The sequence below is a fragment of the Nocardia sp. NPDC003999 genome (assembly GCF_053604885.1).
In genome coordinates this window covers 1-57,671 of record NZ_JBSGIB010000004.1, presented here as the reverse complement: position 1 = coordinate 57,671, position 57,671 = coordinate 1, and the positions used below count along the sequence as shown (strand labels likewise).

The window sequence follows — 57,671 nt, the reverse complement described above, 5'->3', positions numbered from 1 at the left end:
TGCCGTCCACACCCCGATACCGGGGACACCGCACAACCTTCGTGCCGCCTCGACCGGATCGACCCGGGCCGCGCGCTCCAGCGATTCGGCGATCCGAGCCGCGCGCACGATGGTCTGCGCGCGTTGCGGTCCGACATTGGCCCGGTGGTACACCCAGGAAGGAATTCGCCGCCAAGTGTCCGCGTCCGGCGGCAGCCGCATTCCCTCCGGTGCGGGGCCGGGCGCCGGTTCGCCGTACTGCCGCACCAGTTTCCGCCACGACGCCCGCGCGGAGACGGTGTGCACCTTTTGCTCCAGCACCGACGGCACAAGGGCTTCGAAGACCAAGCCCGTGCGCAGCATGCGCAGCCCGGGAAAACGGCGATGGGCATCGACGAGTTTCGGATGGTCCGGGAGGAACGCCGAGACATCCTCGTCCAGGCAGAGCATGTGCTCGAGACCCGCGAGGAATTCCGCCGCGCCCGGCCCCCAGGCGCGGGCCCGCACAGTGCGCGGATCGGACTGGGCGAGGCGGTAGGTGACCGGCCCGGTCGGCAGACGGGAGGCGTGCCAGTGCGCGCCGTCGCCGGTCACCCGATGGCACGGATCGCCGGTGCCGCGACCGAGGGGAGCGAGCGTGCACGCCAGGTCGATCGGCCGATCCGTGGTCACGGTCCGGCTGGCTCCCGGCTCGACCGTCATGCTGCGCACCCGAGACATTCTGCCCGGTGCGGCGCGCGGCGCCGCGTCCCCCTCCACCGGGACACGCGGATTATTATCTGAGCCACACCTAAAGCCATTCATACCGATCGCACATGATTATGGTTTCGCAATCAGATGTAACGGCATGAGATTCACGGCGATATTGTTTTCGTTCGGCAAATATCTGGCAGTAGCAATGACGGAGGTTCTTCGATGATCACCAATCTGCTCAACTGGCTGCTCAACGCCTGGGGTGGAGTTTCCGCGGGCAGCTCGGGCTACCAGATTCCGCCGGGCACCCTGCCGTTCGGCAGCTGAACCGCGCGGCGCCCGCCCTGCCTGTCCGGCGGGCGCCCCAAAAGGTCACTCGCCCAGTAGGAATTGCGCGATATGCCGCGCCCGGCGCCCAGCGAGGGCCGCGGCCTGAGTGCGGCAGGAAAAGCCATCGGCGAGGAGGATCGCGTCGTCTCCCGCGGCGCGCAGCGCGGGGAGCATGCCGCTCTCGGCCACCGCGACCGAAATGTCGTAATGGCCCGACTGCATTCCGAAATTTCCCGCCAGACCGCAGCACCCGGTGATTTCCGTCACCGTCACGCCCATACTGGCTAATAAATGGCGATCGGCATCGAATCCGAGAATCGCGTGCTGGTGACAATGCGGTTGAACCACCACCGATCGGCCGGTGCGCTGCGGGGGGCGCCAGGAGGGCTGATCGGCGAGGAATTCGGCCAAGGTGCGCACCGCGGCGGCGGTCGGGGCGGATCTGGGATCGTCCGGCAACAATTCCGTGAGGTCCGCGCGCAGAACCGCGGTGCAGGACGGTTCCAGTCCCACGACCACTCCACCCGCCTCCACATGCTCCTGCAACGCGGTCAACGTGGCCCGCAACCGCGCGCGAGCGCCGTCGAGCTGACCGGTGCTGATCCAGGTGAGTCCGCAGCAGACGCGTTGCTCGGGGATGCGAACGCGGTAGCCCAAGGTGGCAAGCAGCCGCGCCGCGGCCAAGGCGATCTCCGGGTCGAACGCGTCGGTGAAGGTATCGATCCACAGCATCACCTCGCCGGAGACACCGCTTTCGGCCCGCACCTCGGGCGCGTAGGCGGACTCGGCCAGGCGCGCGCCTTCGTCCAGATCGCGCCAGATGCGGCGGAACGTACGCGCGGCCAAGCGCGGCACCTCACGACGCGGGTCGATGCCTGCCGCCCGCAGCCCGGCTCGACGCAGCGCGGTCCGGCCCGCCAGCGCGTTGACGACCCGAGGCATCCGGCTCGCGGCGGACAGCCATCGAGGCAACCAGCCCAGCGAATAGTGATCGATCGGCCGGAGCCGGTGGCGGTAGCGGCGATACAGCGTCTCCGACTTGTAGGTGGCCATGTCCACGCCCGCCGGGCAGTCCGACCGGCACGCCCGGCAGGACAGGCACAGATCGAGCGACTCGGCGACGGCCTCCGACGACCAGGGCAGCGCGCCGCGCACCACCTCTTGCAGCACCCTCGCCCGCCCGCGTGTGCTGTCCTTCTCGTCCCGGGTCGCCTGGTAAGACGGGCACATGAAACCACCGTCGGCCCGGCATTTGCCGACGCCGACGCAGCGGTGCACCGCGACGCTCATATCGCCGTCGTCTTCTCCGAGCGGGTAACCGTTCGATGTGCCGACCTCACCGAGTCCGGCCAGCCGCAGGTCGGCATCGATCGGACGCGGCGCGACGAGCACGCCCGGATTCAAGATGTCGCCGGGGTCGAACAAGGCCTTGTACCCGGCGAAGACATCGAGCACCGCGGGGGAGTACATCGCCGAGAGCAACTCGGAGCGAGCCCGGCCGTCGCCGTGCTCGCCGGACAGCGAACCGCCGTGCCGGACGACCAGCTCCGCCGCGTCGAACAGGAAGGCGCGGAAGCGCCGCGGCGCGTCGGCGATCGGAAGATCGAGGCGGACGTGGATGCAGCCGTCGCCGATGTGCCCGTAGAGCAGCCCGTCGACACCGTGCTCGCGCGTCAGCGCGGCGAAATCGCGGAGGTAGGAGCCGAGCCGTTCCGGTGGGACGGCCGCGTCCTCCCAGCCCGGCCAGGCCGGCCGCCCGTCCGGCGTGCGACCGGCCAGCCCCGCGCCGTCGGCCCTGATCCGCCACAGCTGCGCGGCGGTACCGGGATCGGTGACGATCCTGCTGTCCATCGCGCCCGCCGTCCGGCACAGTCGCTGTGCGACGGCCAGCGCGTCGGCCTGCGTCGCGCCCGCGGTCTCCACGAACAGCCAACCGCCACCGCGCGGCAGGTCGGGCACCGTTCCCCGATGCGCCCTGACCACGTCGACCAGCCGCGCGTCGATGCCCTCGACCGCGATCGGCGCGCAGGCCAGCACGGCGGCGACATCATCGGCCGCGGTGGCGATGTCCGGGTAGCCGAGCACCGTGAGCACGGTGGCCGCGGGCAGCTCGACCAGCTCGACGGTCGCGTCCAGCAGCAGACCGCAGGTGCCCTCGCTGCCGACGAACGCCTTCGCCGCCGACGCGCCGCGCTCGGGCAGCAGATGTTCCAAACCGTATCCGGATGCCTGACGGTCGAAACGGCCGAGATCGGTCCGCAACACCGCGAGATTTGCCCGGCTGAATTCCGCGAGACCCGGCACCGCGGACAGGTCGGCTGCCAGTGTGCGTTCGGTGCGGGTGCCGTCCAGGATGCGCAGTTCGCGCACCGTGTCGGAGGTGCGGCCCCACGCGACGGCGCGCGGCCCGCACGCGTTGTTGCCGATCATGCCGCCGAGCGTGCAGCGATTCTGTGTCGAAGGGTCCGGTCCGAAGCGCAGGCCGTGCGGACGGGCCGCGCGCTGCAGCTCCGACAGCACCACGCCCGGCTGCACGGTAGCCACGCGCGCGGCCGCATCGATCGCCACGATCCGGTTCATATGCCTGCTGAAATCGAGCACCAGTCCGGGACCGATCGCGTTGCCCGCCACCGACGTCCCCGCGCCACGCGCGGTCACCGGCAGCCCCTCGGCTCGGGCGAAGTCCAAGGTGACCGCGACGTCCTCGTCGGTCCGCGGAAAGACGACCGCCGCCGGGAGAACCCGATAGTTCGACGCGTCCGAGGAGTACTCCGCCCGCCGCCGCTCGGAGGCGTCGACCTCACCCGCGATCCTGGCGCGCAGCGCCGCCATACGGTTCACTGTGTTGATTTTTCCAGCGCCTGCGGCGCTGGGTGTTCACGGGCTGTGTTATTTGGCCACGCCTTCGGCGCGGCGTGTTCGCGGCCCTCTTGTGGCTCGCCGGGCCGCGAACGGAACAGGCTCGGTCTCGCTTCGCTCGAAAGACATGGCTGAGGTGCGCTGAGCGCGTCGGGCTTGTGAGTCGCGGACCCGGTGCGCGCGGAGTGAGGGCGGCCATTGTCAGGCTCGTCGGCAGTAGTGGCTCGTCGAGGACGTGATGGCCCTCTGGACCGCCCGCGATGGCGGCGAGGTATTCGCAACAAGATCACTCGTATCAGGCCGGTTCGAGGAAGAGCCATTTGGTCGTAGTCGCCGGCTCGCCGCGTCGATGCCTGGACCGCAGCCTCGAGGAACCGGTGTCTCCATGTTCACGCTCGCGGTATACGCCAATGACGACTGCTGCGCTTGTGGTGCGCGCGATGCGCTAGTTACGCGAATGTCGATCAGCCGTCTTGGTTCGGGTTGCGCTCGTTTCGCCGTGGGCGGAAACACCGCCTGCCCGGAATCGACTTGAACTCAACCATTGTTGAGGTCTTAGTGTCGGTGGCCAGGTCTTGGATGGGGCGGGGAGCGAGAGGGAGAACAACGTGAGCATCGAATCCGTGGCGTGGAGCCAGATGTACCGGCGGGCGAACGCGCCACAGGAACAGCGCCCGTTCCGCCGAGCCACCGCAGGGCGCATCGTTCGGTTCGCCGCGCCGCACCGGCGGCGGATCGGCGCGTTCCTGCTGTTCAGCGTGATATCGGCGGTACTCGCCGTGGCCACGCCGGTGCTGGCTGGCCGGGTCGTCGACCACATAGTCGGCGGCGCTGCGCCGCGGGTGGTGGTCGTCCTCGCGGTGGTGATCGGCGTGCTCGCGGTGTTCGATGCCGGACTCGGGGTGGCGACCCGGTGGATGTCGGCGCGAATCGGGGAAGGGCTCATCCTCGACCTGCGCACCGCCGTGTTCGACCACGTGCAGAAGATGCCCGTCGCCTTCTTCACCCGAACCAGGACCGGCGCGCTGGTCAGCCGCTTGAACAACGACGTCATCGGCGCCCAGCGCGCGTTCAGCGACACCCTGTCCGGCGTGGTGGCCAATCTGGTGACCCTCGCGTTGACCCTCGGGGTGATGATCAGCATCTCGTGGCAGATCACGTTGCTGGCGCTGGTGTTGCTTCCGGTATTCGTGCTGCCTGCGCGCCGGATGGGCAATCGCCTAGCCGATTTGCAGCGGGAAGCGGCCCGGCTGAACGCGGCGATGAGCACCCAGATGACCGAGCGGTTCTCCGCGCCGGGCGCGACGCTGGTCAAGCTGTTCGGCCGTCCGGAACAGGAGTCCGACGAGTTCGCGCTGCGGGCCCGCCGGGTGCGGAACATCGGCGTGCGCACCGCGATGCTGCAAACGGTCTTCGTCACCTCGCTCACGCTGGTGTCCGCGCTGGCGATCGCCTTGGTGTACGGGCTCGGCGGCTGGTACGCGCTGCGCGGGCAATTGGACGCGGGCGCGGTGGTGTCGCTGTCGCTGCTGCTGACCAGGCTCTACACGCCGCTCACCGCGCTGGCCAGCGCCCGGATGGAGATCATGGCCGCGCTGGTGAGCTTCGAGCGCGTCTTCGAAGTACTCGACCTGAAGCCGCTGATCGAGGACGCGCCGGATGCGAAAACGGTGCCGGCGGGCCCGGTCGAGGTGGAGTTGGACACGGTGCGCTTCGGCTACCCGTCGGCCGACAAGGTGTCGCTGGCCTCGCTGGAGGACGTGGCGAATCTGGACACCCGCGGCGGGGTGGAGGTGCTGCACGACGTGTCGCTGCGCGCCGAGCCCGGTCAGCTGATCGCGCTGGTCGGCTCGTCGGGCGCGGGCAAGTCGACCATCGCGCAGCTGGTCTCCCGCCTCTACGACGTAGACGCGGGCGCGGTGCGGTTGAACGGCGTGGACGTGCGCGAGCTGACCACCGGATCGATCCGCGACACGGTCGGGCTCGTCACCCAGGACGGACACCTGTTCCACGACACCATTCGCGCCAATCTGCTGCTCGCGCGGCCGCAGGCTACCGAGGACGAACTCTGGGACGCACTCCAGCGCGCCCGGCTGCGCGACTTGGTCGCGTCGCTACCGGACGGGCTGGAGACCGTGGTCGGCGAGCGCGGCTACCGGCTCTCCGGCGGTGAACGCCAGCGCCTGACCATCGCGCGCCTGCTGCTCAAGCAGCCGCGCGTAGTGATCCTGGACGAGGCGACCGCTTCGCTGGACTCGACCTCGGAAGCCGCCGTGCAGGAGGCGCTGTCCGAAGCGCTGGAGGGCCGGACCGCGCTGGTGATCGCACACCGGCTGTCCACCATCCGCGCCGCCGACCAGATCCTGGTTCTGGAAGACGGCCGGATCGTGGAACGCGGCACGCACCCCGAGCTGCTGAACGCCGATGGCCGCTACGCGGAGCTGTACCGCACGCAGTTCGCCGAGGAACCCGTCACGGCCGCGGCGTGATCCGTCATCCGGTCAGCTCGCCGTCTGGTCCGCGGTACAGGTCGTGTCGGCGTCCGGCAGGGTTCCCGCGCCGAAGTAGGTGTTGATCGCGTTGTTCACGCAACTGCTCAGCTCCGGCCGGAACGTCATGTGGATACGGACGTCTTGCAAAGTGACCATCCGCGACTGCGACAGATACTGGTGCAGCCGGACGCCGTGCGCATAGGGAGTGCGCGGATCTCCCGTCGCCTGCACGATGAGCGCGGGCACCGCGTTCCGGACCACGGTCGCGGGTTCGACCGGTCGAGGCCAGAAGGCGCACGGCTGAATGTTGCCCGCCAGCGCGCCGAACACCGGTTGCGTGGCCCGGCTCTCCTCGATATTGCGCCAGTACCAGAGGGGATCGATGGGCGCGCTGACATCGCCGCAGGCGACCTCCGCCAGGACGGAGTTCTCGTTGTCGCGCAGCGCCGCCACGATGGCGCGCAACCGCGGCGTCTGCGAGGTCGTGGGCGGACCGCCCGCGGCGTCGGCGAGTTCGCGCACCGTCGCGGCCAGCGGTTCGTTCAGCCGGAAGTTCCACAGCAAGGCGTGCAGGATGAACGGCAACCAATGGTCGTCGATCGCGAATCCGTCGATGACGATCGGCTGGCGGTGGACGATGCGGACCAGCTCCTCGATCTTCGCGCGCACTTGCTGCGGTGTCGCGCCGAGCCGGAACTCTTCGTCGTGGGCGGCGGCCCACACCGCCCAATCGTCCAGCGCGATCTCGTCGGCGGGTCCCCAGTCCTGTACCAAGCCCGTCCAATACCGATCCGGGTCGATCGCGCTGTCGAGCACGACCCGATCGCTGCGCTCGGGGAACATCTGGGTGAACACCGCCCCGAGATACGTGCCGTAGGACAAGCCGTAGAAATTGACCTTCTCCTCGCCCAGGGCCGCCCGGACGACGTCCATATCCCGCGCCGTATTGCGAGTGGTGAACTGCCGCACCAACTCCGGATCACGAACCACGCAGCTCGCGGCCATGCCTGCGGACTGAACGGTGTCGTGCGCGAAACCCAGCGGATCAAGGCCCGCCGACCGGACCATCTCGCCGACCGGCCACCCGCACCGCGGACTCGAGGTCGATTCGCCGACTCCGCGCGGGTCCATCCCGATCAGGTCGTAACTCGCCAGCACGTCGGGCGACAGCACATCACCGAGCAGATCCACACTGTCCAGGCCCGGGCCGCCGGGACCGCCCGGATTCGACACCAGGATGCCCCGCCGCCGCGCCGGATCGCTCGCCTTCACCCGGGATATCGCCAAGGTGATCGTGCGACCGTCGGGACGCCCGTAGTCGAGCGGCACGAGGACATTCGCGCACTCACCACCGGCTTTGTCCAAGTTCTCGACCCCGCACGGCTTCCACTCGAGCGTCTGGCGGTAGAAGCGGTCCGCGCCGCTCGGGTGCGAGTCGGCCACCGGCTCGGCCCGGCCGTACGCGGGCGCGGCCAGCAGTGCGGACACCGCCACTATCGACATCGAACGCCAGAACGGATTCGTGGACAACGAAATTCGCCTCTCGACCGGAGCGAGCACGTAGGTGGATGCGGAAGAACCGTATCGGATCGGTGCTCGCGACGGTGGCAACGGCTTCCCCCGCGCGGCGAGCTCCGATCGAGGCCGTCCGCGGAAGGGGGAGCACGCTCGGGCGAACCGGCGAAGCCCGGCTCGAACGAATCGAGCCGGGCTTCGCTGATCGGTCTCATGCCCTGCGGTCTCGGTAGGTCCGGAACGCATCCGGCGTGGATGTCGTCCGAGCGCTACCGAGGACTTGCGGTCAGAATTCGCCCTTGACGCCGAGAACGGTGCGCCCCCGGTGGCTGCCGTTGCGGATGGAGTGCAGCACCCGCTCCACATCGGTGATCGGAGCGTAGTTCTCCAGGGTCGAAAGATGCTGCGGTCGTAGTTCTTTGCCGAGCTGGGCCCACACCTCCCTGCGGCGCTCGATCGGAAGGTTGACCGAATCGATGCCTTCCAGGGTGACACCGCGCAGAATGAACGGCATCACCGTAGTGGGCAGTTCCGCTCCGCCGGTGAGCCCGCTGGCCGCGACCGCGCCGCCGTAGCCGATGGCGCTCAGCACGTAGGCCAGCGACGCGCCGCCGACGCTGTCCACGGCCGCGGCCCACCGCGCTTTGGTCAATGGCCGCGGCTTGGCGTTCGGGTCCTCCGGCAGCCTGCCGATCACCTCGTTCGCACCGATCTCGCTGAGCAGATCGTTCGCGTCGGTCTTGCCGGTGGAAGCGATGACTTCGAAGCCGAGGCCGGAGAGAATGTCGATGCTCACGCTGCCGACCCCGCCGGTCGCGCCGGTGACCAGCACCGGGCCCGCGTCCGGCATGAGGCCGCGATCGAGCAGGGCCTGCACGCTCAGGGCCGCGGTGAACCCTGCGGTGCCGAGCGCGGCCGCGTCGCGCAGGCTCAGGCCCTCCAGCTTGACCACCCATTCGGCGGGCACCCTGGCGTATTCGGCGAAGCCGCCGTTGTGCGCGACACCGATGTCGTATCCGTGCGCGATCACCTGGTCACCCGGGGCGAAATCGTCGTCGGCGGACTCGACCACCTCGCCGACGATGTCGATCCCAGGGACGATCGGGTAGTTGCGCACCACACCGCCGCCCTTGGTGATCGCCAGCCCGTCCTTGTAGTTCGCGCTCGAGTAGTGCACTTTGATCGTCACGTCACCCGGCCCGAGGAAATCCTCGCCGGCCTGCTGCCGGGTCAGGACGATCCCGCTATCCGATTCGTGTGCCACCATCGCCCAGAACTCCATGCGGACGAGCATACGAGCGTCCGGACGGGTCCGGGAGTTACCGCGGCAGGAGTTCCAGCCGCACGCCGAGCAGACGAACCGGGCGGTCGAGGTCGAACCGTTCGATGATGCGCAGCGCCGTCTCGGCGATTCGCGCGACGTCGATGGTCGGTTCGGGCAGTTTTTCCTGTTTGCTGCGTGTGTAGAAGGTGTTCGTGCGCACCGTCACCGAAACGCGGGTGCCGATCCGGCCCGCCGCGGCCATCTCCTCGGCGACCTCGGTGGCCAGCCGCGCGACCTGGGCGCGGATTTCGCCTGGATCGGTCAGATCGTGCGGGAAGGTCTCGGATTTGCTGCGGCCGATCGGGATTCGCGGTTCGGTGGTGACGTCCGTATCGCCTTTGCCGTGGCCGAGCACCCAGAGATACGGACCGGTGTTCGGCCCGAACTCGGCGGCGAGTCGATGCCGGTCCGCCGTCATCAGCTCGCCTACGGTCCCGATACCGAGTTCGGCGAGCCGGGCGGCGATGCGGTTGCCGATGCCCCAGAGCGCGTTGGTCGGGCGATGGGCCATCACCTCGGTCCAGTTCGCGGCGGTGAGCCGGAAGACGCCCGCGGCGGCGCCCACATCGGCGGCGGGCTCGGCCGACGACTTGCCCGCCGACTTGGCGAAGCCGGTCGCGAGCTTGGCGGTGAGCTTGTTGTCCCCGATGCCGATCGAGCAGGTCAGTTCCAGTCCGGCGATCGCGTCGCGCACCTGCTGCGCGAGGGCTTCCGGGTCGTCGGTGTCGGCGGCGAGGAACGCCTCGTCCCAACCCCACACCTCGACCCGCCCCGGAAACGTCCGCAGCAGGGCCATGACCTCGTCGGAGGCGTCCTCGTAGGCGGCCATGTCCAAAGGAAGGAACACTCCGTCGGGGCACTTGCGCTGAGCGCTGCGCAGCGGCATTCCGGCCCGCACACCGAACCCACGCGCCGGATAGGACGCGCAGGTCACCACCTTGCGCGGTTCGGCGGGATCGCCGTGGCCGCCGACGATGACCGGCAGCCCCCGCAGTTCCGGATGACGGCGGAACTCCACCGCCGCCTGGAACTGATCGAGATCGACATGCAACAGCCATCTGGCCACATGCCGTTCTTACCGCAGGGGTGCGACACCCGGCCGCAATTCCGGCGCGAGCGCCCGCCGACCGGCATCGCCGCACCCGCCGCCGGTCGTGCCATCGTCCGCAGCACCGCGATGAGTCCCACTGCCTGATCCCCCTCACACGGATGTCCTGACATTGCGCGGCCCGCAGAACAGAACTAAATTCTGGATATGAAGATTCGAGATCGGTTGCTACTGGCAGCCGAGCGCCAGTTCGCCGAGCACGGAGCGCTCGACGCGACGCTGACCCAGATCCGGGGCGCGGCGGGCGCCAGCGTCGGTGCGCTCTACCACCACTTCCCGGACAAGGCCGACCTGTACCGGCAGGTGTGGGCCAACGCGCTGGCGGACTATCAGAAGCATTTCTGGGCGGTGGTCGGCGACAGCGCCGACGCGCGGGAAGGCGTCACCGCCGGTGTGCGCGAACACTTGCGGTGGGTGAGCGAAAATCAATATCGCGCAACGGTACTCACCTCCGCGCGGCCGCCGGGAGTGCGCGAGAGCGAGAGCAATCGCCGCTTCATGTCCGACGTGACGCGGTGGTGGCGCACCCACGCGGGATACGGGGTGGTGCGCGATCTGCCCATCGATCTGGTCTACGCGCTGTGGCTGGGTCCGGCGCAGGAATACACCCGGCAGTGGCTGGGCGGTGACATGCGCATCGCCCCTGCCGAAGTCGCGGGCGAGCTGGCCGACGCCGCCTGGCTGGCGCTCGCCGCCGATCGCACCGCGGCCGCAGGGCAGCTGTCCGAGTGACCGCCACCAACACCCTCGACCTGGACAGCGCCAAGAAGATACTCGCCGCACAGCCCTTCGCCACGCTGATCGGCACCGAGATCACCGCCTTCGGCGACGGCGCCGCGACCCTGATCATCCCGCTGCGCCGCGAACTGACCCAGCAATTCGGCTACGTGCACGGCGGCGTGCTCGCCTATGCCGCCGACAACGCCCTCACCTTCGCCGCGGGAACGGTTCTCGGCGCGAACGTACTCACGGGAGGTGTCACCATCACCTACCTGCGGCCCGCCGCCGGCGACCGGTTGCGCATCGAGGCATCCGTCACCGGGGCGACGCGCCGCCAGGCGGTTGCCCACTGCGCGATCTACGCGGAAAGCTCCGGGCGCGAACCGGTCCTGTGCGCGGTGGGCCAAGGCACCACCCGGCTCGCGGAAACGGACCTGGCCGGCACGAACACCAGTCCCTCACCTCACGACGTCCGTTCGCACGTCGCCCGCGCTATCGGGTGACGGCGGCACTGGCCGGGGTGTCGGCGCGCGGGCGTACTCAGGAACGAGATCCGCCGACCGCCTGTGCCGCAGCTCGGCAAGTGCGTTGCGACACAGCACATTCGGCGAGGGTCAGCCGCCGACCCGGTGTGGCGAGGTCCGTCGATGGTGGCCACACCGGGCACGGCGAGCGATGAGCCGCTCCGGTGCTTCACCAACGTCCCTCCGCCGATCGCGACATGCGAAAGGCCGGGCCCGGATAGCTCCGTGCCCGGCCCGTTCCGTCCAAGGTCAGGCGTACCTCCGCAATCGCTCCGGGCATGCGTGGGCTGAGGACGGACTACGTCCGATCGCACCCATCAGGCGGTCGCCGCGAAGGCAGGCCCCAAGGCAGGCTCGGCGACCGGCTCGATCGCGTAGGCCAGGATGTCGGCCACGTCGGCGACCGGCCGGACGTCCAGCGCGGCCAGCACTTCCGCCGGAACGTCGTCCAGATCCGGCTCGTTGCGCGCCGGGATGAACACCGTCTTCAATCCGGCCCGCTGGGCGGCGAGCAGCTTCTGCTTCACGCCGCCGATCGGCAGCACCCGGCCGTTCAGCGTGACCTCACCGGTCATGCCGACGTCCGATCGCACCTGACGACCCAGCGCCAGCGACACCAGGGCGGTGACCATCGTGACGCCCGCGGACGGCCCGTCCTTCGGCACCGCACCCGCCGGGAAGTGGATGTGGATATTGCGATCAAGCACCGACGGCTCGATGCCGATCTCCTCCAGGTGCGAGCGCACGTAGGTCAGCGCGATCTGTGCCGACTCCTTCATGACGTCGCCGAGCTGGCCGGTGAGGGTCAGCGAGCGCTCGCCCTCGGCGGCGTTCGCCTCGATGTAGAGGACGTCGCCGCCCGCGCCGGTCACGGCGAGGCCGGTGGCCACACCCGGGACGGCCGTGCGTTCCACCGAGTCGGGAGTGAAGCGCGGACGACCCAAGTAGTCCTTCAGGTCGTCCAGACCGATCGTCAGGGCTCCGGCGTCACGCTCGACGTCGTAACCCAGTTCGGGGTCGTAACCAGATCCGGTTTCGCGCTCCGACAGCCGCGTGGCCGCTTTGCGCAGCGCCTTGGCGATCAGCCGCTCCATCTGCCTGACCCCGGCCTCCCTGGTGTAGTCGGCGGCGATCTCGCGCAGCGCTTCCTCGCTGATCGACACCTCCTCGGCGGTCAGCGCGTTGCGCTCCAGCTGCCGCGGCACCAAGAAGTCGCGCGCGATGGCCACCTTGTCGTCCTCGGTGTAGCCGTCGACGGTGATCAGTTCCATCCGGTCCAGCAGCGGGCCGGGGATGGTCTCCATGACGTTCGCGGTCGCGATGAACAGCACGTCGGACAGGTCCAGGTCCAGATCCAGGTAGTGATCGCGGAACGTGTGGTTCTGCGCCGGGTCCAGCACCTCGAGCAACGCGGCCGCCGGGTCGCCGCGGAAGTCCGAGCCGACCTTGTCGATCTCGTCCAGCAGGACGACCGGGTTCATCGAACCGGCTTCCTTCATGGCCCGCACGATCCGGCCGGGCAGCGCGCCGACGTAGGTGCGGCGGTGACCGCGGATCTCGGCCTCGTCACGCACGCCGCCCAGGGCCACGCGGACGAACTTGCGGCCGAGCGCTCGCGCCACGGACTCTCCCAGCGAGGTCTTGCCCACGCCGGGCGGACCGACCAGCACCAGCACCGCGCCGGACCCGCGTCCGCCGACCACCTCCAGGCCGCGGGCGGCCCGGCGAGCGCGGACGGCCAGGTACTCGACCATGCGGTCCTTGACCTCGTCCAAGCCGTGGTGGTCGGCGTCCAGCACCGCGCGGGCGGCCGAGACGTCGGCGCTGTCGGTGGTCTTCACCGTCCACGGCAGCTCGAGCACGGTGTCCAGCCAGGTCCGGATCCAGCCGGATTCCGGGCTCTGATCGCTGGCACGCTCCAGCCTGCCGACTTCGCGCAGCGCCGCCTCACGCACGGTGTCGGGCAGGTCGGCCTGCTCGACGCGGGTGCGGTAGTCGTCGGCGCCGTCGGGCTCGTCCTCACCGAGTTCCTTGCGGATCGCGTTGAGCTGCTGGCGCAGCAGGAATTCGCGCTGGCTCTTCTCCATGCCCTCGCGCACGTCTTCGCTGATCTTCTCGCTGATCTCGGCCTCGGCGATGTGCGCCTTGGTCCACTCGATCAGCGTGGTCAGCCGCTCGGCCGCGTCGGGGGTCTCGAGCAGTTCACGCTTCTGCTCGGAAGTCAGGTACGGGGCGTAACCCGCGGTGTCGGCGATGGCCGACGGGTCGGTCAGCTGATTGACCGCGTCGATGATCTGCCAGGCCTCGCGGCGTTGCAGCACCGAGACGACCAGCTTCTTGTATTCGGCGGCCAGTTCCTTCGTGCGGCCGTCCGGAGCAGGCGTCTCGACCGGCTCGGCCTCCACCCACAGCGCGGCCCCCGGCCCGGTGACACCGTGCCCGATCTTGGCGCGCCGTTCGGCCTTGAGGACGGCCGCCGGGGCTCCGCCGCGCATCCGGCCGACCTGTTCGATGGTGGCGACCACGCCGTAGGTGGCGTAGCCCTCGTTCAGCCGCGGCGCGAGCAGCACGGCGTCGGTCTTTGCGGCGCGCGCGGCATCGATCGCGGCCTGCGCCGATTCGTCCAGTTCGATGGGCACGACCATGCCCGGCAGCACGATCGGATCGGTCAGGAACAGCACCGGCAGGTTCTGAGGTGTAGTCACGTCTTCGACCTTCCAAAAGTTGAGCGATGCCTACTCAACCCCGGGGTGTGTGGGTTTGTTCCGCCCCGACCGGTCCGTTCGCTGACGGCGAAGTGCCGACCGGTACGGCCCCCGCTTCGCGTTGACACCCCGTCCAAGGCAATGAGAACGTTGGGGCCTTGATATCTCATACCGGCGGTACCGCCGGATCGGCCTAGGGAGTCCCATCGATGTCGTCGCTCGCCGCTGGCGTGTTCATCGACTGGGAGAGCGTGACCGGGCAGCCGAAATTCGTGGTCGACCTGATCACGTTCCCGATCTTCAGCGCGCTGGCGGGATGGCTGACGAACTGGACCGGCGTGCTGATGCTGTTCTGGCCGATCGTCTTTCGCGGCATCCGCATCCCGGGTCTGCACGTGCTCTATCCGTACTTCCCCCGCCGGGTGCAAGTGCTGCCGACCTTCTCCGGCGACGGCCTGCGCCTCGGATTCCAGGGCTTCATCCCGGCGCGGGCGGAGAAGATGGCCAGCATCTGCGTGGACAAGGCCCTGATGCGGATCGGCAGCCCCAAGGATTTCATCCACGAACTCGATCTCGACGGCATCGCCGACTACATCGCGGTGCTGGCGCGGCAGCAGGTGCGCCCGCTGGTGGACGAGCTGATGTACCGGGAGAACCCGGACCTGTGGCGTACGGTGCCGCGCGCCGCCAAGCAGCTGATCTACCAGCGAGTGGATCGGGAACTGCCCGCACTGTCGCGCCGCGCGTTCGCGTCGCTGGGCGACAACGTCGACCAATTGATCGGCATCAAGGGTTTCGTGATCCGCTACCTGCAGGACAACCCGGCCATTCTGAAGGACTTGACCACCACCATCGCGGCGCCCGAACTGCGCTTCATGGTGCGCATCGGCTTGCTCGGCGCGCCCTTCGGCGTGCTGCTGGCTCTGTACCTGCACGTGCACCAGCAGATTCCGGTGCTGGGCTGGGTCCCCGGCTGGGTGATCGTGCTGCTCGCCTCGGCGGCGATCGGCGTGATCGTGAACGTCATCGCGGTGAAGATGGTGTTCGAGCCGGGTGATCCGCAACCGAGGTACAAGTACCTGTGGAAGCAAGCACTGCTGGCCAAACGGCAGCCGCAAGCGGCGACCGATCTGGCGCACATCCTGGCCTATCAGGTGCTGACGCTGCCGAATCTGTCCAAGGAGCTGCTGGAAGGCCCGAACGGGGACAAGACCAGGCAGTTGCTGGAGCGCTTGATCGCCGACGAGATCCATCGTCAGCTCGGGCCGACCACCGCACTCGTGCGGGCGGCGCTGGGGCGTCGCCAGTTCGACAACCTCACGGTGGGCGCGGCGGGCGCCGCGGTCGGCTTGGCGCCGACCCTGGTCGAGGACGAGGAATTCACCCGGGAGCAGGCCAAGACCATCGACGAGTTCGCCGCGCGTAAGCTGCGGCGGCTCACGCCAGGGGAGTTCATGGAGATGTTCTACGCCTCCGTCGAGCAGGACGCCTGGCTGCTGTATCTGCACGGCGCGGTCCTCGGCCTCGTCGTCGGAGCCGCCCACTTGATCCTTTTCGGCTGGTAGCAGGGCCGGAACCGGCAAGATAAAACAAGCATGCTTGCCTTTTTTTGGGCTCGCTGCGATGCTGGACACGGTGGCGCACGAGGCGGTGGGCCCGGAACCGGCAGGGGCACAGATGGCTGATCTAGAGGCGTTGCTCGGCGACTTCGCCGACGAATGCGCGGACCTGGAACGACTCGTCGCCCCGCTGACGCCCGCGGAATGGGCGCGCGCCACACCCGCGCCCGGGTGGACCATCGCACACCAGATCGGGCATCTGGCCTGGACCGATGAGATCGCGGCGATCGCCACCGCGGACGCCGCCCGCTTCCAGCAGTTGCTGACCGAAGCCGGACCTCGCGCGCTCACGTTCGTCGACGAGGCCGCCGAGAAGGCCGCGACCGAACCGCCCGCCGAGTTGCTCGACCGCTGGCGGCGTGGGCGCGCGTCGCTCACCGCCGCACTGCGCGCCGTGCCCGCGGGCGCCAAACTGCCGTGGTTCGGCCCGCCCATGAGCGCCGCGTCGATGATCACCGCCCGCATCATGGAGACCTGGGCGCACGGGCAGGATGTGGCCGATGCCATCGGCGTGCACCGCTCGCCCACGGCGCGGTTGCGCACCGTGGCCCATATCGGCGTGCGCACCAGGAATTTCGCCTACACCGTGCACGGAAAGACTCCGCCCGCAGCGGAATTCCGGGTCGAACTCACCGCGCCGGATCGCACCGTCTGGTCGTGGGGCCCTGAGGACGCCGAACAGCGGGTGACCGGACCCGCACTCGACTTCTGTCTGCTGGTGACACAGCGCCGCCATCCGAACGATCTGGAAATCTTGGCGCACGGCGACGACGCCGCGGAATGGCTCACCATCGCACAGGCTTTCGCGGGGCCGACGGGCGAAGGAAGGACAGCGGGCCAGTTCGCCTGACCCGCCCACACCCGGCCCGGTCCATGCGGAATCGGGAGCGGGCGAGCGCCACACTTGGGTGCGCCGTGTTCATGTCGACGGCCGGACGCCGTTGGCCGGGTGTCTCGAGATGGCAGTCGAGAATGGCGCTCGCCAGCTACCCGAATATTTACCCGCCCGTGCGTTCACGGAAACATCGACGCCATGCACGCCAGGGCGCACCGGCTCGCCCCGGGCCGCGCGCGTTGTGATTCTGCTCTCTTCGATCAGGTATGCCCCTCGACCGCACAGGTAATCTGGTCGGGCGTACAGCTTTCCATGGTGCTGATCGCCTGTGGGGAGCAGCGTCGCAGGGAAAGGAGCGCATCGTGACAGCACACCGACCTGCCCAGGTCGCACGGCATGCCGCCGTCGTGCTCGCCGGTGCGGCCAGCCTCAGCCTGACCGTCGCGGCCGGCGCCTATATCGTCCACCAGATCGCCGATACGCAGCGCCCCGATACTCCGATCGCCGCGCCGGTCACCCCAGCCGCCCCGGACGAGCCCGATCGCGGACGAGGCACGGGCTTCTATCCCGTGCTGACCGGCAACAGCTTCGTCTTGCCCGCAGCGGTTTCCGCTCCGCGTGCCCGCCAGCCGGAAATCGCCGAGCCGCAGGTCGATTCGCCTGCCACACCGCCTGGGCGCACGCCTCTGGGCGGGAAAGTTCGATTCGGTGACGCCTACGTCGGCGCGCAAGTCGCGGAGAGCGCGGCCGACACGGTCTCGATCACCGTGGACACGAACGCCTTGACGGCGCTCACGGGTCTGTTCCGCTCCGGCTCCGTGCCGGAGCAACCGGGCGCCGTGACCACCATGCGCACCGACCTCGATACCCAGCGTGGCGAGGTGCGAGTGGCGTTCTCCGACCCGAGTCTGGGCGAGCACGACCTGCACCTGGATCGGCACCCCGCTCCCGCGCCGAAGGGAACCGACGAACGCGCGTCCACGCACGGCGCAGCGGATTCCACCGTGGTGTGACACACCGTTTACCCTGCTCGGCATGAGCGCCTACGACTTCTGCGTCATCGGCGGCGGCATCGTCGGCGTGGCGACCGCGCACCGGATCCTGGTGCGCCATCCCGGTGCGAGCCTGGTGCTGCTGGAGAAGGCAGAGCGTCTGGCAGTCCATCAGACGGGGCACAACAGCGGCGTCATCCACTCCGGCATCTACTATCCACCGGACAGCCTGAAGGCCGAGCTGTGCCGCCGGGGTGCGCGATGGACCAAGGATTTCGCGGCGGCACACGGCATTCCGTACCGGGTCTGCGGCAAATTGCTGGTCGCCACCGACGATGCCGAGTACGGACGCATGCTCGCACTGCATGAACGTTCCGTCGTCAACGGCGTGGCCGTCGAACTGATCGACGCCGCGGAACTCGCGCGGCGAGAACCGCGCGTCACCGGTGTCGGCGCCCTCTTCGTCCCGGATACCGGCATCATCGACTTCACTCGGGTGACCGAGGCGCTGGCCGAGGAAGTCCGCTGCGCCGGTGGCGAATTCGTGCTGGGCGCCGAGGTCGCGACGCTCACCGAGACCTCGAACGCGGTGACCGCCGCCGGCCCGACCGGATCGTGGACAGCTCGCCGCCTGGTGGTCTGCGCGGGGCTGCAAGCCGACCGGATGGCACGAGCCGCCGGGCTGCGCACCGACTTTCGCATCGTTCCCTTCCGTGGTGAGTACTACCAGCTGCCGCAGGAGCGCAACGGCCTGGTCAGCACGTTGATCTATCCGATCCCCGATCCGGAATTGCCTTTCCTAGGCGTGCATCTGAGCCCGACGATCGACGGAGCGCTCACGGTGGGTCCGAACGCGGTGCTCGGTCTCGCGCGGGAGGGCTACCGCAAAGGCAGTCTGGACCTGAGGGACGCGCGAGAAGTGCTCGGGTTCCCAGGTTTCCACCGCGTCGCCAAGGCGAACGTGCGCACCGGCCTGCGAGAGCTGCGCAATTCGCTGTTCAAGCGGGGATACCTGGCACAGTGCCGCCGCTACTGTCCGGAGCTGACGCTCGCCGATCTGCTCCCTCGGGAAGCAGGAATTCGCGCGCAAGCGGTATTGCGAGAAGGAACTTTGGTGCACGACTTCATGATCGAGCGCACCGAGCGCTCGGTTCATCTGCTCAACGCCCCTTCACCTGCGGCGACCTCGGCCATGCCGATCGCGGAACACATCGTCGACCAACTCTGAGCGCGCGCCGGAGGAGCCTTTTCCCAAGCAACTACTCGGTCGCAATCTTGCGATTCGTCGCATCGAATCGCGCCGAGCCCTCGAATAAAGAGGAGAGCTGTAGTACTTTTAACGCCAGTCGTGGAACAGGGAGGGCCTATGGGCCACATCAAGTACGCGAGTGACGTCGGAGCGCCCGTCGAGGTCGCTTTCAACTACACGGACAACCATCTATTCGTACCGGATTGGATGTTCGGGATCGCGGACTTCGTACCGACCGGCGACCAGGACCGCGGACTCGGCGCGGTCTTCGCCACCACCAGCCGCCTCGCGCTCTGGCAGCCGACCGCCACCTGCGAGATCACCGAATACCGCCGCAACGCGGTGATCGGGTACGCACTGCGCGGACATTTCTCCGGCACACTGCGGCTGCGCTTCGACCCGCTCGGTTACGGGCGCTCGGTGCTGACCTCCGAGGCGGAGTACAGTCCACCTCGCGGAGTGCTCGGACGCCTGAGCGCCGGCCTGCTCGACGCCGCGGTGAGAACGGCGTTGCGCCGCACGGAGTCGCGGTTACGGAGGGAGATAGAGGAATTCCACGGTACCGATCTTGTCGGTCGGATTGCGTAGGGTGCCAGCCATGATCATCGTGAGCACCGACGGATCCTGCCTCCGCAATCCCGGCGGCGCCATCGGCTGGGCTTGGGTCAATCATCAGGGCTCCTCGGCGAGTGGGGGAGCCGCTTCCGGAACCAACCAGGTCGCGGAGTTGCGCGCGGTGCTGGAGGCGATCGTCGCCCACCCCGGGTCCGAACCCCTGCTCATCGAGAGCGATTCGCTCTACGCCATCAAATGCGCCTCGGAGTGGGTGTCGGGATGGCGGCTCAACGGCTGGCGCACGTCGACCGGTGGGGCGGTGAAGAACGTCGAACTCGTCCGGCAGATCGATCGGGCCATCGCGAGCAGGCCGGGACCGGTCCGGTTCCGTTGGGTGCGCGGACACGTCGGCAACTATTTCAACGAGCAGGCAGACGCACTGGCCGGAGAAGCGGCTCGGCAGGCCGCGGTCACCGCGGCTGTCGCCGAGGCGAACACCGTGGAAATGCTCGCGGTGACTGTGGAGGAAACGCCGACGGCGCCGGAAGCGCCGAAAGACGAGGCCGCGGGGAAGGCGGCCGCGCCGTCGGCGCCACAGGCTCTGACGCTGTTCTGATGCGCCCGCCGAAGCGCCGCGAGCTGCCCGAATGACCTCCGGCGGTGGTGGCTCGGCCCACCGCCGGAGGCGCTCGGCTAGTTGCCCGGCTGCGGTACGGGCTGACCAGACGGTGCGGGCTGCCCCGGGGCGCCCGGCGCGGGAGCACCGCCCGGCGCGGGAGCGCCCGGCAGGCCGGTGCCCGCGCCCTTCAACATCGGCGAATCGAGCTTCTCGACCAGCCACTTGTCGCCCGACTTGTGCAGCTGGGCGATCACCACGACGAACTGCCGCTCGGGGTTGGCCTGGGTGAAGTTGGTCCGGTACTGCGTGAGGGTCACCAACACCTTGGCCGAGGTCTGGTCACCGGACTGGTAGCCGCACTGCACGTCATCGACCCAGGATTTGACCTTGGCCTGCACCATGGCGTCCTTCAACGCCTTGGTCGCGTCGTCGAACTCCTTGAGGAACTCGCCCGACGAGCCCGCCTTCACCGTGGTGAAGTAGTCGTCGAGATTCTTCGAGTAGTCGTAGACCGAGACGTCCTTGCCGAACGCGCACGCGGCGTTGGTCGAGTCGCGGATCGCGTCGAGCTTGTCGCCGCGATCCTTGCCCTGCAAGAAGAACACGACCACCGCGGTGATCGCGGCGACCGCGAGCACGCCGGCCACGAACGCGGCCACCAGCGGAAGCGAGGTGGATTTCCCGGCCTTGTCTGCCTTCTCCGCCTTGGACAGGTCGGGCTTCGCCGCGCCGGCGGCATCCTGCGACTTCTCGGTCACCGCGTCGGTGTCGTGGTCGGAGGCGGGCGTGGTCTCGGCGTCCTTGCCGGTCTCGGCGTCGTCGGTAGACATCGATAAAACCTGCACTTTCCCGGCGCGCGTCGGTGCGCACCGATTGGCTTCAGCGGCCCGCGACAGCGAACCTTACGGGTTCCACCGGCGAGTATGCCCGCCCGGCGGGACGACCGCCGGGCCGGGTACGACTCACCGCACCGGAGGCAGCGTCCGCTCGTTGGGATCCACACCCGGCGGCATGTGCGCGCCGTTGTCGGGCACGTCGGGCCGCGGCGCGTTGGCGGCGCCGCGGATCTGCTGACCCGGCGGCGGGTTCTCACAGTAGTTCCACTTCGGGATCGTGCCGTCCTGCACGACCTCGTTGCGGATCTTGGGAGTGTTGTAGGTGCAGAACGGCCGCGGCCAGATGTCGATCATCGCGTGGAACTCGCCGTCGTGCGCCGGAATGCCGAGCGCTTCGCCACCGAGCGCGAGCGAGGGGAACAGCGCGCGCAGCGCGGGCAGTCGCAGCTGCGCCGCCTTCGTGATCGCCTGGAAGTTGGTCGCCAGGCTGGTGATCGGATCGGCCGTCTTGTCCACCACCGCGCCCAGGCTGGTGAGCTGGCCCGGCGCCGTCTCCAGCACCCGTTGCAGTTCCGCGTTCGCCTTGTTGAACTGCTCGAACAGCACGCCGGAGTTGCTGGTCAGCGTGGCCAGATCGGGCTGCGCCATGGACGTGGTGTTCGCGATCGTGCGCAGGTTGGTGATCAGATTCGTGGTCTGCGGCAGCAGCGAATCCAGGCCCGCCATCGCCAAGCTGATGCCGTTGACCAGCCCGCGCAGCTGATCCGGGCCTCCGCTCAGCGCGATGTCCAGCTCGTTCAGGATGACCTGGAAGTGATCCGGGTCGATCTGCGCGATCAGGGCGCTGGAGTTGTCCAGCACCGACCACACCGGCGTGGGCGTGTGGATCTTGTCCGGATCGAACTTGATCACCGCGCCGTTGGCCAGATAGGGCCCCTGCTCGGCGTTCGGCCGGAAGTCGATGTACTGCTCACCCGCACCGGACAGCGCTTGCACCGCGATCTGGGTGTCCACCGGGATCTTGTACTTCGACTCGATCTGCGCGGTGGCGGCGATGGACTGGCCGCGATCGGTCAGCTGGATCGAGGTCACCTTGCCGATGCGCCAGCCGCGCAACGTCACGTCGTTGCCCGGCTGCAGACCACCGGAACGGTCCAGATTCACCGTGACCGTGTAGTCGGACCGCAGCGGGTTCACCCGCATCACGTTCACCATCAGGTAGGCGGCGCCGACCAGCAGCACGAGCACCAGACCCAGGTTCGACAGGAAGATCTTGCTTCCGAACACTTTGCGCACGGAGGTCATCGCTGGCCTCCCGCCACTCGACCCTGAACGAGTTGGAGCACCTGGATCAGGCTGCCCGCGAAGTCCTGCAAGTCGTTGAGATCCTGGAGCTTGCCGTGCTGCGGATCGGTGAGCGCGCTGATGTCCAGGTTGGTCGCGGTCGCGTACACCGCGAAACTGCTGCCGCGGAAGGTCGCGTCCACCTTCGGCCGAATTACGCGCAGCCGATCCAGCAGGACGCCGAAGCCGTCACCGGTCTTGGCGATCGCGTCCATCAGCTGATGGGTGTTCTGCAGCAGTCCGTTCAGGTTCTCGGTCGAGGTGTTCGCGTAGTCGCCCAGCGCGGCGCTGGTGGTGGACAGCTTGGTGAGCAGATCGCCGAGGGCCCGGTTGTTCTCGGCGATCGCGCCGATCATCTGCGGCAACGTGTCGGCCACCTCGCCGAGCTCCGAGCGCCGCCCCTCGATGGTGTTGGCGAGGGTGCTGAACTCGCCGAGCACGCTGTCCACCCGGGCGGAGTTGGCGTTCAAACTGCCGACCACTCCGGTCATCTCGGTGATCAAATGGGCGAGCTGCTCGCCACGCCCGCCGACGATGGAGTCCAGCTCCGAGCCGAGCTTGGAGAGGCTGGCGATGCCGCCGCCGTTGAACAGCATGGAGACCGAGATGAGCAACTGCTCGACGGTCGCGCCCGCCGAGGTGCTGTCGATGGTGAGCGTGTCGCCGTCGTGCAGCATTGCCGCGCCGGGCTCGGTCTTGGGCTTGGACACCGCGACGAACACGTCACCGAGCGGGGTGGCCTGACGCAGTTCCGCCGTGCTGCCCTTGGGCAACTCGATGTCCTTGCGGATGGTCAGGTCCACGATGGCCTGGAAGTTCTTGGTCTTGATGTCGGTGACCACGCCGACGTCCGAACCGCCGATCTTCACCTTCGCCTGGTCGGGCAGGTTCAGCGCGTTCTCGAAGACCGCGTGGATGGTGTAGGTCTCCCCGCCCTGGCCCGGTTTCGGCAGCGGCAGCTTCTCCACGGTGAGCCCGCAGCCGGAGGTGACCGCCACACCGGCCACCGCGGCGACGGCGACCAGTGCCCTGCGTGCCTTGATCGTCATTCGGTACGTCATTTCGTCAGTCCGAGCAGTGCGGCGGTGAGCCCGTAGTCGGGGCCGAAGTCCTGCATGTTCCCGGTGCGGCAGCCATCGGCCTTCATCTGGATGCGTTCGCAGAACAGGCTGACGATCTCACCCGACAGCGCGGTGCCGATCACCGCGTGCAATCGGACGTACTGGTGCTCGCGGTTGATGATGTTGTCGACGTTCTGCATGACCATCGGCGCCAGGTCGGCGACCTCGGTGAGGCCGCGAGCGTTGTCGCGCAGCTGCTGGGTCACGTTGGTCAGGCCGGTCATCGTGCCCTGCAACTGGTCCTGGTACTGCGTCAGCGTGGTGCTCGTGTTCTGCAGGAAGGCGAGCAACTGGTCGAGTGTGGCCTGCAAGCCGGGAGCCTGTTCGGCGAGCAGGCCGGTCATCTGGGTCACCCGGTTGCTGAAATCGCGCACCGACTGATCGTTGTCGGCCAGCATGGTGGTGAGGTCGTTCAGCTTGATGATGATGCTGGAGATCGCGTCCTTGTTGTCCACACCGACCTTCAGCGCGCTGGACAGCGCGTTGAGGGTGTCGCGGATCTTCTCGCCGTTGCCGTTGAGCATCGGGTACAGCACCCGGCCCGACAACGGGCCGAGGCCCTCCTGCCCCGGCTCCGGCTTCAACGCGGCGGCGAACTGATCAATGGTCTTGATCATCGTGTCCAGCTCGACCGGGGTCTTGGTGCGGGCCTTGGGCAGGTGCGAACCGTCGGACAAGGTCGCACCGCCGGTGTACACGGGGGTGAGTTCGATGTGCCGGTCGGTCACGATGGACGGCGAGATGATCGCGGCCATCGCGTCCTGCGGGATCTTCACGTCCTTGTCGAGGGACATGTGCACCTCGATCAGCGTGCCCTTGGGCACGATCTTGTCGACCTTGCCCACGTCGAGCCCGAGCACCGTGATCGGGTTGCCTTCGTAGATGCCCGCGATGTTGTCGAAGTCGGCGGTGATCCGCAGGGTGTTGCCCAACGCGTCGTTCACCGAACTCGGCAGCAGCGAGCAGCTGCCGACCGTCAGCGCGGCGGCGCTGATCAGGAGCGTCTTCGCGACGGTCCTCAGCGGAAAGCCCGTGCGGAATTTCATCCCTGGCACCCCTCGATAACTTGGGCGAAGCACAACCAGTTGTCCGGGAACAGCCACGGCAGGCCGACATCGCCGTACGGACCGCTGCCACCCCAGGAGTTGGCCAGGTAGCGCAGGGTCGGCGGCATGAGCGACAGCATCCGATCCAGGTTGTCCTTGTTCTTCTGCAGGCCCTCGGCCATGGTGTTCAGCTGCTGGATGGTCGGGCCGAGCTGATCGTTGTTCTCCGCGCCGATCGCCTCCAGCTGCTTGGTCAGCGCCGCGACGTTGTCCAGCAGTTGGCGCAGCAGCGCCTGGCGCTCCATCACCCGGTTGGCGATGGCCTCGCCCTGGGTGATCACCAGCAGGATGCTGTTGCGGTTGTCGGCGAGGATCCTTGTGACCCGATCCAGATCCTTGAGCAGGGCGTCCACTTCGGTCTTGCGGCTGTCGATGACCTTGGCCAGCGCGCCGACGCTGTCCAGCGCCTGGGCGGTGAGCTGGGGCGAGCCGTTCATCTGCTCGTTGATCAGGTTCAGCGAATCGGCCAGCTTCTTGGTGTCGAGCGCCTCGAACTTCGGGGTGCCGACCTGCACCACGTCGGCCAGGTTGTACGGAACCGTGGTGTTGGACACCGGGATCCGCTTGCCCTTCAGACCCGAGCCGTCGCCCGGCTCGAGGTCGACGTACCTGGCGCCGAGCAGCGTAGCCATCTTGATCGAGGCACGCGCGTCGGGGCCGAGTTTCACGTCGTCGCTGACGCTCAACGTGAGCAGCACGTGACTGCCCTCTAGTTCGGCGCCGACCACCCGGCCCGAGGACACCCCGGCGATGTTCACCTTGTCGCCGACCCTGATGCCCGCGGCCTGCACGAACTCGGCCTTGATCGACTGCTCGCCGACGCCGATCAGCTTGTAGACGCTGGACACCAGCAGCAGCACCACGATGAGGGCGCCGCCGATGATGCCCAACCAGAAGTACCGGTTGCTCTCGAACCTGGACCTGAGCTTCGTCATCATGGGCGGCACACCGCCGAGTGCGAGGTGCCACCGATCTGGGAGAACAGGCCGCGGGGGAACAGGACGCCGTAGAGCGACACGTCCAGGCCGCACAGGTAGGCGTTGGCGTAGCCGCCCTCCGAGGTGTGCCTGCCCGCCGCCGACAGGACGTTCGGCAGGTCGATCGCGGCTTGGTCGAGCTTGGCGCCGTTGTCGAGCAGTAGCGTCAGCGCCGCGCTGGTGGAGTTCTGCGCCGTGCGCAGACTCGGCTGGACCCGGTCGAGCATGCCGACCACCGATGTGGTCGCGCTCGCGATCTGCTCGGTCGAGGCGAGCAACGACTGTCCCTGTTCGTACAGCCCGCCGATCAAGGCCCGGGTCTGGGTCACCAGGGTCTCCAATTCATCACCTCGTTTCGCCAACCCGGACATAACGCCCGACAGGTTGGTGATCACATCGGACAGGATCGCGTCCCTGCGCTGGAAGTCGGTGGCCAGCTGGGCGGCCTGGACGATGAACGCGCTCAGCGAGACGCCGTCACCTTGCAATGCCTGGATGAAGGTTTCCGACAGCCGGTTGACCTGTTCGGGCTGCAACACCTGGAACAGCGGCTGGAACCCGTTCAACAGACCCGACACGTCGAACGACGGCTCGGTGCGGTCGATCGGGATGGAACCGTTGTTCTTCAGCGGCGCGGGGTTCGACCCCTTGCCGGGGGCCAGCGCCACGTACCGCTGACCGATCAGATTCTGGTAGCGGACCAGCGCTTTGGTGTCGTTGTAGATCGTCTGGTCGCGCTGCACCACGAAGGTGACCTTGGCGACCGACTTCTTCAGATTCCCGTCGCGGCCGAGCTCGATCTTCTCGACCTTGCCGACCCGAACGCCCGCCATGCGGACGTCGTCGCCCTCGTGCAGGCCGAGCACATCGGAGAACGTGGCGGAGTAGGTGTAGGTGTCGCCGCTGACGATGCGCGCCAGCGTGTTCCACACCACCACCGTCACCAGGATCGACACGATGGCGAAGATGCTGAATCCGATCAGCGGTTTGCGAATGCTCATCGTGCGGCACCGTTGTCGGCCACCTGCATGGTTCCGCCCTTCAGAATCGTGCTCAGCAGCAGGTATTCGGCGGTGGTCGGCGTGCGGCCGAGCAGCGCGGTGATCGCCGAGTCACCCCGGTAGGAGATCGGCGCCGCCGACGGCGTGCCCCCCGGCGCGGCGGCCGGAGCCGCGGGCGCTGGAGCCGCGGCGGGCGGGAGCAGGCCCGGGGGCAGCATGGGGAACAGACCCTCGAGCGGGGTGCCCGCGAACGGAGCGGGAGCGCCGCCGGTCGGGGCGGCCGCGGTGGCGCGGTTCGGATCCGGGGTGGTGACGCCGGGAATCAGCGGCAGACCGGGCATCGGCACCACCGGAGGAAGCCCGGCGGCCGAGGCGAGCGCGCGCGGCTTCAGCTGCTCCGGCAGCTCGCCGACATCGGCGACAGCGGGGGCGGTGTAGCAGCTCGGTCCGACCATCTCGCCGTAGCGCGGGCAGTCGGCCACGGTGTAGGGCCGGTACGGGGTGAGCGTGATGCCCGCGTCCCAGACCTGCTGCTTCTGCGGACCCCAGGTGAACGTTGTGTCCATCCGGCGCATGGTCTCGCTGAGGTTCAGCAGGCTCCTGGTGATCGCGTCGGGGTCCGCGGCGAGGGCGCCGAACATGTCGTTCGTGCCCGCGGTGACCTCGATACCCACGTTCGGGTTACGCGCGAACAGGTCGTTCACCGTGTCGATGGTTCCGCTGGTGCCGGTGATCAGCGAGACCAGCTCGCTGCGCCGGTCGGCAATGGTGCGTGCGGTCTGCACCGAGCTGCCGAGCACGTCGACCAGCTCGGGCGCGGACTGGTTGAGCGCGTGGAACGACGCGGAGAAGTCGCCGAGCAGCACACCGAGATCGGGAATCGACTCGTCGACGGCCAGCAGCCAGCGGTCCAGCCGCTCGACGGTGGAGCCGGGCATCCGGCCGCTGCCGTCGAGAGCCTGCGACAGGGTGCCCAGCACTCGGCCGAACTGCACCGGATCGATCTTGTCGAGGATGTTGCGGACCGTGGTGAGCGTGTCCTGCAGCGCGATGGTGCCCTTGCTGCGGTCTTCCTCGATGACCGAGCCCTCGTGCAGGTACTGGTCGGCCGGACCGTTGAAGACGAGTTCCACGGAGGTGACGGCGAACAGGTTGCTCGGCACCACGCGAGCGGTCACGTTGGACGGGATGTCGCCGGCGAACTCCGGCTTCATCTCGATCCGCACCTGCTGCAGCTCGCCCTTGGCCGCCACGTCGACCGTCTTCACCGCGCCGACGAGCACGCCGCGGAACTTGACGTCGGCCTGCTCGGGCAGACCGTCACCCGTGGTGGTCAGGTTCGCGGTGACGTTGACCTTCTCCTGGAAGTAGCCCTTGTAGCGCAGCATCAGGAAGCCGAGCACCAGCGCGAACACGACCAGACCGCACACGCCTGCGATGAGCAGCTGCCGCATCGTGGGCCCGCGCCCACTGGGATCGATGATCATCTGGTGTCTACCCCGAGATCCGGATGCCGGGGTTGACGCCCCAGATCGCCAATGTCATGAACAGGTTCGCGAAAACGACCGCGATGATGCACATCTTGATCGCGCGGCCCGCGGCCACGCCGACGCCCTCGGGGCCACCGGAGGCGAAGAAGCCGTAGTAGCACTGGATGAACGTGGTGATCGCGACGAACAGGATCGCCTTGATCAGCGAATAGATGACGTCGGTCGGGACGAGGAACTGGTAGAAGTAGTGCTGGTAGGTGCCGGTGGCGGTGCCGCCGATCAGCTGCACCGTCAGCGAGCAGGAGACGTAGGCCATCGTGAGGCCGAGGCAATAGAGCGGGATGATGGCCACCATCGACGCGAACATCCTGGTGCTGATCAGATACGGCAGCGGCCGGATGGCGATGGACTCCAGCGCGTCGATCTCCTCGGAGATGCGCATGGCGCCGAGCTGCGCGGTGAACCGGCAGCCCGCCTGAGCGGCGAAGGCCAGCGTGGCGAGCAGCGGGCCGAGTTCGCGAGTCGTCGCGAACGCCGAGATCGCACCCGTGATCGGACTCAGGCCGAGCAGGTTCAGCGAGTTGTAACCCTGGATGCCGACGGTCATGCCGCCGAACGCACTCAGAATGACGACGACGCCGATGGTGCCGCCGCCGACGACGAGGTTGCCGTTGCCCCAGGTGACATCCGAAAGCAGGCGCCACACTTCCTTGGGGTAGTGCCGCAGCGCCAGCGGGATCGAGCCGATCGAACGCAACAGGAAGAACACCTGGTGGCCGAGCCTGGCGAGCAGATCGACCGGAGCCTGCGCGGATTTCCGGAACGCCTGGAGAGGCCGCAGCAGCGGCGGTACATAGGTTGATGACACCGGCTCAGACCACCTGTGACGGGAATAGTGCGTTGTAAACCTGGGTGATGATGAGGTTCACCCCGAACAGCATGATGGCGGAGCTCACCACGGCGGAATTCACCGAGTTCGCGACACCGCCGGGACCGCCCCGGGTGTTCAATCCGGTGTCGCAGGCGATGATTGCCGCCAGCAGACCGAAAATCAGCGATTTCGCCAGAGCGACAAGCAGATCGGTGGTAACCGCGAACGAAGAGAAGGTGCCGACGTAGGAACCCGGCGTACCGTTCTGCGCGAAGATATTGAAGATGTAGCCGGTCAAGAAGCCGACGAAGACGACGAAGCCGCACAGCAGCACGCTCACCAGCATCGCCGCGCCCAGACGCGGAGCGACCAGCCTGCGCATCGGATCGACGCCCATCACCTTCATGGCGTCGATCTCCTCGCGGATGGTGCGCGAGCCGAGATCGGCGCAGACCGCGGAGCCGACGGCGCCCGCGATCATCAGCGAGGTGACCAGCGGAGCGCCCTGCTGGATGATGCCGAGGCCGTTGGCCGCGCCGATGAACGAGGTGGCGCCGACCTGCCCGGCGACCGAGCCGACCTGAATCGAGACGATGACGCCGATCGGGATGGCGACCAGCAGCGTGGGCGCCGCGGAGACGCTGGCCATGAACGCGCACTGCCGGACGAACTCAGCGAAAGGGAAGCGCCTGCGGAAAATCGAGACGAACAGTTCGGCGACAGCGGCGAAGCCCATCGTGATCTGTCTGCCGAAGGTCTCCAGCGAACGCTTGGGATGATCTTGCCAGTAAGACCTCGTCCAATCGACCGCACCACTGAACCGTGACCCTGATGGTGGACTCTCGGTCGACTGCACTGGCTAATCCTCCTCGACGCCGGTTGGTAGCCCCGGCGACTCGTTTGCTTGACGCACCTTACTACGGAGTAGTGCAGAACACACCATCCACTTGTGATCGCAGTCATAGATGTTCCTCACCGTTGCCGGAAAGCAATGGTTAGGGCGCGGAACATTGGGAACCACACCAAAGTTGACCAGCCGAGCTCTGGCACAAGCTACAGCCGAGCTGCGGGAATGCCCGATCGCTTCCGGTCATTCGGCGAATTACTTTGGATAATTCTCATCGAAAATCGGATTTGTTTCCGGAGACCAACGCGACGCCTCCTTACTATCATCGAGGCACGAACGGCCACGCGATTTTCACAATTGCGATAGCGAATCGCTATTGGGCTCGTAAGATACATTTGATCACAGTTGTATGAAATAGGATTGAAGCCCCGAGCAGTGGGGACAACCCCGTAGTGGTGACGCGCCCGAGACCGATTACTGACACGATGGGTGCGACAGATTGATATCGTGCGGGCTTCCGACGTCTGGAGGGACATGTTCAGCAAACTCGCCAAGGTGGCCAACGCCGCCTTCGCCGTCGCCCTGGGCGCGGCGCTGCTCGGCACGGGCGCAGGGGCCGCTAACGCCGACCCGGGCCCGCCGGTGTTGGGCGGTGGATCCGGCATCATCATCGACAACCAGTTCGAGTGCACGGTCACGACGGTCGGCCACGACAACGCGGGCCGTCTGGTCGGCCTGACCGCAGGTCACTGCGGCGACCCTGGCGCACAGGTCTACGCCGAATCCGATCGGGGCTCTGGCGTGATCGGCCGGTTCGCCTACTCCAACCACGATCTCGACTACGCCGTCATCCAGTTCGATCCGGGCAAGATCACCCCGGTGAACCGGGTCGGCAACGTCACTATCACCGGAGTCGGTGCGCCTGCCAGCTTCCCGCAGATCGTCTGCAAGGAAGGGCGCACGACCGGCAACACCTGTGGTCTCGCCTGGGGTGACGTCTTCCGGACGAACGTCGAGACCTGGAGCCAGATGTGCGTGGTCGAAGGCGACTCCGGTGCGCCGGTCGTCGTCGGTACGACGCTGGTCGGCATGGTGAACGCTTACCTGGCCATCGCCTGCTTCGGTCCTGAGGTCGGGACCAACATGAGCGCGATCATGGCCGACATCAACGGACGCGGCGGTGTCGGGGCGGGTTACATCCCGATCTGATCGCCGGCGAATCCCGACGAGCGGCCCGAACGCGAGCGACGCGTTCGGGCCGCTCATTTTTCGCTGGGCGCCACCGCCGGACCCGCGACCGCGCACTGCGGCATGCAGTCGACGCTGTCCAGCGTGGGTGCGTGCCGCTCGGGACGCAGCAATACGGCGGCGAGCACCGCGCCGGTCACCAACAGCCCGGCGCTCAGCCACATCGCGGTGGCGAAGCCCTGGTCGAAGGCGGCCGGATCACCCAGCGCGCCCGAAATGCCCGCGAGTCCGGGCAGCGCCGCCACCGCGAGCAGTTGCGCGGTGCGCGCCACGGCGTTGTTCACGCCCGAGGCGATGCCCGCCTCGCTCGCTGGCACCGCGCCGAGCACCGCACCGGTGAGCGGCGCGACCAGCGCGGCGAGCCCCAGCCCGAAGACGAGAACACCGGGCAGTACATCGGTGAGATAGGTGGTGTCGGGCCCGATGCGCTGCAACAGCACCAGGCCCGCCGCCGCCAGCAGCGGTCCCGTGGTCATCGGGATGCGCGGTCCGTGCCGCTGCGCCCAGCGCCCGGCGGGAGCCGACAGCGCCAGCATGATCAACGTGATCGGCACGGTCGCGACGCCGGACATCAGCGGCGAGTACCCCGCCACCAGTTGCAGTTCCAGCACCAACAGGAAGAACACGCCACCGAGGGCGGCGTAGACCGCGAGCGTCACAAGGTTCGCCGCGGTGAACACCCGCGAGCGGAACAGCGAGGGCGGCACCAGCGGGTGGTCGCTACGCAGTTCGATCACGACGAACGCCAGCAGCAGCGCGACGCCTGCCACGACGAGGACGGGCATCTTGTCGATCAGTCCGAGGGTCAGCGCACCGAGCGCCAGCGCCACCACCAATGCGCCGGGCACGTCGAGTTCGGGGGCGGCGTCGGGATCGTGGCTCTCTGGCACATGCCGCAACGCGACCAGCACGACCACGAGGGTCAGCGGAACGTTGAGGAAGAAGATGGAGCGCCAGCCCGCGATGTCGATGAGCCAGCCGCCGAGGAACGGGCCGAGCGCGCCCGCCACACCGCCGAAGCCGGACCACAGGCCGATCGCCGCGCCTTGATCTCGGCGATCGATGGACGAGGAGATCAGAGCCAGGCTGCCCGGTGTGAGCATCGCGCCCGCGACGCCCTGCAGGATCCGGGCCGCGACCAGCAACTCGATGGTCGTCGCGACGCCGCACAGCACCGAGGCGACCGCGAAAGCCACGGTGCCCCAGACGAACACCCGGCGACGGCCGAGCTTGTCGCCGAGCGACCCGCCGAGCAGGATGAACGACGCGAGGGTCAGGGTGTAGCCGTTCAACGTCCATTGCAGCCCGGCGACGTCCGTGTCCAGCGATTCCCCGATCCGCGGCAGCGCGATGTTGACGACCGTCGCGTCGAGCGAGGCGACCGACGATCCGAGGATGGTGGCCAGCAGGATCCAACGACCGGTGCCCGACCGCAGCCGCGGTAGCTCGGTGGTGCTCACCTACCCCAACCTAGTGGCAGGCAGGCGTTGGGAAGTCCGGGTCAGAGTTCCTGGACGCAGATGACGAAACGGCGCTTGTCGTAGACGTATCCGGTGCCGCTGCCGCAGACGTTCACGTCATCGGCGCTGTCCACGCGCTTGACCACCTTCACGCCCTTCACCGGGGAGGAACCGGTGCAGTCGATGCGCTTGGGGTCGTCACCGCCGACGTCCATGCAGCCGCCGACCACCCAGTCGATGTCCAGGCACAGCGCGCCCTGCTCGATGCCGTTGACGGTCTCGGCGTAGTAGTTGTCGGCGTCGCTGCTGCACTGCGAGCTCTTCGCCGCCTTCGCGATCACCTTGTAGTTCGACTCGCGGCTGCCGCACGACGCCTTCTCGATGGTGGCGTTGGTGGTGGTGCCGCCGAGCTTCACGCAGTCGCCGATGCTCGCGTCGAAATCGGTGTTTCCGCTCGGCTTGCTCGGCGTCGGCTTGCTGGTGCTCGGCGTCGGCCTGCCCGAGGACGGCTTCGGCGTGTTGGTCACCGACACCGCGTCGATCGTCCCGTCCACGGCAGGCTGGGCGGTACCGCTGATCGTGGAAGTGCAGCCGACCAGCGACAATCCGGCCGCGACGGCCAATCCGGCGAAAGCGAGACGACCCCAGGTCAGTTGACGAGACACGTACAGTCCTCCCGAGCTGTAACGCCGGCGAACTCACGCCCCCGTGATCCGAAGTTGCCATGCTGCGCTTGAAATACCACGCCATGAATACACCATCGACCGAGCGCACGTCGAGCCGGAGCCGGAAACGAACCGCCGCCAAGAGCTCTGGGTATGGTGGGTTTTCTGGTGCGAGAGGAGTTCCCGGTGAAGCTGATCAGCGCAATCGCGTGTTCCACCGCCGCGATCGGAGGCTCCCTCTTCGTTCCGGGTATGGCTGCCGCCACCGATGTGCACTGCCGATCCGAGCACGGAACCGATGTCACCCTCATCGATGGGGAGACGGCCTGCCGCGCGGCGACCGATAGCTACGGCCAGGCCCGTGCCACCGGGATCGACGGTGTGGGCTACGCCAACGCGACCTCGGGCGCGACGGCCATCGGGATCGGCGCTGCGGGAGGCGTCGGTGCGAGCGAGGGCGCGGGCGGGGTCCCCGTCGCGCTCGGTCTCGGCCCGGACGCCGTCGCCATGACCTCGACCACGGAACCGGGCATGCGGACGTTCGCGATCTCGATCGCGTTGGAAGGGTCGCGAGCGGGGGTGGAGACCGCCGAACAAACGGTCGTCTGTCTGGGCGCGGCGGCCTTCGCGTGGAATGCCGACAGCGGCGACGCGTGCCTCGCCACGCCTTTTGGGCTCTGGCGCACCCATGGAACGGGTTACCCTGGTTGACCAGCCCAGCTAACGGCGGTCAGGAGGTGACCCCATGGTTTCGGCAATGGCGGCGGACGACTTCGAACCCGCCGATTCGGCCAGCGGAAAGCTGGCGGCACCGCATGAAATGCTGGTCGATCCGCGTTTCATCCGGCTGGCAGATCAGTTCTTCGGCCTGTTCGCTCAGCCTGCGCGCGGTGGCGGGGCGCTCGCGGTCTACCTCGACGGCAAGCCGGTGGTCGATATCTGGGCAGGCTGGGCGGACAAGGAGCGGCGCTGGAACGGCGATACCGTCGCGCTGACCTTCTCCACGGGTAAGGGCGTGGCCTCGACGGTCGTCCACCGCCTGGCCGAACGGGGTCTGATCGACTACGACATTCCGATGGCCGAGTACTGGCCGGAGTTCGCCGCGCACGGTAAAGACGACATCACCGTCCGTGACGTGCTCTGCCACCGCGCCGGCTTGCACCGGGTGCGCGGCCTGGTTCCCGGCCGCGAAGGCATCCTGCACTACGACGCCGTGGTCCGCGCCCTGGCCGAGAGTCCGGCGGACCCCCGGCGCATCCGTACCTCTGGCTATCACGCGATCACCTTCGGCTGGCTGGTCGCCGAACTCGTGCAACGGGCGACGGGCACACCGTTCACCGAGGTGTTGCGCACCGAGATCGCCGAGCCGCTCGGCATGGACGAGTACTGGTTCCGCGTCCCGGAATCCGAACGGCACCGGATCGCCAAGATCTACCGCCACCTCGGACCGCCGGGAATCCGCTGGAACACCGCCTCCTCCGTACTGTCCTGGGTGCGGCCGGTGCGCGGCCTGGCCGAGGCGGGCATGCCGGAAAGCTTCGACGAACTGGTCCACGACCCCCGGGTGCACGACGCGGTGATGCCGGGCTGGAATGGCGTGTTCTCCGCGCGCGCACTGGCGCGTATGTACGGCGCGTTGGCCAACGGCGGCGTGGTCTACGCAGCCAATGCGGACCGGAAGCCGCCCGGGGTCGGCGCCGAGCAGACCGTGCGGTTCCTGGATCCGCGGACGATCGAGACGATCGGGCAGGTGCAGCCCACCCAGAGCCGGGACTACGTACTCGGTGTGCCGATTCATTTCACACTCGGTTACCACCGCCCGGTACTGATGTCCAAGCAGCAGCCGAGGCACGCGTTCGGCCATTACGGCGTCGGCGGGTCCGGCGCGTACGCCGATCCGGATCTCCGCATGTCGATCGCGTTCGTCACCAACGGGCTCGGCAGCATGGTGACCGCGCTCGGCGACGCCAGGCTGGCGCGGCTGGCGGCGACGGCGCAGGGCACGGTGCGCAAGCACAAGCAGGCCGCGGGCTAGCTTCGAACCGCTCCGGTCGCGGCCTCGTGTTTCTCGGTATGGACGTGAGCACACCACGAACCGAGGCGGGTGCCTGCCGGGCGGGACCGCGTGCGCCGCGCGCGACCGTGCTGCACGCCCTGGCCGCGGGCAGCGATTTCGATCGGTACTTCCGCTGGCGCAGGGCGCGGGAAGGCGACCCGTTCTACGTTCGATTTCCCGGCTTCGGCGCGGTGCTGTTCACCGGGACGGCCGCCGGCGCCCGCGAGTTGTTCCGCTCGCCGGTGATGTTCTCCGAGCCGCCGCGTCCGAATCCGATCGAACCGATGGTCGGCGCCGCGTCGCTGATCCTGGCTTCGGGCGAGCGCCATCGCCGCGACCGCGCCCTGCTCACCCCCGCCTTTCACAGTGCCCGGATACGGGAGTACGGCGCGTTGATCCAGGAAGCGACCGTACGGGAGCTGGCCGGAGAGAGCGGTCAGAAGTGGGCGGCGGGTACGCGTATCGATGCGCGGGCGGCGGCGCGAGCCCTCACGCTCCGGGTGATCACGACGGTGGTGTTCGGTGCACGCGACCCGCGGCGGCAAGCGGAGTACACCACCGCGGTGGCGGACTTCATCACCGCGTTCTCCGGGCCGTTGCTGCTGTTGCCCACGCTGCGCCGCGGACTGCACGGGCACGGGCCGTGGGACCGGTTCCGCGCCGCACGGGAGCGACTGGATCGGTTGATCCGAGCCGACATCGCACACCGGCGTCAGCATCCCGCCACACCATCCGCCGACGTACTCGACATGTTGCTGTCCGCTTATCCCGACGACGCCGACGACGAGTTGTGCGAGCAGATACGGACCATGCTGGTTGCCGGGCACGAGACCACCGCGACCTCCCTGGTCTGGGCACTGTTCCGGCTGCACCGCGCACCCGAGGCACTGGCCCGCCTGCGGCGCGAGCTCGACGACGCCGGTCGGGAGGCCGGTCCGGCGGAGCTGGCCGCACTGCCCTACCTCGATGCCGTCTGCCAGGAGACCCTGCGGCTGCACCCGCCGGTACCGATCGTCCTGCGCCGGCTGACCGAACCGTTCGCGCTGCGCGGCGTCACGCTCGCACCGGGCGAGACGATGGGGATAGCGGTGCCATTGCTGCACTCCGATCCCGAGGTGTGGACCGACCCGGGGCGCTTCGACCCGTCCCGCTTCGTCGACCGCCGCTACCGGCCGTTCGAGTTCGCGCCGTTCGGCGGCGGCCATCGGCGCTGCATCGGCGCGACCCTCGCGGACTACGAGTTGCGGATCGCGCTGGCCACCATCCTGGCGCGGGTAAGCCTGTGGCTCGCCCCGCGGTATGCGCGCGGAAGCGTCCCGCTCTCGGTGCCGCACAATATCGCGACCGGTCCGCGTCGCCCGATTTTGTTCGACGTGGTCAGTGAGCTTCGTCACTAATAAGTTTGCTGTGAACCGTCTTTCGCGAATCGAGCGACCGCGCTCCGAGGTTGTCCGATCCGTCGTGACCGGCACATTTGCCCGCTTCGATACCCAATCAGAGCGTTTGTGACCTATGCCACAACAAGCACTGGTGCTGCATCAATCTGAAACGCGGGTGGATACGACGCGCGTCCGGACGGTAGGAATGGACGACGGGTCGGGCCGTCGATACCAGTGGGGCGCTCTTCTGGCTCCGCGCTGAAATGAAGAAATCTCGCTACGCGCGCGTTCGCGTGCGCGCGAGAGATGGAATGGACGAGAAACCTATGCATGCCGCTTTGCACACCGGGTCGTCGCCTGCTCCCCGCAAGGGAGCGCGGCTAGCCCGCCGGATGCGCGAGGGCGTCCTGCTGTCGGCCGCGATCGCGGCAGCCGGTGTTCTGCTCGTCGCGCCCGCTCAGGCCGAACCGCTTCCTCCGGGGATCGGCACCGGCTCGGCCGCCGCCGCCACCGAGCCCGAGCCGCAGGCGAACTTCGCTCCGCCCTCGATCAACATCGCCGACGGCGAGGTCGTCGGCGTCGCGCAGCCGATCATCATCACCTTCAAGGAACCGGTGGCCGATCACGCCGCCGCCGAGAAGGCCATCAAGATCACCGCCTCGAAGTCAGCGCCGGGACACTTCTACTGGCGCGGCGACAAGCAGGTGCGCTGGCGGCCGGACGAGTTCTGGCCGGACAACACCGACGTGCAGGTGCAGGCGGGCGGCACCACCAGCTCGTTCCGCATCGGCGACGCCTTCGTGACCACCGCCGACGACGAGACGCACACCATCACCATCACCCGCAACGGCGAGGTGGTGAAGGAGATGCCCACCTCGATGGGCAAGCCCAAGCACGAGACGCCGAACGGCACCTACATCGTCGGCGAGCAGCTGCGCAAGATGACCATGGACTCGTCGACCTACGGTGTTCCGGTCACCGACCCCGAGGGCTACAAGCTCGAGGTCGAGTACGCGACCCGCATCTCCAACAGCGGCATCTTCGTGCACGCCGCGCCGTGGTCGGTCGCCCAGCAGGGCGTCTCCAACGCCAGCCACGGCTGCCTGAACGTCAGCACCGAGGACGCCAAGTGGTTCTTCGAGAACGCGCGCCGCGGCGACCCGGTGATCGTGCAGAACACCCAGGGCGGCACGCTCAGCGCAAGTGACGGCCTGGGGGACTGGAACTAAGTTGCGGTAACCCCGCAGCGGCGCGAAGCCGAACATTACGATCAATTGCTCGAAGTAGCCGATCGTAGTGTTTGGCTTTTGCTCTACTTGGCCCGTGCGCGAGAAGTTCAGCGCGACGGCGGGCGATCGTAACCGGCTGTTTGCTCCGGTCCGTAGAGTCACCGCCGTGCGTACCAGGCCGGAGCGAGTACTGCCGCAGCCGCCGGGACGCGGTCTGCGCCACCGTCCTTGGCGGGACTACGCCCTCTTCCTGGTCTTGGTGCTGCCGAATCTCGCGCTCCTGGCGCTGTTCGTCTACCGGCCGCTGATCGACAACATCCGGCTGTCGCTGTTCGATTGGAACATCTCCGATCCGATCGCCACATTCGTCGGTTTCGACAACTACCGCGAATGGTGGAGCAGGCCGGATTCCTGGGACATCGTCACCAACACCGTCGTGTTCACCCTCGCGGCGGTGGCGGGCAGCATGGTGCTCGGACTGGCGCTGGCGCTGCTGCTGGATCGGAAGCTGTTCGGCCGCAACGTGGTCCGCTCGGCGATCTTCGCGCCGTTCGTCATCTCCGGCGCCGCCATCGGCGTAGCTTTCCAGTTCATCTTCGATCCGAGCTTCGGCCTGATCCAGGACGCACTGCATCGGCTCGGCGTGCACGACGTGCCGGACTTCTACCAGAATCCGCGGTGGGCGCTGTTCATGGTGACGGTGACCTACATCTGGAAGAACCTCGGCTATACCTTCGTCATCTATCTGGCGGCGCTGCAAGGCATCCGGACCGATCTGATGGAAGCCGCGCAGATCGACGGCGCGAGCTCCTGGACGACGTTCACCAAGGTCTTGCTGCCGCAGTTGCGGCCGACCACCTTCTTCCTGTCCATCACGGTGCTGCTGAATTCGTTGCAGGTCTTCGACATCATCAACGTGATGACCCGCGGCGGCCCGCTCGGCACCGGCACGACGACCATGGTCTACCAGGTCTACCAGGAGTCCTTTCGCAATTTCCGGGCCGGCTACGGCGCGACCGTGGCCACCGTCATGTTCCTGGTGCTGCTCGTGGTGACGCTGGTTCAGGTGCGGGTCATGGATCGGGGACAGCAGTGAAAGACGTGGGCGTGCAGACGCTTTCCTATCGGCGCAGGCAGCGGGCGGTGACTCTACTCGGCTACGCGGCGATGGCATGCGTGCTGATCATCGTCGGCGTCCCGCTGTTCTGGATCTTCATCACCTCGTTCAAGGCGAGGCCCGACATCTACGTGCAGCCCGCCGTGTACTGGCCGTACAGCTGGCACCCGGAGAACTACCGGGAGGCCACCACGACGCTGCCGTTCTGGACCTTCCTGCGCAATTCGCTGATCATCACCGGCGTCGTCTCCGCGGTGAAGTTCGTGCTCGGCGTATTCAGCGCGTACGGCTTGGTGTTCCTGCGTTTTCCGGGCAAGACGGTGGTATTCCTGGTGATCATCGCGGCGCTGATGGTGCCCAACCAGATCACGGTGATCTCCAACTACGCGCTGATCGCTCAGCTCGGCTGGCGGAACACTTTCCAGGGCATCATCGTTCCGCTCTGCGGCGTCGCCTTCGGCACCTTCCTCATGCGCAATCACTTCCTCTCGCTGCCCTCGGAAGTGATCGAGGCGGCGCGGATGGACGGCGCGAACTGGTGGCGGTTGCTCACCAGGGTGGTGCTGCCGATGTCCGGGCCGACCATGGTCGCCTTCGCGGTCGTGACGCTGGTCAACGAATGGAATGAATACCTCTGGCCCTTCCTGATGGCCGACGACACGACGGTCGCCACCTTGCCGGTCGGCCTGACCTTGTTGCAGAACACCGAGAACCCGAGCGTCACCAATTGGGGACCGGTCATGGCGGGAACTCTGCTGACCATGCTGCCGATCCTCGTGGTCTTCCTGGTGCTGCAACGCCACATGATCAAAGGCCTCACCTCCGGTGCGGTCAAGGGTTAACCGATCAAGGAGAAACCACGTGTCCACTGCACAGTTCCCGGCGCTGACCCGGCGCGGATTCCTCGGACTGACCGGCGCGCTCACGGCGGGAGCGGCGCTGACCGCGTGCGCGGGCACCGGAGGCGGCGGCAAACAGTCCGGCGACGCCAAGACGCTCACCTTCTGGTCCAACCACCCGGGCACTTCGAAGGAGCTCGAGACCGAACTCATCCGTCGCTTCCACGAGAAGTACCCCGACCTGACGGTGAACCTGGTCGACGCGGGCAAGAACTACGAAGAGGTGTCGCAGAAGTTCAACGCGGCGCTGTCGGGCGGGGATCTGCCGGACATCGTGGTGCTCTCCGACGTCTGGTGGTTCAACTACGCGCTGAACGGCACCATCGAACCGCTCGACGGCCACTTCGCCGACGCGGGCGTGCGGCTGGACGACTACGTCGACTCCCTGGTCGCCGACTACCAGTTCAACGGCAAGCACTACGCACTGCCCTACGCCCGCTCAACCCCGCTGTTCTACTACAACAAGGACGTATGGAACCGGGCCGGCCTGCCCGACCGCGGCCCGCAGAGCTGGCAGGAGTTCGACGAGTGGGGCCCGAAGCTGCAGGAGGTCGTCGGCGAGGGCAAGCTCGCGCACGGCTGGGGTGACGCCAAGAACTATCTCGCCTGGACCTTCCAGGGCCCGAACTGGACCTTCGGCGGCGCGTACTCGGACAAGTGGACGCTGAAGTTCAACGACCCCGGCACCATCGCGGCGGGCACGTTCCTGCGCAACATGATCAACGCCAAGAGGTACGCGGGCATCAAGCCGCAGATCGCGGTGGACTTCGGCACCGGCGTGATCGCCTCCACCATCGCCTCGACCGGCGACCTGCGCGGCATCCAGAAGAACGCCGAGGGCAAGCTGACTTTCGGCACCGCCTTACTCCCGCATCCGAACGGACCCGGCGTCACCACCGGCGGTGCGGGCCTGGCGATTCCGGCGCGCATCTCCGACGAGCGAAAGGTGAACGCGCTGAAGTTCATCGAGTTCGTCACCAACGCGCAGAACACCGCGTACTTCTCGCAGGGCACGGGCTACATGCCGGTGCGCAAGTCGGCCGTGAACGACCAGAGCGAGCAGGACTTCCTCGCGAAGAACCCCAACTCGAAAGTCGCGATCGATCAGCTGCCGTTGACCAAGTCGCAGGACTACGCCCGGGTGTTCGTACCGGGCGGCGACCAGATCATCGGCACCGGCTTGGAGCAGATCGGTCTGCAGAACGCCGACGTGGCCGCCACGTTCGCGAACGTCACCAGTCAGCTGCAAGCGATCATCGATCGGCAGATCACGCCGAAGCTGCCGAAGTAGCGCTCGTCCCGAGGAGACCGACAAGCATGGCCACCGTGCAGTTCGAAGGCGTCACGCACCGGTATCCCGGCGCGCAGACGCCTGCCGTCGACCAGCTCGAACTCGACATCGCCGACGGTGAGTTCGTCGTGCTCGTCGGTCCGTCGGGATGCGGCAAGTCGACCAGTCTGCGCATGCTCGCGGGCCTGGAATCCGTTGCCCAAGGGCGCATCCTGATCGGCGGCAAGGACGTCACCGGATTGCCGCCGCGGGCACGGGACGTGGCGATGGTGTTCCAGAGCTACGCGCTGTATCCCAATATGACCGTCGCGCAGAACATGGGCTTCGCCCTGCGCAACGCGGGCGTGAACAAGGCCGACACGCTGGTGCGCGTCCGCGAGGCGGCGAAGATGCTCGAGCTCGAGCACCTGCTCGACCGCAAGCCCGCCCGGCTGTCCGGCGGGCAGCGGCAGCGCGTCGCCATGGGGCGGGCCATCGTTCGGCGTCCCCAGGTCTTCTGCATGGACGAGCCGCTGTCGAACCTGGACGCGAAACTGCGGGTGAGCACGCGCTCGCAGATCGCGGCCTTGCAGAAACGCCTCGGCACCACCACGGTGTACGTCACCCACGACCAAGTAGAGGCGATGACCATGGGTGATCGGGTGGCGGTGCTGCGCGAAGGCAAGTTGCAGCAGATCGCCGCGCCGCGCGTGCTCTACGACGATCCGGTGAATACCTTCGTGGCGGGATTCATCGGCTCACCGGGCATGAACCTGCTGGAAGCGCCGGTGCGCGACGGCGCGGCGGTGCTCGGCGACCTACGAATACCGCTGCCGCCCGCCGCGAGATCTCGCGCCCGGGTGGTAGTCGGGGTACGGCCCGAGTCCTGGGAGGTCACCGCGGAGCCCGCCGACGGCCTGGCGGTGGACGCCGAACTGCTGGAAGAACTCGGCGCGGAGTCGTTCGTCTACAGCCACGGCATCGCCGAGGACTGGAACAGCCGCTCCGGGAAGGTCGTCGCGCGCGTCGACCGCCGCTTCCAGGTGCGGCTCGGTGACCGGTTGTATCTTCGGCCCAGACCGGAGGACGTCTTCTTCTTCGACGCGGGGACGGAGGACCGCCTGCGCTGACCACTCGCGCGGCCGAGACGGTCCAGTCGGACCGCCTCGGCTCGAGGAACTACCAGATTTTCACGCGCTCAGAGGGTTCCAGGTACAGCGCGTCGCCGGGTTTGACATCGAACGCCTCATGGAAGCTGTCGATATTGCGCACCACCGCATTGCAGCGGAACTCCGCCGGCGAGTGCGGGTCGGTGGCGAGGCGGCGGATCGCCTCCTCCATCCGTGCTTTAGTGCGCCACACCTGCGCCCACCCGTAGAACACCCGTTGCAGGCCGGTGAGCCCGTCGATCTCCGGCGCCGCGGCATCGCCCAGCGAGATCTTGTACGCCTGCAGCGCGATGGACAGACCGCCGAGGTCGCCGATGTTCTCGCCGATGGTGAACTGCCCGTTCACCGTGTGCTCGTCCGGCAGGTCCTTGGGGGAGAGCACGTCGTACTGCTCGATCAGCGCTCGCGTCCGCTCACCGAATTCGGCCCGGTCCTCGTCGGTCCACCAATCCACCATGTTGCCGTCGCCGTCGTACTTCGCGCCTTGGTCGTCGAAGCCGTGCCCGATCTCGTGACCGATCACCGCGCCGATGCCGCCGTAGTTGGCCGCGTCGTCGGCATTCATGTCGAAGAACGGCGGCTGGAGGATGGCGGCCGGGAAGACGATCTCGTTCATGCCCGGGTTGTAGTAGGCGTTCACCGTCTGCGGGGTCATGAACCATTCGTCGCGGTCGACCGGACCGCCGAGCTTGTTCAGATCCCGATCGTGTTCGGCCGCGTAGCCCCTGCGGTAGTTGCCGACCAGATCGGCCGGATCGATCACCACGCCCGAGTAGTCCCGCCACTTGTCCGGATAGCCGATCTTCGGGGTGAACTTCTCCAGCTTCGCCAGCGCGGCGATCCGGGTGCCCTGGCCCATCCACTCCAGCTCGGCGATATTGCGGCGGTAGGCCTCCTGCAGATTGGCCACCAGCTCGACCATGCGGGCCTTGGCCTGCGGCGGGAAATGTTCGGCCACATAGATCTTGCCGACCGCCTCGCCGAGCAGGTCTTGCACCAGCCCGACGCCGCGCTTCCAGCGCTCCCGGTTCTCCTCCGCGCCGGTGAGCGTGCGGCCGTAGAAGTCGAAGTTCTCCTCGACCACCGCGTCGGTCAAATACGGCGCCCGCGCGCGGAGCACCCGCCAAGCCGCCCACGCCTGCCAGTCGGCGAGCGGCTCGTCGGCCCACAGCCGCGCGAACGCGCGCAGGTAGTCCGGCTGGCGGACCACCACCTCGGCGAACAGCTCGGCTCCTGCCGCGTCGACGCCCTCGGCCAGCGCGGCCGTCCACGCGGACCAGTCGAACTCGGGGTTGTCCGCGGCCAGCGCGTCGAAGGTGGTCAGGTTGTACCTGAGTTCGGCGTCCCTGCGGCGCACCACATCCCAGTGCCCGGCGGCCAGTTTCCGCTCCAGCTCGAAGACCCGTGCGCCGACGGTGTCGAGTTCGTCCGGGAGCAGTCCGGCGACCTGCGGGTCGGCGGCGGCCAGGGCGAACATGCGGTCGATGTGCGCGATGTACTTCGCGCGGATCTCGGCGAACTCGTCCTGCCGGTAGTACGACTCGTCGGGCAGGCCGATGCCGGACTGGGTGGCGTGCGCCAGATAGCGGTTGGAGTCCTTGTCGTCGGTGTCGACGAAAACGGCGACGGCGCCCCCGACGCCGGTGCGCTGCAACCGGCCGAGCAGCGAAGCGAAAGTACCCTTGTCGCCGACCTCCGCGATCGCGGCGAGTTCGGCGGCGATCGGCGCGAGCCCGGCGGCGGCCACCGCGTCGGTGTCCATGAAGCTGGAGTAGAGGTCACCGATCTTGCGGGTCTCGCTGCCCGGTTCGGCGTCGCTCGCCGCGGCATTCTGGATGATTGCCTGCACGTCCAGCTCCGCCTGGTCGTACAGCGCGCGGAAGGCGCCGTCCACGGCCCGGTCGGCGGGGATCTGGTGGTCTGCCAGCCATTTGCCGTTGACGTGCGCGAACAAGTCGTCCTGCACCCGCACGTCCTCGTCGAGGTAGGACAGATCGATACCGGAAGGACGGGTCAGTTCGGAAGTCACGGTGTCCAGTATGCCGACAAGCGCGTGCGTCGGCCGTGCGCGACGACCTCGAACCGTCTTTCCTGGTCTGTTCGCCCACGTCGATGTGGGGAACGCGCGGAGCGTGCGAGTCCTATGGGAAGTCAGGCGGGCAAGACGACACGATCGAATTCGCCGTCGTGCGCGCCCAGCAGGAAGGCGTCCCACTCCTCCGGTGTGTAGGTGAGCGTGACTTCGCCATGGCGCAGTGTGGTGTGGCCGTCGGCGGCGGGGTGCGCGCTCAATTCGCCATCCGATCGCCCGCGGATGCGTACCGCGTCGAGGAACGCGGTCCATTCGGCTGCGGTGACGGTGATGACGGGCTCTTCGGCATGGCGGTTTGCCGGGTCGCGGCGATATTTGCTGTCACGGATGAGCACCGCATCACCATCGAACCGGACCTCGACGCATTGGTTGCCATTGTTCGATCTGGTCGATGTGAACCAGCCGGTGCGTACCGGCCGTGCGGTGATGGCCATGGGCAGGATTTTACACGCGGGAATAGCGCCTGATCAGGGCCAATGACTCCACTCTCGACAAGGATTGGTCCACCGCGCGCAGGTAGGCGAAGCGTAGATCGCGGACCAGATCCGGGTCCTCGACGGCCCCGCCGAACACCGCGCTCTCCACCCAGCCGAAGGTCGGCAGCTGTTCGCCCGCGAAGTCGATGAGGTGGAAACTGGATCCGCCGAGCACCGCGCCGGCGGTGGCCGCGAACGGGATCACGCGCACCTCGACGGTGTCGAGTTCCTCGATCAGGTCGGCCAGATAGTCCAACTGCCCGCGCAGCACGTCCGGACCTCCGGTCTGCTGTAGCAGCGTGCCCTCGCCGAAGACGGCGGTGAGTTCCACCGGGTCCGCGCCGCGCAGCCGCTCTTGGCGCCGCATCCGGATCGCCACCAGCTGCTCGACCTGGACCGGCCGGATCATCACGTCGGCGCTGATCAGCGCGCGAGCGTAGTCCTCGGTCTGCAATAGACCCGGCACGACGAGGCTGTCGTAGCTGCGGATACTCTGCGCGCCGGATTCCATGCCGTACAGCCGTTGCAGCTCGGGTCCGATCAATGCCGAGGACTTCGCCCACCAGCCACGCTGCTTGCTGGCCTCCAGCAGGGCCAGCAATTCCACGCGCTCCTCGGCTTCCACGTCGAGCAGTTCGAGCACCGGACCGATGGTCTTGGTGGTCAGTACCCGCCTGCCCTTCTCCACGTGCGACCAGTTGGCCGGGGTGAAGCCCACCTGTCTGGCGAAACCCGCGGAGTCGAACCCGCGCTGTTCCCGCAGTTCACGCAGCCGCAGCACCAGCTCCCAGCGGGCAACGGTAGGCGAGACGGGTGCCATGTGTCGGGATGCTACGCCGACTCGGACGCGCGGGGCGGTGACTATTGTCAAGCATCTTGCCCGCGACTAGGGTCGAGACAGCGATCGATTCTTCCGAGCACGCGTCCCACCACTGCGAGGCGAGGTTGTTCGTCATGGGTACATCGCGCATCGAATCGGGCAGGCATCTCGCGTCCACGGATTTCCCGTCGATCCAGGACGCGTTCGCTCGCTGCCGTCGCTATCGCGGCGACCACGGGCTGTACGGACTCGTGGACCCGATCCTTGGTCGCATCATGCTGGAAGTCGGCTCGGTCGGAGCGGTCGTGATGCCCGCGGAGTTCGGCCGCCGGGTGCTCGAGCGGCTCGCCGCCGGTCCCGAACCTCGGCCCGGCCCGGTCATCGCGCATCCACGCGCGTGCCGCTGGACCTTCCTGACCGGCCCCACCGACAACTCGTATCTGGACACCGGGCTGTTCGCCGACCTCTTCCGGATCTGCGCGTCGATCGCACTGCCGGGCAGCCACATCGTTCTGCCGTCGCCCGCCGACGAGCACGGCGGCTACCGAACCTGGGTCGTGGCGCCGTACGGCGACTTTCGCCGCGACTTCGCCGAGGTGATCGCCACGACCCGGGCGTGCGCCTCGGCTACCGGGGCGTCGGCGCGGATGGCGGAGTGAGGGTGACGCTGTACTTGTCCTGCAGCTTCTGATTCCACTCGCGCTCGCACTGCTCGATCTTGGACTGATCGTTGTTCGCTTTGTTCACGCAGTCCACGAAGTCCTTGCCGCCTGAGTTGATGAAGAAGTTGTAACCCACGACGGTGAGCAGCACTGCGCCGACGATGCCGAGCGCGCCGAGGACGATGCCGGTGATCGCCATGCCCATACCCCCCGCGGTGCCCGCGCGGGCCTTGAACACCGCGACGATGCCCAGGATGACCGCGAAGATGCCGCAGAGATAGCCGCCGATGATCGTCCAGAAGAACAGCAATGCGAGGATGCCGAGCACCAGCGCGGTGATCGCCAGGCCGCGGCCCTTCGGCGATTCCTGCCAGTAGTCGGGCCGGCCCGGATACTGGCCGCCCGGCGGCTGTGGGTATTGCCCCGGCGGCGGGTACTGACCGGGCGGCGGGGGCGGATATTGCGACATGGACTTCCTCTCCGTCGGTGCCTCGCGATGCTCGGTCCGGACGAGGTGGTCCGGGGTGCGCGGCGGTCGCCTACTGATCGCGCTTCCCGAGGACGGATGTTAATGCGAACCGGCTACTGGGCGCCGAGCCGCGCGTGCATCTCCCAGATCAGAACTTCCGACGGCTGCCGCGCCACCACGCGTTGGCCACCTGACCTGGTCAAACGCACCGCGTCCCCCTTATACAACGGGCCGACACCCTCCATGTCCACCTCCCCGCGCGCTACGAACAAGTGCAGGTACGGCGCATCGGGTAGGTCGATCACTTGCTCGGCGCCCGGCTCCGCGCTCGTCATGCGCGCCACGTGCAGCGCCGAATGGCTGCTGTTGATGGCGATCGCGGTGCGATCGCGGTAGCGGGGCAGGCCCGAGGCGACCGTGACCAGACCGCCTCCCGCGAGTTCGTCGTCGATTTCGAGCTGCTCGTAGCCCGGGGTCAGCCCGGGCTCGTCGGGCACCACCCACATCTGCACGAAATGCACCGGCTGCTCGTGTTCGGGAATGCGGCCGTCCAGACGCCACGAGTCGTTCTTCTCCGAATGCAGGATGCCGGTGCCCGCGCTCATGCGCTGGGCCAGGCCCGGGTAGATGACACCGCTGTGGCCGAGGGAATCCTGATGCACCAGGCTGCCACCGAGCACCCAGGTGACGATCTCCATGTCCCGATGCGGGTGGGTGTCGAATCCCTGCCCGGGGGACACGATGTCCTCGTTGTTGACCAGCAGCAAGCCGTGGTGGGTGTTGTCGGGATCGTAATGTTCCCCGAAGGAGAACGAATGCTTCGAATCCAGCCAGGAGACCCGCGTCTTCATGCGGTCGCCGCCGCGGTGGACATCGATGTGTGGTGTCGTGAGTGTGGACATCATGGTCCTCCTCTCGGGACCGTGCACCGATCGCCATTCAGGGTAGGAGCACTTCCGCCGCGGTACTCCGCATTCCTAGTAAATTGTGCCGCACTCGGCATTTTACGCGAGCGACCGGAAGGTGAACGGCAGGCGAGCAGAACCAACCGGTACGTCGAAACGTCGGGCCACCTCGTCGGATATCCCGGCCCGGCCCCGATTGCCAAGCGTCACAACGACAACCGGAGGTAGCGACGTGCTGGACCCCGATGACCTCGCCCTGATCGAACAGCAACTCCGCAGCGAAGCACACCGGGATGGCATCGCGCATTTCGTGGTCGGCGTCGCCGTGTTCCGCGAAGGCAGGCTTCTGGTGGTGCGCCGCGTCGCCGACGACTATCACGGCGGTATGTACGAACTGCCCGGCGGTGGCGTCGAAACCGGCGAGACATTCGCCGAGTGCGTCGAACGAGAATTGCTGGAGGAAACAGGGCTGCGGATGCGCGCGGTCCTCGACTTCCTCGGTGGATTCGATTACGCCACCCGTACCAAGTCGAAAGTGCGGAAATACAGCTTCGTCGTGGAGGCGGAACCCGGCGATGTCGCCCTCGCGCCGGGCGAGCACGACGCGTTCGCCTGGATCGACGCGGGCACGCTCGACGAGCTGCCGATGGCGCCGGACATGCGCGCGACGGTGAGCACGCTGGTCGACCGGGTCTGAGACGCTGTCGGCGCCGACGCGCGTGGTGCGGCGTGGTCGGCGAACACAGTACGCTCGCGAACGTGTCGACTGGTCACGCCGAAGGCCTCACTCCCGCAGAGCAACGGCCGGGTGGACTGCGCGCAACACTTCGGCAGAGCCCGGGCGTGTCGCGGCTGGCCGTGGTGCGTTTCGCAGGGCAATTCGGCGACGGGATGTTCCAGGCGGCCCTGTCCGGCGCGATTCTGTTCAACCCCGAACGGCAGACCGATCCGCTGGCCATCGCGGCGGGCTTCGCGGTGCTGCTGCTGCCGTATTCGCTGATCGGGCCGTACGCGGGCGCACTGCTGGATCGCTGGGACCGGCGCACCGTGCTGCTGGTCGCCAACGTGCTGCGCGCGGTGCTGATCGCGCTGGTCAGCGCAGGGCTGCTGGCCGGGGCCGGCGAGACGCCGCTGCTGTTGCTGGCTTTGGCGGTGGTGGGCGTCAGCCGATTCGTCCTCGCGGGCGTCTCGGCCGCGCTGCCGCGCGTACTGCCGCAGGCGTGGCTGGTGCCGATGAACTCGGTGCTGGCCACAGTGGCCTCCGGGTGCGCTGGTGCCGGTGCGGCCGTCGCGGTGGGTGTGATCGGACTGATCGGGGCGGGAGACTTCGCCTCGGCGGTCGCGGTGGCGATCAGCGGTATCGGGTCGCTGCTGGGCGCGGCGCTGGCGGCGGGGTTCCGGCCGCGCGTGCTCGGCCCGGCGCCCGGCGCGGCGAAGGGCGACAACACCGTGCACGCGATCGCTACCGGGCTGCGTACCGGGGCCACGGCGGTGTGGGAATCGAAAGCGGTCACGACGGCGATGCTGGGCATCGGTACCCACCGGATCGTCTTCGGCATGAATACGCTGATCATGGTGCTGGTGCTGCGCCAGACCCCGGTGGACGGCTCCGGGCTCAGTGGTGGCCTGGTCGGTTTCGGCGTCACGATCGCCGCCACCGCTGCGGGCATGCTGGTGGCCGCCGTCGTCGCGCCGCTGCTCATTCCGCGGCTGGGCCGCGCGCGCACCGTGGTGGCCGGTCTGATCACCGCGATGCTGGTGCAACTCACGCTGGTCACGCCGATCGCGTTCGCCGACTCGGGCGCCGCGGTGGAGCGTGCGCACGAACTCCTCTTGATCGGTGCGTTCCTGCTGGGACTCGCCGGGCAGACGATCAAGCTGACCGGTGACGCGACCATGCAGATAGACATCGACGACGCCCGCCGCGGCCAGGTGTTCGCGTTGCAGGACACGGTGTTCAATGTCGCGTTCGTGCTGGCGATCGTGATCGCGGCCCTGATCATTCCGAACGACGGCCGATCGGCGATCGTGGTGCTGGCCGGCGCCGCCATCTACGCCGCGGGGATCGTGGCCATCGCGCTGAACACGCGCCGCCGCGCGGTCAGCTGAGCAGCGGATCGTCGCCCGGGTCGCGCCGGTCGCGGTTCAGGTGTGCGAGGTGCTCGGGCAACGCGTCGTCCTCCGAACGATCGGCATCCCGCCGCGAATCCGATAGTCGTGCTTCGCCGAGCAGACGATCCGGCGCCTCCGTGTCCGTGCGCACGCTCCAGTCCAGCGGCTCGCTCGCCGTATCGCCGGGTAGGCCGGTGATCTGATGGTTCCACGTGCCGAGGCCTGTGGGATCGGTGAAGAAATGGTCGAGCACGCCGTCGTCGTCCAGATCCAGCGCGGCGATATCGGCGCGGCCCGAACCAGCCGAATCCCACAGCGCGTCATCGGCGATGCCGTCTCCGTCGAAGTCCAGCCGCACCGCGTCGGCCGCGCCCGTGTCGCCGAGTTCCAGGTCGGCCTCGCTCGTCCAGACGTGCACGACTCCGTCACCGGTGCCGAACACGTACTCGATCTCGTTCATATGTCCTTGGACGCACGCGGCCCGGCGCCGGTTCCATTGCGCGGGTCTTTTTCGATTCGCCGTCCCCGTTTCCAGCGGTTGTTCCGGTAAGTTGGCTCGTCAGCAGCCGACCGACAGGAGACAACACGACATGGGTTCTCCGGTGCACGACCCCGATGCGGTACGAGAACTGCTGAGCGCGTGGGAGGCTCGGTCCGCCACCGGACATCCGATCGCCTGACGAGCGCGGCCGGGCCGACCTGATGCGCGCATCCGGAAGCAAATCGCCTTGTGTACCCGCCTTGTTCGGCGCACTGCTCGCCGGCGTCCTCACCGTACCGACGCCCACCGCGCAGGCCGCACCGTTTCCGTGGGCGCCGCCGCCGGTCAACAGTTGCGGTGAAGTCGGTTTCGACCCGCTCAACCGCGAACCCGATCCCGCGCAGCCTCCGCCGCCACCGCTGCCGCCGCAGATCGACATTCCCGTCCCGATCCCGGAACTCACTCCGGTCCCCGTGCCCGACCCACCGCACGACAACACACGGATCGTCCCGGATCCGCTGCCGGAGAATCCGTGTGAAAACCCGTGCCCGGACATCAGGGACTACCCCGCACATCCCGAGCCCGATCCCGATCCCAGCCCGACGCCCGAGACGGGCACCGACGAGAAACCCGGCTCCTCCGGCTCGTCATCCGGATCCGGTTCGGGCAGCGGTTCCGGCTCCGGTTCGAACGATGACTCCGGTTCTTCCTCCGGTTCCGGGTCGCCGGTCAAACTGCCGCGCATCGAATTCAAGCCGGAGACCGAGCCGATTCCGGTCCCGGTTCCCGGAGGGCCCGGTGAGGAGCCACAGCCAGCTCCGCCACAGGTCGTACATCCGGCCGAACCCGGCCCGCTCGCGGCTCCGGTGGCCGCGCCGACGGTCGAGTCGGTCCAACTGGTCGGCCAGGTGACCGGACACGGCTCGGAGAACCGCACCGACATGCGCTGGCAGGTCGACGGCACCGATCTCGGCCTCATGTGGGAGACGACGCCCGGCGAGATCGCCGTGGTTTTCGGCGACACCTTCGGCAAAGGCTGGGGTGTCGGCGGCGCGGGCAACGACGACCAGGACTGGCGCAGCAACGTCATCGGTTTCAGCACCGACCGCGATCTGTCCGACGGCCTGACGCTGGACACCTTCGCGCAGGACAGCCGCTGCCACGCCGCTGAGATCCTGGGCAGCCGCAAGATCAAGAACTGGGAGACCACCACCATCCCGACCTCCGGGTTCGCCATCGGGAATCGGCAGTACCTCAGCTACATGTCGGTGAACAGATGGAGCCGCATACCGGGTCTGTGGTGGACCAACTACGGCGGCCTCGCCTATTCCGACGACCGCGGGCGCACCTGGAAGAAAGACCAGCACGCCAAGTGGGAGAACCTGTTCGGGCTCGGCAAGTTCCAGGTCGCGGCGATGGTGCCGCAGGGCGATTACGTCTACATGTTCGGCACACCCAACGGACGCATCGGCACGATCGCGCTGGCGCGTGTGCCGAAGCACCAGGTGCTGAACAAGTCCGCGTATCAGTATTGGGTGGGCGGCACCTGGGCGCCCGCCGCCGAGAACGAGGCCACCCCGTTGGTGCTCGGCATCGCCAGCGAGCTCTCGGTGCGCTACGACCGGAAGACCGAGCAGTGGCAGATGGTGTACCTGGATTCGGCCCGGGGCGCGATCGTGCTGCGTACCGCGGCGAGCCCGCAGGGTGCGTGGACGGACGCGATCCCGCTGGTGTCCACCGCCGACTACCCGAAGTCCTACGGCGGGTTCATCCATCCGTGGTCGACCGGCGAGGACCTGTACTTCATGCTCTCGGCGTGGGACAGCTACAACGTGTACCTGATGCACGCCCGGCTCCAGCCGGGAGCGAACCGGGGTCAGCCCGCCCGCACGAACCGCACGGGTTGACCGGGCCGCGTCTGCGCGATGGCGTCGACGTCGGCGTCGACGACCACCGCGACCACCGGATATCCGCCGGTGACCGGGTGATCGGCCAGGAAGACGACCGGTTGTCCGCTCGGCGGCACCTGGATCGAGCCGAGCGCCATGCCTTCGGTCGGCAGTTCGCGGGTGACCTTCCTGGTCAGCGGCGGGCCGGTGCGACGTTCCAATCGGGCGCCGATCCGGTCGGTGTCGGGGGAGATCTCCCACTCGCCCGCGAACAAGGCCGTGGCGTCGGCGAACCAATCGTCGCGCGGACCGAGCACGGCGCGCACGGTGACGACGTCCGCGGGTAACTCGGCGACAGGGGCGAAGTCCACGACCGGGATCGTGTGCGGAGAAGATCCGACCGGGAGGCGATCACCTTTCCGCAGCGGTTCCGGCCCCAAACCAGACATGGTGTCGCGGCTACGGGAACCGAGCGTCTCCGGCACGTCGATGCCGCCGCGCACCGCGACATAGCTGCGGAGCCCGACCGACGTGTAGCCCAGCCGCAGCGCCTGTCCCGGTTCGAGTTCCAGCACGCTCGCGTGACCAACGGGCCTGCCGTCGACGGTAGCGGGGGCCGGAGCACCCGTCACCGCCAGCATGACGTGCTCCTCGGCGTGCAGCGCGAGGCCACCGAGCAGCACTTCGATCGCCGCATGCCCCTCCGGGTTGCCGACCAACCGATTGGCCAGTCGCAGCGACCCGCGATCCGCCGCCCCCGCGGGCCCGACACCGGAATCGAACCAGCCCGGCCGCCCGAGATCCTGGATGGTCGCCAGCGGACCGACCGCTTCGACGACGATCATCCGCCGTCCCTCGCGTCGAGGAATCGAACCGTGGCGCCCGCGCGGATCAACGCGGGCGGGTCGCGCTCGACATCCCACATCCTGAGGTCGGTGGTCCCGATCAGCTGCCACCCCCCGGGCGTGCTCCGCGGATACACCGCACTGTATCCACCGGCAAGGGCGACGGCGCCCGCCGGAATCGATGTACGCGCCTGCGCTCTGCGCGCGACGGACAACCGTCCGTCAGGCGATTCCAGGTAGCCGAAGCCCGGCGCGAATCCGACGAATGCACACCGCCACACCGTCCCGGTGTGCGCGGCGATCACTTCCGCGGTCGTGACGTCCAGCATCCTGGCCACTTCGTCGAGGTCGGCGCCGTCGTAGCGCACCGGAATCGACACCGGTTCGACGCGGAGAGCTTTGTCTGCCGATGTTCCACGGGAAACAGCGGCCGACCGCTCGGCGTTCAAGGTGACCAAGAGCGTGGTCAGCGACCGGTGCACCGCTTCCGCGGCGCGCGGTGAATCGAGCGTCAGAAGTACGGTTTCCGCGGCCGGAAGGAAGTCCTGCACGCCGGGTATCGGACGCTCCCGCAGCGCGGTGACGAGCTCCACCACCGTGTCTCGCCGAGGGGGAGTGATCAGCAACGCCCGATCACCCGCCGACCGGATCGCTTCCTCGGCCGCTTTCCGCTGCGCGTGCGTCACCGCGCCCGTCGTCTTCATCTCGCGGCCTCAGCCGAACGACTCCACCGGCACCCCGACTTCGTCCAGCGCGGTGCGGATGTGCCGGGCCATCTCCACCGCCGCGGGCGAATCTCCGTGCACGCAGATACTCGCGGCGTGCACCGCGACCTCGCCGGATCCGTCAGCAGTGCGCGTGGCTCCCGACTTGGCGATCGAGATCGCTTGAGCCACCGCGTCCTGCGGCCCCAATACCGCCCCCGGCGTGCCGCGCGGTGCCAGCGAGCCATCGGGGGTGTACGCGCGGTCGGCGAATCCTTCTCCGACGAAGCGCACCCCGGCAGCCTCCGCGGCCGACTCCAACTGCGTTCCGGCGGGGCCGAGCAGGGCCAGCCGCGGGTCGTACTCCGCCATCGCGGCCAGCACCGCATCGGCCAGCTTCCGATCGCGCGCGGCCGAGTGATAGAGGGCCCCATGCGGTTTCACGTAGCGCACCCGGTCTCCTGCGGCCTTCGCGAAAGCGTCGAGGCCGCCGATCTGATACAGCACCTCGTCGCGCAGCTCACCGGGCGCGACGGCGATCTCGCGCCGACCGAAACCGGCCAGATCGCGATAACCCACATGGGCGCCGATCCGCACTCCCTTCTCCACCGCGAGCCCACAGGTCCTGCGCATGATCGCGGGGTCACCCGCGTGGAATCCGCAGGCGATGTTCGCGCTGGTGACGATGTCGAGCATGGCGGCGTCGTCGCCCATCGTCCACGGCCCGAAGCCCTCGCCGAGATCACTGTTCAGATCCAGCGCCATGTGCGTCCTCCCAGCGGTGTGTGACCGGCCTTTCGATTCTCGTGCTCGAGCGTTCACCCAGGCAAGGACGGCCGATCCGCGCGACCTGGGTCACAGCGCACGAGTCCGGGGCCCCGGGCCAAGTACGCTCGATCCAATCATGGCCACGTATTTCGATCCGAAGTCCTGGTCGCCGCTTCGGGCCGTCGATCTCGGAAAGCGCCTGTTCGATCAGTCCTGGCTGGAGCAGTGGGTCACGCTCAGCACGGCCTGGATGGATCCGGTCGCCGACCTCGGCGCGGGCACCGTCACAGCGCTGCTGCCGGACGTGCTGATGACCATGCTCAGCGAGGGCATCCTGAGCCGGTTCGGCGGACAGGAGGTCAGCGCGACCCTGCTCGGTCACAACCTGCACGCCACCTTGCAAGTGCTGAAGGTGCGCCGTCGCGGCGCGCACTTCCAGACCAAGACCGTGCTGTCGCGGCTGCGCTGGGACGATCACCCGATCGAGTCCGTGACGGTGATCGCGCACGGCGTCCGCCTGATTCCGGGCGTGCCGACGAAGGTGCGCACCGCCCGGCTCGACCTCATCGGCACCGTCACCACGGCGGCGCTGGTCGGATGGCTCAACACCCAGCCGCTGGACTGGGACTTGGACGTGCACTCCGGCGGGCTGATCCGAGCAAGGCACCGCAGACGACTGGTCACCGCCCTGGTGGACGCGTCGGTCACGGACAACCGCCTGGACATCGCGGTACGGCGAGTGACCTGGCTCGGCTTCCGCGTTCCGCGCCGCATGATCGACGTCCCCGTTCTGCCACTGGAGCACCTGCCCGAGAACGCGCGGATCGTACGCGCCCAACGGGAAGGCGACCTGATCCGCTTCCGCGTCGAACTGCCGGAAATCGCCGGGTCCTTCGACCTCGCCCAGATGCGCTCGGCGATCCTGGCCGGCACCACCCTGATCGTCTTCTGACCTGCTCAGGCCTGCGTCTTCCACCATTCGAGCAGCGCCGCCTCGGCTTCGTCCCGGCTGAGCGGGCCGTGGTCCAAGCGCAGTTCCTTCAGATGGCGCCAGGCCCGGCCCACCTCGGGGCCCGGGGGCAGGCCGAGCAGCTCCATGATCGCGTTGCCATCCAGGTCCGGGCGGACCTTGGCCAGATCCTCCTGCTCCCGCAACCGCTCGATCCGCGTTTCCAGTTCGTCGTAGGTGGCGCGCAGCGCGGCGGCCCTGCGCTTGTTGCGAGTGGTGCAGTCGGCCCGGACCAGCTTGTGCAGGCGGGGGAGCAGCTCGGCGGCGTCGGTGACGTAGCGACGGACCGCGGAGTCGGTCCACTGGCCCTTGCCGTAACCGTGGAAGCGCAGGTGCAGGAAGACCAGCCGGGCGACGTCCTCGGTGAACTGCTTCGGGTACTTCAGCGCGCGCAGCCGTTTGCGCACCATCTTCGCGCCGACCACCTCGTGGTGGTGGAAGCTGACGCCACCGCCCGGCTCGTTGCGCTTGGTGTCGGGCTTGCCGATGTCGTGCAGCAGCGCGGCCCAGCGCAGCACCAGGTCGGGGTCGCCCTCCTCCTGGTCGATGGCCTGTTCGAGCACGGTGAGCGAATGCCAGTAGACGTCCTTGTGCTGGTGGTGCTCGTCGATCTCCAGCTTCATCGCGGGCACCTCGGGAAGCACCCGCTGCGCCAGCCCGGTCTCACACATGACGTTGATGCCGTCGATCGGATGCGCCCCGCCGATCAGCTTGTCCAGCTCCACCCGCACCCGCTCGGCGGTGATGCGGTCGATCTGGTCGGCCATCTCGGTGATCGCGGCACGGACGCGGGGATGCGGCTCGAACCCCAGCTGGGAGACGAACCGCGCGGCGCGCAGCATCCGCAACGGATCATCGTTGAACGAATCCTCCGGCGCGGCAGGCGTGTCCAGCACGCCGTCGAGCAGCGCGGTCATGCCGTCGAGCGGATCGACGAACTCCAGCGCGCCGTCCGCGCCGATCCGCACCGCCATCGCGTTCACCGTGAAGTCGCGGCGGACCAGGTCTTCCTCGAGCGAGTCGCCGAAGGTCACCTCCGGGTTGCGGGATACCCGGTCATAGCTGTCGGCGCGGAACGTGGTGATCTCCAGTTGCTGCCGGTCCTTGGCCGCGCTGACCGTGCCGAACGCCAGGCCCCCGGTGTCCCACAGATGGTCCGCCCATCCGCGCAAGATGTCCTGCACCGCGTCCGGCCGCGCGTCGGTGGTGAAATCCAGGTCGGTCCCCAGCCTGCCGAGCACCGCGTCCCGCACGCTGCCACCCACCAGGTACAACTCGTGCCCCCGGGCCGCGAACATCTCGCCCAGCGGCGTCAGCACATCCGACAGCCCCCCGAGCGTCACCGCCGCGGCGGCCAGCAATCGGGTACGTCTATCCAGCACAGCGTCCTTGGACTTCGGCGCAACCACGAATGAGCAGCTTACCGAGCCGCGCCAACGGTTATCGCAGCCAAGTCCGCCGCGGCAGCCCAGATATATAAGGACACCGACATCAACCCAGCCAGCGGCGCCCGCACACCCGTCAGCCACTCACCGAATCCGCTCCGTGCACCGAACCAGTTCGAGCCGAGACGCCGGTACCTCCAAGCCACAGGCCTGCGGTGACCGCCGATCGCTCGGAGGCGCGTGCACCGAACCACGAAGGTCCGGGCAGAACGAAGCCCGGCATCCGCCTGCGGCGGAGCGACCCGAACAACCGCGAACGCACACATCGACCAGCCAACACATCCACGACGCATCACCAGCACCAATCGACATGCGCCCAGCACTACACACCGAGGTCCGGATACTTATCAGCGCCCCGGCGCACCTCGACCACGACCTTCGAGCGCAGCGAGACCGAGCATCCGTCGTTCGCGGCCCGGCTCCCGCCCAGGTGACCGCCTCGAAGTCGCCAGCGGCCGTCACCCGCACGAAGGCCGCGGACACACGGCTCGAAGTCGCGGCCGAACGAATACCGTCCTGAACCGAGCATCCGCCGATCACCGCCCGTGCCGCGCAGAACGACCGTCAAAACCACGTCGAACCACACCCTGCCGACCGATCCGACACCCGGCCGCCCCACTCGCCCACACCCGGTCCGCGCTCCGGCACCTACGCGCCCAGCGCACCCTGACCACGACTTTCGAGCGAAGCGAGACCGAGCATCCGTCGTTCGCGGCCCGGCTCGCGTTTGCGCGGCCGCCGCGTACGCGACGAAGGAGCAAGCGGCCGTCACCCGCACGAAGGCCGCGGAC

Annotated in this window: 50 protein-coding genes (1 of these 50 running past the window's edge); 23 read left to right on the top strand and 27 right to left on the bottom strand. The window is 67.9% G+C overall.

The genetic code is table 11. The features are described 5' to 3' along the window. Nucleotides 1-681: the 5' portion of a DNA-3-methyladenine glycosylase family protein gene (locus ACWESM_RS10630; RefSeq protein WP_364424879.1), read on the bottom strand. 243 nt of this gene lie to the left of the window's left edge; the window shows 681 of its 924 coding nt (coding positions 1-681); the start codon lies at nucleotides 679-681; its stop codon lies beyond the left edge, outside the window. Nucleotides 682-1,044: 363 nt separating this feature from the next. Beyond that, nucleotides 1,045-3,834, bottom strand: a complete 2,790-nt coding sequence (locus tag ACWESM_RS10625) for an FAD-binding and (Fe-S)-binding domain-containing protein (RefSeq protein ID WP_452491782.1) — start codon at nucleotides 3,832-3,834, stop codon at nucleotides 1,045-1,047. 635 nt (nucleotides 3,835-4,469) lie between these two features. On the opposite strand from ACWESM_RS10625, the gene ACWESM_RS10620 reads away from it, so the two are divergent. Continuing rightward, nucleotides 4,470-6,350 carry an ABC transporter ATP-binding protein gene (locus ACWESM_RS10620; RefSeq protein WP_452491483.1) on the top strand — a complete coding sequence of 627 codons (1,881 nt, stop codon included), beginning with the start codon at nucleotides 4,470-4,472 and terminating at the stop codon, nucleotides 6,348-6,350. A gap of 12 nt (nucleotides 6,351-6,362) precedes the next feature. Here ACWESM_RS10620 and ACWESM_RS10615 read toward each other — a convergent pair whose 3' ends face one another. From ACWESM_RS10615 to ACWESM_RS10605, 3 genes are all read right to left on the bottom strand, one after another. After that, a complete protein-coding gene (locus ACWESM_RS10615; RefSeq protein ID WP_452491482.1) occupies nucleotides 6,363-7,847 on the bottom strand; it encodes an alpha/beta hydrolase in 1,485 nt (494 codons plus the stop codon). A 307-nt stretch (nucleotides 7,848-8,154) separates the two neighbouring features. Then, nucleotides 8,155-9,150 carry an oxidoreductase gene (locus ACWESM_RS10610; RefSeq protein WP_355078875.1) on the bottom strand — a complete coding sequence of 332 codons (996 nt, stop codon included), beginning with the start codon at nucleotides 9,148-9,150 and terminating at the stop codon, nucleotides 8,155-8,157. A gap of 37 nt (nucleotides 9,151-9,187) precedes the next feature. Next, on the bottom strand, nucleotides 9,188-10,258 hold the full coding sequence (locus ACWESM_RS10605) for a DNA polymerase IV (RefSeq protein WP_355078874.1): 1,071 nt from the start codon (nucleotides 10,256-10,258) through the stop codon (nucleotides 9,188-9,190). Nucleotides 10,259-10,447: 189 nt separating this feature from the next. On the opposite strand from ACWESM_RS10605, the gene ACWESM_RS10600 reads away from it, so the two are divergent. Both ACWESM_RS10600 and ACWESM_RS10595 read left to right on the top strand, forming a co-directional pair. Continuing rightward, a complete protein-coding gene (locus ACWESM_RS10600) occupies nucleotides 10,448-11,032 on the top strand; it encodes a TetR/AcrR family transcriptional regulator (RefSeq protein WP_355078873.1) in 585 nt (194 codons plus the stop codon). Further along, nucleotides 11,029-11,523 (top strand): PaaI family thioesterase, encoded by a 495-nt coding sequence (locus ACWESM_RS10595; RefSeq protein ID WP_452491479.1) that lies wholly within the window; start codon nucleotides 11,029-11,031, stop codon nucleotides 11,521-11,523. The genes ACWESM_RS10600 and ACWESM_RS10595 overlap by 4 nt, the downstream gene beginning before the upstream one ends. A 338-nt stretch (nucleotides 11,524-11,861) precedes the next feature. Here the strand turns inward: ACWESM_RS10595 and lon are convergent, their stop codons facing one another. Continuing rightward, nucleotides 11,862-14,189 (bottom strand): endopeptidase La, encoded by a 2,328-nt coding sequence (gene lon / locus ACWESM_RS10590; protein ID WP_355078977.1) that lies wholly within the window; start codon nucleotides 14,187-14,189, stop codon nucleotides 11,862-11,864. 269 nt (nucleotides 14,190-14,458) lie between these two features. Here lon and ACWESM_RS10585 point away from each other — a divergent pair, with 269 nt between their 5' ends. The 6 genes from ACWESM_RS10585 (at nucleotide 14,459) to ACWESM_RS10560 (ending at nucleotide 20,115) form a co-directional block, all read left to right on the top strand. Next, entirely contained in the window at nucleotides 14,459-15,814 is a 1,356-nt protein-coding gene (locus ACWESM_RS10585) for a hypothetical protein (RefSeq protein ID WP_364434270.1), read from the top strand. Between the two features lie 112 nt (nucleotides 15,815-15,926). Next, a complete protein-coding gene (locus tag ACWESM_RS10580) occupies nucleotides 15,927-16,718 on the top strand; it encodes a TIGR03084 family metal-binding protein (protein WP_452491477.1) in 792 nt (263 codons plus the stop codon). Nucleotides 16,719-17,065: 347 nt separating this feature from the next. Beyond that, complete coding sequence (locus ACWESM_RS10575) at nucleotides 17,066-17,716, top strand: hypothetical protein (protein ID WP_364434274.1); 651 nt, start codon at nucleotides 17,066-17,068, stop codon at nucleotides 17,714-17,716. Nucleotides 17,717-17,738: 22 nt separating this feature from the next. Next, nucleotides 17,739-18,923, top strand: coding sequence for an L-2-hydroxyglutarate oxidase (gene lhgO, locus ACWESM_RS10570; protein WP_364434277.1), 1,185 nt, complete (start codon nucleotides 17,739-17,741; stop codon nucleotides 18,921-18,923). 138 nt (nucleotides 18,924-19,061) lie between these two features. Then, nucleotides 19,062-19,532: an SRPBCC family protein gene (locus tag ACWESM_RS10565; RefSeq protein ID WP_355078867.1), complete on the top strand. Its 471-nt coding sequence runs from the start codon at nucleotides 19,062-19,064 to the stop codon at nucleotides 19,530-19,532. 10 nt (nucleotides 19,533-19,542) lie between these two features. Beyond that, nucleotides 19,543-20,115 carry a ribonuclease H family protein gene (locus ACWESM_RS10560; RefSeq protein WP_355078866.1) on the top strand — a complete coding sequence of 191 codons (573 nt, stop codon included), beginning with the start codon at nucleotides 19,543-19,545 and terminating at the stop codon, nucleotides 20,113-20,115. 77 nt (nucleotides 20,116-20,192) lie between these two features. Here ACWESM_RS10560 and ACWESM_RS10555 read toward each other — a convergent pair whose 3' ends face one another. The 9 genes from ACWESM_RS10555 to ACWESM_RS10515 all read right to left on the bottom strand — a co-directional run bounded on the left by ACWESM_RS10555 (nucleotide 20,193) and on the right by ACWESM_RS10515 (nucleotide 29,720). Then, a complete protein-coding gene (locus tag ACWESM_RS10555) occupies nucleotides 20,193-20,948 on the bottom strand; it encodes a hypothetical protein (RefSeq protein ID WP_355078865.1) in 756 nt (251 codons plus the stop codon). 132 nt (nucleotides 20,949-21,080) lie between these two features. Further along, nucleotides 21,081-22,259: an MlaD family protein gene (locus ACWESM_RS10550; RefSeq protein ID WP_355078864.1), complete on the bottom strand. Its 1,179-nt coding sequence runs from the start codon at nucleotides 22,257-22,259 to the stop codon at nucleotides 21,081-21,083. After that, nucleotides 22,256-23,347, bottom strand: coding sequence for an MlaD family protein (locus tag ACWESM_RS10545; protein ID WP_364434286.1), 1,092 nt, complete (start codon nucleotides 23,345-23,347; stop codon nucleotides 22,256-22,258). Before ACWESM_RS10545 ends, ACWESM_RS10550 begins: the two co-directional genes overlap by 4 nt. Nucleotides 23,348-23,355: 8 nt before the next feature. Next, the gene (locus ACWESM_RS10540) at nucleotides 23,356-24,465 is read right to left on the bottom strand and encodes an MCE family protein (RefSeq protein ID WP_379249571.1); all 1,110 of its coding nucleotides are present in this window, start codon (nucleotides 24,463-24,465) and stop codon (nucleotides 23,356-23,358) included. Beyond that, nucleotides 24,462-25,463, bottom strand: coding sequence for an MCE family protein (locus ACWESM_RS10535; protein WP_412806908.1), 1,002 nt, complete (start codon nucleotides 25,461-25,463; stop codon nucleotides 24,462-24,464). The genes ACWESM_RS10540 and ACWESM_RS10535 overlap by 4 nt, the downstream gene beginning before the upstream one ends. After that, the gene (locus tag ACWESM_RS10530) at nucleotides 25,460-26,503 is read right to left on the bottom strand and encodes an MCE family protein (RefSeq protein ID WP_355078861.1); all 1,044 of its coding nucleotides are present in this window, start codon (nucleotides 26,501-26,503) and stop codon (nucleotides 25,460-25,462) included. Before ACWESM_RS10530 ends, ACWESM_RS10535 begins: the two co-directional genes overlap by 4 nt. Further along, the gene (locus tag ACWESM_RS10525; protein WP_356963195.1) at nucleotides 26,500-27,990 is read right to left on the bottom strand and encodes an MlaD family protein; all 1,491 of its coding nucleotides are present in this window, start codon (nucleotides 27,988-27,990) and stop codon (nucleotides 26,500-26,502) included. Before ACWESM_RS10525 ends, ACWESM_RS10530 begins: the two co-directional genes overlap by 4 nt. 7 nt (nucleotides 27,991-27,997) lie before the next feature. Beyond that, the gene (locus ACWESM_RS10520; protein ID WP_355078859.1) at nucleotides 27,998-28,861 is read right to left on the bottom strand and encodes an ABC transporter permease; all 864 of its coding nucleotides are present in this window, start codon (nucleotides 28,859-28,861) and stop codon (nucleotides 27,998-28,000) included. A 4-nt stretch (nucleotides 28,862-28,865) separates the two neighbouring features. After that, on the bottom strand, nucleotides 28,866-29,720 hold the full coding sequence (locus ACWESM_RS10515; protein ID WP_355078858.1) for an MlaE family ABC transporter permease: 855 nt from the start codon (nucleotides 29,718-29,720) through the stop codon (nucleotides 28,866-28,868). Nucleotides 29,721-30,245: 525 nt separating this feature from the next. Between ACWESM_RS10515 and ACWESM_RS10510 the strand changes: the two genes are divergently transcribed. Then, complete coding sequence (locus ACWESM_RS10510; RefSeq protein WP_356963199.1) at nucleotides 30,246-30,920, top strand: S1 family peptidase; 675 nt, start codon at nucleotides 30,246-30,248, stop codon at nucleotides 30,918-30,920. 53 nt (nucleotides 30,921-30,973) lie between these two features. Here ACWESM_RS10510 and ACWESM_RS10505 read toward each other — a convergent pair whose 3' ends face one another. After that, nucleotides 30,974-32,419: an MFS transporter gene (locus ACWESM_RS10505; protein ID WP_355078856.1), complete on the bottom strand. Its 1,446-nt coding sequence runs from the start codon at nucleotides 32,417-32,419 to the stop codon at nucleotides 30,974-30,976. Nucleotides 32,420-32,460: 41 nt separating this feature from the next. After that, nucleotides 32,461-33,084 carry an LppU family putative lipoprotein gene (lppU, locus tag ACWESM_RS10500; RefSeq protein ID WP_356963201.1) on the bottom strand — a complete coding sequence of 208 codons (624 nt, stop codon included), beginning with the start codon at nucleotides 33,082-33,084 and terminating at the stop codon, nucleotides 32,461-32,463. A gap of 186 nt (nucleotides 33,085-33,270) precedes the next feature. On the opposite strand from lppU, the gene ACWESM_RS10495 reads away from it, so the two are divergent. The 8 genes from ACWESM_RS10495 (at nucleotide 33,271) to ACWESM_RS10460 (ending at nucleotide 42,164) form a co-directional block, all read left to right on the top strand. Then, nucleotides 33,271-33,795, top strand: a complete 525-nt coding sequence (locus ACWESM_RS10495; protein WP_355078854.1) for a DUF6764 family protein — start codon at nucleotides 33,271-33,273, stop codon at nucleotides 33,793-33,795. Nucleotides 33,796-33,904: 109 nt separating this feature from the next. Next, entirely contained in the window at nucleotides 33,905-35,119 is a 1,215-nt protein-coding gene (locus ACWESM_RS10490; protein ID WP_355078973.1) for a serine hydrolase domain-containing protein, read from the top strand. 44 nt (nucleotides 35,120-35,163) lie between these two features. After that, on the top strand, nucleotides 35,164-36,537 hold the full coding sequence (locus ACWESM_RS10485; protein ID WP_397281348.1) for a cytochrome P450: 1,374 nt from the start codon (nucleotides 35,164-35,166) through the stop codon (nucleotides 36,535-36,537). 308 nt (nucleotides 36,538-36,845) lie between these two features. Beyond that, on the top strand, nucleotides 36,846-37,748 hold the full coding sequence (locus tag ACWESM_RS10480) for a L,D-transpeptidase (protein ID WP_379249588.1): 903 nt from the start codon (nucleotides 36,846-36,848) through the stop codon (nucleotides 37,746-37,748). 166 nt (nucleotides 37,749-37,914) lie between these two features. After that, on the top strand, nucleotides 37,915-38,844 hold the full coding sequence (locus ACWESM_RS10475) for a carbohydrate ABC transporter permease (protein ID WP_355078852.1): 930 nt from the start codon (nucleotides 37,915-37,917) through the stop codon (nucleotides 38,842-38,844). 71 nt (nucleotides 38,845-38,915) lie between these two features. Further along, entirely contained in the window at nucleotides 38,916-39,707 is a 792-nt protein-coding gene (locus ACWESM_RS10470; RefSeq protein ID WP_452491779.1) for a carbohydrate ABC transporter permease, read from the top strand. Nucleotides 39,708-39,726: 19 nt separating this feature from the next. Continuing rightward, entirely contained in the window at nucleotides 39,727-41,055 is a 1,329-nt protein-coding gene (locus ACWESM_RS10465; RefSeq protein WP_452491471.1) for an ABC transporter substrate-binding protein, read from the top strand. 26 nt (nucleotides 41,056-41,081) lie between these two features. Further along, nucleotides 41,082-42,164, top strand: a complete 1,083-nt coding sequence (locus ACWESM_RS10460) for an ABC transporter ATP-binding protein (protein ID WP_355078850.1) — start codon at nucleotides 41,082-41,084, stop codon at nucleotides 42,162-42,164. A 49-nt stretch (nucleotides 42,165-42,213) separates the two neighbouring features. Here the strand turns inward: ACWESM_RS10460 and ACWESM_RS10455 are convergent, their stop codons facing one another. The 3 genes from ACWESM_RS10455 to ACWESM_RS10445 all read right to left on the bottom strand — a co-directional run bounded on the left by ACWESM_RS10455 (nucleotide 42,214) and on the right by ACWESM_RS10445 (nucleotide 45,591). Next, a complete protein-coding gene (locus ACWESM_RS10455) occupies nucleotides 42,214-44,232 on the bottom strand; it encodes a M13 family metallopeptidase (protein WP_452491469.1) in 2,019 nt (672 codons plus the stop codon). Nucleotides 44,233-44,354: 122 nt separating this feature from the next. Continuing rightward, nucleotides 44,355-44,729, bottom strand: a complete 375-nt coding sequence (locus ACWESM_RS10450) for a DUF397 domain-containing protein (RefSeq protein WP_355078848.1) — start codon at nucleotides 44,727-44,729, stop codon at nucleotides 44,355-44,357. 10 nt (nucleotides 44,730-44,739) lie between these two features. Further along, nucleotides 44,740-45,591, bottom strand: a complete 852-nt coding sequence (locus tag ACWESM_RS10445; protein WP_355078847.1) for a Scr1 family TA system antitoxin-like transcriptional regulator — start codon at nucleotides 45,589-45,591, stop codon at nucleotides 44,740-44,742. A 134-nt stretch (nucleotides 45,592-45,725) separates the two neighbouring features. Here ACWESM_RS10445 and ACWESM_RS10440 point away from each other — a divergent pair, with 134 nt between their 5' ends. Continuing rightward, a complete protein-coding gene (locus ACWESM_RS10440) occupies nucleotides 45,726-46,250 on the top strand; it encodes a hypothetical protein (protein ID WP_452491467.1) in 525 nt (174 codons plus the stop codon). Here the strand turns inward: ACWESM_RS10440 and ACWESM_RS10435 are convergent. Together ACWESM_RS10435 and ACWESM_RS10430 are read right to left on the bottom strand one after the other, a co-directional pair. Next, nucleotides 46,219-46,722, bottom strand: a complete 504-nt coding sequence (locus tag ACWESM_RS10435) for a DUF4190 domain-containing protein (RefSeq protein WP_355078845.1) — start codon at nucleotides 46,720-46,722, stop codon at nucleotides 46,219-46,221. The two genes, ACWESM_RS10440 and ACWESM_RS10435, sit on opposite strands and share 32 nt — an antisense overlap. A 113-nt stretch (nucleotides 46,723-46,835) precedes the next feature. Further along, on the bottom strand, nucleotides 46,836-47,624 hold the full coding sequence (locus ACWESM_RS10430) for a pirin family protein (RefSeq protein WP_355078967.1): 789 nt from the start codon (nucleotides 47,622-47,624) through the stop codon (nucleotides 46,836-46,838). A 235-nt stretch (nucleotides 47,625-47,859) separates the two neighbouring features. Here ACWESM_RS10430 and ACWESM_RS10425 point away from each other — a divergent pair, with 235 nt between their 5' ends. Both ACWESM_RS10425 and ACWESM_RS10420 read left to right on the top strand, forming a co-directional pair. Next, on the top strand, nucleotides 47,860-48,324 hold the full coding sequence (locus tag ACWESM_RS10425; protein WP_355078844.1) for an NUDIX domain-containing protein: 465 nt from the start codon (nucleotides 47,860-47,862) through the stop codon (nucleotides 48,322-48,324). A gap of 62 nt (nucleotides 48,325-48,386) precedes the next feature. Then, entirely contained in the window at nucleotides 48,387-49,736 is a 1,350-nt protein-coding gene (locus ACWESM_RS10420) for an MFS transporter (RefSeq protein ID WP_379249605.1), read from the top strand. On the opposite strand, the gene ACWESM_RS10415 is transcribed toward ACWESM_RS10420, so the two are convergent. Next, entirely contained in the window at nucleotides 49,729-50,199 is a 471-nt protein-coding gene (locus ACWESM_RS10415; RefSeq protein WP_355078843.1) for a hypothetical protein, read from the bottom strand. The genes ACWESM_RS10420 and ACWESM_RS10415 overlap by 8 nt on opposite strands. 242 nt (nucleotides 50,200-50,441) lie before the next feature. Here ACWESM_RS10415 and ACWESM_RS10410 point away from each other — a divergent pair, with 242 nt between their 5' ends. Beyond that, nucleotides 50,442-52,127, top strand: a complete 1,686-nt coding sequence (locus tag ACWESM_RS10410; protein WP_355078842.1) for a DUF4185 domain-containing protein — start codon at nucleotides 50,442-50,444, stop codon at nucleotides 52,125-52,127. Here the strand turns inward: ACWESM_RS10410 and ACWESM_RS10405 are convergent. From ACWESM_RS10405 to ACWESM_RS10395, 3 genes are read right to left on the bottom strand one after another with little or no spacing between them, the layout of a single operon-like run. Then, nucleotides 52,097-52,954 (bottom strand): 5-oxoprolinase subunit C family protein, encoded by an 858-nt coding sequence (locus ACWESM_RS10405; RefSeq protein WP_452491464.1) that lies wholly within the window; start codon nucleotides 52,952-52,954, stop codon nucleotides 52,097-52,099. The two genes, ACWESM_RS10410 and ACWESM_RS10405, sit on opposite strands and share 31 nt — an antisense overlap. Continuing rightward, nucleotides 52,951-53,658, bottom strand: coding sequence for a 5-oxoprolinase subunit B family protein (locus ACWESM_RS10400; protein ID WP_364434327.1), 708 nt, complete (start codon nucleotides 53,656-53,658; stop codon nucleotides 52,951-52,953). Before ACWESM_RS10400 ends, ACWESM_RS10405 begins: the two co-directional genes overlap by 4 nt. A gap of 9 nt (nucleotides 53,659-53,667) precedes the next feature. After that, the gene (locus ACWESM_RS10395; RefSeq protein ID WP_364434330.1) at nucleotides 53,668-54,423 is read right to left on the bottom strand and encodes a LamB/YcsF family protein; all 756 of its coding nucleotides are present in this window, start codon (nucleotides 54,421-54,423) and stop codon (nucleotides 53,668-53,670) included. Between the two features lie 139 nt (nucleotides 54,424-54,562). Between ACWESM_RS10395 and ACWESM_RS10390 the strand changes: the two genes are divergently transcribed. Then, entirely contained in the window at nucleotides 54,563-55,378 is an 816-nt protein-coding gene (locus ACWESM_RS10390; protein ID WP_364434333.1) for a hypothetical protein, read from the top strand. Between the two features lie 5 nt (nucleotides 55,379-55,383). Here ACWESM_RS10390 and ACWESM_RS10385 read toward each other — a convergent pair whose 3' ends face one another. After that, nucleotides 55,384-56,844 carry a CCA tRNA nucleotidyltransferase gene (locus tag ACWESM_RS10385; protein WP_364434336.1) on the bottom strand — a complete coding sequence of 487 codons (1,461 nt, stop codon included), beginning with the start codon at nucleotides 56,842-56,844 and terminating at the stop codon, nucleotides 55,384-55,386. Nucleotides 56,845-57,671 lie beyond the last annotated feature (827 nt).

Excerpts from the sequence above, each read along its gene's own strand:
- ACWESM_RS10565 (WP_355078867.1), top strand. The coding sequence starts at position 19,062 with ATGGGCCACATCAAGTACGCGAGTGACGTCGGAGCGCCCGTCGAGGTC.
- ACWESM_RS10545 (WP_364434286.1), bottom strand. The coding sequence starts at position 23,347 with ATGACGATCAAGGCACGCAGGGCACTGGTCGCCGTCGCCGCGGTGGCC.
- ACWESM_RS10405 (WP_452491464.1), bottom strand. The coding sequence starts at position 52,954 with ATGATCGTCGTCGAAGCGGTCGGTCCGCTGGCGACCATCCAGGATCTC.
- ACWESM_RS10445 (WP_355078847.1), bottom strand. The coding sequence starts at position 45,591 with ATGGCACCCGTCTCGCCTACCGTTGCCCGCTGGGAGCTGGTGCTGCGG.
- ACWESM_RS10510 (WP_356963199.1), top strand. The coding sequence starts at position 30,246 with ATGTTCAGCAAACTCGCCAAGGTGGCCAACGCCGCCTTCGCCGTCGCC.
- ACWESM_RS10525 (WP_356963195.1), bottom strand. The coding sequence starts at position 27,990 with ATGATCATCGATCCCAGTGGGCGCGGGCCCACGATGCGGCAGCTGCTC.
- ACWESM_RS10400 (WP_364434327.1), bottom strand. The coding sequence starts at position 53,658 with ATGAAGACGACGGGCGCGGTGACGCACGCGCAGCGGAAAGCGGCCGAG.
- ACWESM_RS10585 (WP_364434270.1), top strand. The coding sequence starts at position 14,459 with ATGTCGTCGCTCGCCGCTGGCGTGTTCATCGACTGGGAGAGCGTGACC.
- ACWESM_RS10460 (WP_355078850.1), top strand. The coding sequence starts at position 41,082 with ATGGCCACCGTGCAGTTCGAAGGCGTCACGCACCGGTATCCCGGCGCG.
- ACWESM_RS10555 (WP_355078865.1), bottom strand. The coding sequence starts at position 20,948 with ATGTCTACCGACGACGCCGAGACCGGCAAGGACGCCGAGACCACGCCC.
- ACWESM_RS10530 (WP_355078861.1), bottom strand. The coding sequence starts at position 26,503 with ATGAGCATTCGCAAACCGCTGATCGGATTCAGCATCTTCGCCATCGTG.
- ACWESM_RS10540 (WP_379249571.1), bottom strand. The coding sequence starts at position 24,465 with ATGAAATTCCGCACGGGCTTTCCGCTGAGGACCGTCGCGAAGACGCTC.
- ACWESM_RS10625 (WP_452491782.1), bottom strand. The coding sequence starts at position 3,834 with ATGGCGGCGCTGCGCGCCAGGATCGCGGGTGAGGTCGACGCCTCCGAG.
- ACWESM_RS10415 (WP_355078843.1), bottom strand. The coding sequence starts at position 50,199 with ATGAACGAGATCGAGTACGTGTTCGGCACCGGTGACGGAGTCGTGCAC.
- ACWESM_RS10610 (WP_355078875.1), bottom strand. The coding sequence starts at position 9,150 with ATGGAGTTCTGGGCGATGGTGGCACACGAATCGGATAGCGGGATCGTC.
- ACWESM_RS10560 (WP_355078866.1), top strand. The coding sequence starts at position 19,543 with ATGATCATCGTGAGCACCGACGGATCCTGCCTCCGCAATCCCGGCGGC.
- ACWESM_RS10580 (WP_452491477.1), top strand. The coding sequence starts at position 15,927 with ATGGCTGATCTAGAGGCGTTGCTCGGCGACTTCGCCGACGAATGCGCG.
- ACWESM_RS10410 (WP_355078842.1), top strand. The coding sequence starts at position 50,442 with ATGCGCGCATCCGGAAGCAAATCGCCTTGTGTACCCGCCTTGTTCGGC.
- ACWESM_RS10390 (WP_364434333.1), top strand. The coding sequence starts at position 54,563 with ATGGCCACGTATTTCGATCCGAAGTCCTGGTCGCCGCTTCGGGCCGTC.
- ACWESM_RS10535 (WP_412806908.1), bottom strand. The coding sequence starts at position 25,463 with ATGATGACGAAGCTCAGGTCCAGGTTCGAGAGCAACCGGTACTTCTGG.
- ACWESM_RS10435 (WP_355078845.1), bottom strand. The coding sequence starts at position 46,722 with ATGTCGCAATATCCGCCCCCGCCGCCCGGTCAGTACCCGCCGCCGGGG.
- ACWESM_RS10550 (WP_355078864.1), bottom strand. The coding sequence starts at position 22,259 with ATGACCTCCGTGCGCAAAGTGTTCGGAAGCAAGATCTTCCTGTCGAAC.
- ACWESM_RS10450 (WP_355078848.1), bottom strand. The coding sequence starts at position 44,729 with ATGGCCATCACCGCACGGCCGGTACGCACCGGCTGGTTCACATCGACC.
- ACWESM_RS10600 (WP_355078873.1), top strand. The coding sequence starts at position 10,448 with ATGAAGATTCGAGATCGGTTGCTACTGGCAGCCGAGCGCCAGTTCGCC.
- ACWESM_RS10480 (WP_379249588.1), top strand. The coding sequence starts at position 36,846 with ATGCATGCCGCTTTGCACACCGGGTCGTCGCCTGCTCCCCGCAAGGGA.
- ACWESM_RS10470 (WP_452491779.1), top strand. The coding sequence starts at position 38,916 with ATGGCATGCGTGCTGATCATCGTCGGCGTCCCGCTGTTCTGGATCTTC.
- ACWESM_RS10490 (WP_355078973.1), top strand. The coding sequence starts at position 33,905 with ATGCTGGTCGATCCGCGTTTCATCCGGCTGGCAGATCAGTTCTTCGGC.
- ACWESM_RS10395 (WP_364434330.1), bottom strand. The coding sequence starts at position 54,423 with ATGGCGCTGGATCTGAACAGTGATCTCGGCGAGGGCTTCGGGCCGTGG.
- ACWESM_RS10440 (WP_452491467.1), top strand. The coding sequence starts at position 45,726 with ATGGGTACATCGCGCATCGAATCGGGCAGGCATCTCGCGTCCACGGAT.
- lhgO (WP_364434277.1), top strand. The coding sequence starts at position 17,739 with ATGAGCGCCTACGACTTCTGCGTCATCGGCGGCGGCATCGTCGGCGTG.
- ACWESM_RS10430 (WP_355078967.1), bottom strand. The coding sequence starts at position 47,624 with ATGTCCACACTCACGACACCACACATCGATGTCCACCGCGGCGGCGAC.
- lon (WP_355078977.1), bottom strand. The coding sequence starts at position 14,189 with ATGGTCGTGCCCATCGAACTGGACGAATCGGCGCAGGCCGCGATCGAT.